This is a genomic window from Streptomyces sp. ID05-26A (genome assembly GCF_033794685.1).
In the GTDB taxonomy this organism is placed as follows: Bacteria; Actinomycetota; Actinomycetes; order Mycobacteriales; family Pseudonocardiaceae; genus Lentzea.
In genome coordinates, this window is the sequence record NZ_JARAYZ010000003.1 from 55,525 (window position 1) to 113,195 (window position 57,671).

General features: G+C 69.1%; 50 protein-coding genes (2 of these 50 only partly in view). 24 read left to right on the plus strand and 26 right to left on the minus strand.

The window, feature by feature from the left end:
* Positions 1-333 carry the 3' portion of a hypothetical protein gene (locus PV646_RS27450; RefSeq protein ID WP_500345152.1) on the plus strand. 225 nt of this gene lie to the left of the window's left edge, so only the last 333 of its 558 coding nucleotides appear in the window; its start codon lies beyond the left edge, outside the window; its stop codon occupies positions 331-333.
* A gap of 4 nt (positions 334-337) precedes the next feature.
* On the opposite strand, the gene PV646_RS27455 is transcribed toward PV646_RS27450, so the two are convergent.
* From PV646_RS27455 to PV646_RS27465, 3 genes are all read right to left on the minus strand, one after another.
* Complete coding sequence (locus tag PV646_RS27455) at positions 338-1,477, minus strand: glycoside hydrolase family 88 protein (protein ID WP_500345153.1); 1,140 nt, start codon at positions 1,475-1,477, stop codon at positions 338-340.
* Between the two features lie 268 nt (positions 1,478-1,745).
* Entirely contained in the window at positions 1,746-2,672 is a 927-nt protein-coding gene (locus PV646_RS27460) for a GNAT family N-acetyltransferase (RefSeq protein WP_500345154.1), read from the minus strand.
* A 64-nt stretch (positions 2,673-2,736) separates the two neighbouring features.
* On the minus strand, positions 2,737-3,720 hold the full coding sequence (locus PV646_RS27465; RefSeq protein WP_500345155.1) for a hypothetical protein: 984 nt from the start codon (positions 3,718-3,720) through the stop codon (positions 2,737-2,739).
* Between the two features lie 109 nt (positions 3,721-3,829).
* On the opposite strand from PV646_RS27465, the gene PV646_RS27470 reads away from it, so the two are divergent.
* Entirely contained in the window at positions 3,830-4,714 is an 885-nt protein-coding gene (locus PV646_RS27470) for a Ppx/GppA phosphatase family protein (protein ID WP_500345156.1), read from the plus strand.
* A 4-nt stretch (positions 4,715-4,718) separates the two neighbouring features.
* Here PV646_RS27470 and PV646_RS27475 read toward each other — a convergent pair whose 3' ends face one another.
* The 3 genes from PV646_RS27475 to PV646_RS27485 all read right to left on the minus strand — a co-directional run bounded on the left by PV646_RS27475 (position 4,719) and on the right by PV646_RS27485 (position 5,779).
* Positions 4,719-5,066: an STAS domain-containing protein gene (locus tag PV646_RS27475; protein WP_500345157.1), complete on the minus strand. Its 348-nt coding sequence runs from the start codon at positions 5,064-5,066 to the stop codon at positions 4,719-4,721.
* A 71-nt stretch (positions 5,067-5,137) separates the two neighbouring features.
* Complete coding sequence (locus tag PV646_RS27480; protein WP_500345158.1) at positions 5,138-5,371, minus strand: DUF6480 family protein; 234 nt, start codon at positions 5,369-5,371, stop codon at positions 5,138-5,140.
* Between the two features lie 21 nt (positions 5,372-5,392).
* Positions 5,393-5,779 carry an ATP-binding protein gene (locus PV646_RS27485; protein WP_500345159.1) on the minus strand — a complete coding sequence of 129 codons (387 nt, stop codon included), beginning with the start codon at positions 5,777-5,779 and terminating at the stop codon, positions 5,393-5,395.
* A gap of 125 nt (positions 5,780-5,904) precedes the next feature.
* On the opposite strand from PV646_RS27485, the gene PV646_RS27490 reads away from it, so the two are divergent.
* Entirely contained in the window at positions 5,905-6,252 is a 348-nt protein-coding gene (locus PV646_RS27490; protein ID WP_189158009.1) for an STAS domain-containing protein, read from the plus strand.
* A gap of 7 nt (positions 6,253-6,259) precedes the next feature.
* Here PV646_RS27490 and PV646_RS27495 read toward each other — a convergent pair whose 3' ends face one another.
* Positions 6,260-10,405, minus strand: a complete 4,146-nt coding sequence (locus tag PV646_RS27495) for a hybrid sensor histidine kinase/response regulator (RefSeq protein WP_500345160.1) — start codon at positions 10,403-10,405, stop codon at positions 6,260-6,262.
* A 138-nt stretch (positions 10,406-10,543) separates the two neighbouring features.
* Between PV646_RS27495 and PV646_RS27500 the strand changes: the two genes are divergently transcribed.
* From PV646_RS27500 to PV646_RS27510, 3 genes are all read left to right on the plus strand, one after another.
* Positions 10,544-11,929, plus strand: a complete 1,386-nt coding sequence (locus PV646_RS27500; RefSeq protein WP_500345161.1) for a PP2C family protein-serine/threonine phosphatase — start codon at positions 10,544-10,546, stop codon at positions 11,927-11,929.
* Positions 11,930-12,000: 71 nt separating this feature from the next.
* On the plus strand, positions 12,001-13,632 hold the full coding sequence (locus PV646_RS27505) for a PHP domain-containing protein (protein ID WP_500345162.1): 1,632 nt from the start codon (positions 12,001-12,003) through the stop codon (positions 13,630-13,632).
* A gap of 19 nt (positions 13,633-13,651) precedes the next feature.
* Positions 13,652-14,221 carry a TMEM175 family protein gene (locus PV646_RS27510; RefSeq protein ID WP_500345855.1) on the plus strand — a complete coding sequence of 190 codons (570 nt, stop codon included), beginning with the start codon at positions 13,652-13,654 and terminating at the stop codon, positions 14,219-14,221.
* On the opposite strand, the gene PV646_RS27515 is transcribed toward PV646_RS27510, so the two are convergent.
* Positions 14,193-15,035 carry a helix-turn-helix transcriptional regulator gene (locus PV646_RS27515; protein WP_500345163.1) on the minus strand — a complete coding sequence of 281 codons (843 nt, stop codon included), beginning with the start codon at positions 15,033-15,035 and terminating at the stop codon, positions 14,193-14,195. The genes PV646_RS27510 and PV646_RS27515 overlap by 29 nt on opposite strands.
* Positions 15,036-15,168: 133 nt before the next feature.
* Between PV646_RS27515 and PV646_RS27520 the strand changes: the two genes are divergently transcribed.
* Positions 15,169-16,113, plus strand: coding sequence for an SDR family oxidoreductase (locus PV646_RS27520; protein WP_500345164.1), 945 nt, complete (start codon positions 15,169-15,171; stop codon positions 16,111-16,113).
* Here PV646_RS27520 and PV646_RS27525 read toward each other — a convergent pair.
* On the minus strand, positions 16,079-16,687 hold the full coding sequence (locus PV646_RS27525) for an alpha-ketoglutarate-dependent dioxygenase AlkB (protein WP_500345165.1): 609 nt from the start codon (positions 16,685-16,687) through the stop codon (positions 16,079-16,081). The genes PV646_RS27520 and PV646_RS27525 overlap by 35 nt on opposite strands.
* A 26-nt stretch (positions 16,688-16,713) precedes the next feature.
* Positions 16,714-17,253, minus strand: coding sequence for a TetR/AcrR family transcriptional regulator (locus PV646_RS27530; RefSeq protein WP_500345166.1), 540 nt, complete (start codon positions 17,251-17,253; stop codon positions 16,714-16,716).
* 50 nt (positions 17,254-17,303) lie between these two features.
* On the opposite strand from PV646_RS27530, the gene PV646_RS27535 reads away from it, so the two are divergent.
* A complete protein-coding gene (locus tag PV646_RS27535; RefSeq protein WP_500345167.1) occupies positions 17,304-18,902 on the plus strand; it encodes an AMP-dependent synthetase/ligase in 1,599 nt (532 codons plus the stop codon).
* A gap of 54 nt (positions 18,903-18,956) precedes the next feature.
* Here PV646_RS27535 and PV646_RS27540 read toward each other — a convergent pair whose 3' ends face one another.
* The gene (locus tag PV646_RS27540; RefSeq protein WP_500345168.1) at positions 18,957-19,730 is read right to left on the minus strand and encodes a DUF2382 domain-containing protein; all 774 of its coding nucleotides are present in this window, start codon (positions 19,728-19,730) and stop codon (positions 18,957-18,959) included.
* Positions 19,731-19,857: 127 nt separating this feature from the next.
* Entirely contained in the window at positions 19,858-20,562 is a 705-nt protein-coding gene (locus PV646_RS27545) for an SDR family oxidoreductase (protein WP_500345169.1), read from the minus strand.
* 81 nt (positions 20,563-20,643) lie between these two features.
* Between PV646_RS27545 and PV646_RS27550 the strand changes: the two genes are divergently transcribed.
* The gene (locus tag PV646_RS27550) at positions 20,644-21,483 is read left to right on the plus strand and encodes a LysR family transcriptional regulator (RefSeq protein WP_500345856.1); all 840 of its coding nucleotides are present in this window, start codon (positions 20,644-20,646) and stop codon (positions 21,481-21,483) included.
* Here the strand turns inward: PV646_RS27550 and ilvD are convergent.
* The 5 genes from ilvD to PV646_RS27575 all read right to left on the minus strand — a co-directional run bounded on the left by ilvD (position 21,460) and on the right by PV646_RS27575 (position 27,831).
* On the minus strand, positions 21,460-23,148 hold the full coding sequence (ilvD, locus tag PV646_RS27555) for a dihydroxy-acid dehydratase (RefSeq protein ID WP_500345170.1): 1,689 nt from the start codon (positions 23,146-23,148) through the stop codon (positions 21,460-21,462). The genes PV646_RS27550 and ilvD overlap by 24 nt on opposite strands.
* Before the next feature lie 9 nt (positions 23,149-23,157).
* Positions 23,158-23,742, minus strand: a complete 585-nt coding sequence (locus tag PV646_RS27560; protein ID WP_500345171.1) for a hypothetical protein — start codon at positions 23,740-23,742, stop codon at positions 23,158-23,160.
* Positions 23,743-24,000: 258 nt separating this feature from the next.
* Positions 24,001-25,170 carry an alginate lyase family protein gene (locus PV646_RS27565; protein ID WP_500345172.1) on the minus strand — a complete coding sequence of 390 codons (1,170 nt, stop codon included), beginning with the start codon at positions 25,168-25,170 and terminating at the stop codon, positions 24,001-24,003.
* 175 nt (positions 25,171-25,345) lie between these two features.
* The gene (locus PV646_RS27570; RefSeq protein ID WP_500345173.1) at positions 25,346-26,827 is read right to left on the minus strand and encodes a DUF1996 domain-containing protein; all 1,482 of its coding nucleotides are present in this window, start codon (positions 26,825-26,827) and stop codon (positions 25,346-25,348) included.
* Between the two features lie 95 nt (positions 26,828-26,922).
* Positions 26,923-27,831: a DUF4142 domain-containing protein gene (locus PV646_RS27575; RefSeq protein WP_500345174.1), complete on the minus strand. Its 909-nt coding sequence runs from the start codon at positions 27,829-27,831 to the stop codon at positions 26,923-26,925.
* 137 nt (positions 27,832-27,968) lie between these two features.
* Here PV646_RS27575 and PV646_RS27580 point away from each other — a divergent pair, with 137 nt between their 5' ends.
* The 9 genes from PV646_RS27580 (at position 27,969) to PV646_RS27620 (ending at position 38,289) form a co-directional block, all read left to right on the plus strand.
* On the plus strand, positions 27,969-28,727 hold the full coding sequence (locus tag PV646_RS27580; RefSeq protein ID WP_500345175.1) for an SGNH/GDSL hydrolase family protein: 759 nt from the start codon (positions 27,969-27,971) through the stop codon (positions 28,725-28,727).
* A 142-nt stretch (positions 28,728-28,869) separates the two neighbouring features.
* On the plus strand, positions 28,870-30,267 hold the full coding sequence (locus PV646_RS27585; protein ID WP_500345176.1) for an ABC transporter substrate-binding protein: 1,398 nt from the start codon (positions 28,870-28,872) through the stop codon (positions 30,265-30,267).
* 73 nt (positions 30,268-30,340) lie between these two features.
* Entirely contained in the window at positions 30,341-32,158 is a 1,818-nt protein-coding gene (locus PV646_RS27590) for an ABC transporter permease (RefSeq protein WP_500345177.1), read from the plus strand.
* Entirely contained in the window at positions 32,155-32,847 is a 693-nt protein-coding gene (locus PV646_RS27595; RefSeq protein ID WP_500345178.1) for an ABC transporter ATP-binding protein, read from the plus strand. Before PV646_RS27590 ends, PV646_RS27595 begins: the two co-directional genes overlap by 4 nt.
* Complete coding sequence (locus PV646_RS27600) at positions 32,844-33,515, plus strand: ABC transporter ATP-binding protein (protein ID WP_500345179.1); 672 nt, start codon at positions 32,844-32,846, stop codon at positions 33,513-33,515. The genes PV646_RS27595 and PV646_RS27600 overlap by 4 nt, the downstream gene beginning before the upstream one ends.
* Entirely contained in the window at positions 33,512-34,765 is a 1,254-nt protein-coding gene (locus PV646_RS27605; protein ID WP_500345180.1) for a choice-of-anchor P family protein, read from the plus strand. The genes PV646_RS27600 and PV646_RS27605 overlap by 4 nt, the downstream gene beginning before the upstream one ends.
* On the plus strand, positions 34,762-35,079 hold the full coding sequence (locus PV646_RS27610; protein ID WP_189157986.1) for a hypothetical protein: 318 nt from the start codon (positions 34,762-34,764) through the stop codon (positions 35,077-35,079). Before PV646_RS27605 ends, PV646_RS27610 begins: the two co-directional genes overlap by 4 nt.
* A 681-nt stretch (positions 35,080-35,760) precedes the next feature.
* Positions 35,761-37,098 (plus strand): cellulose binding domain-containing protein, encoded by a 1,338-nt coding sequence (locus PV646_RS27615; RefSeq protein WP_500345181.1) that lies wholly within the window; start codon positions 35,761-35,763, stop codon positions 37,096-37,098.
* Between the two features lie 171 nt (positions 37,099-37,269).
* Positions 37,270-38,289 (plus strand): MFS transporter, encoded by a 1,020-nt coding sequence (locus PV646_RS27620; RefSeq protein WP_500345182.1) that lies wholly within the window; start codon positions 37,270-37,272, stop codon positions 38,287-38,289.
* On the opposite strand, the gene PV646_RS27625 is transcribed toward PV646_RS27620, so the two are convergent.
* Entirely contained in the window at positions 38,283-39,227 is a 945-nt protein-coding gene (locus PV646_RS27625; protein ID WP_500345183.1) for a DUF1152 domain-containing protein, read from the minus strand. The genes PV646_RS27620 and PV646_RS27625 overlap by 7 nt on opposite strands.
* Positions 39,167-39,865, minus strand: a complete 699-nt coding sequence (locus PV646_RS27630) for an LLM class flavin-dependent oxidoreductase (RefSeq protein WP_500345184.1) — start codon at positions 39,863-39,865, stop codon at positions 39,167-39,169. The genes PV646_RS27625 and PV646_RS27630 overlap by 61 nt, the downstream gene beginning before the upstream one ends.
* A gap of 133 nt (positions 39,866-39,998) precedes the next feature.
* Between PV646_RS27630 and PV646_RS27635 the strand changes: the two genes are divergently transcribed.
* The gene (locus PV646_RS27635) at positions 39,999-40,856 is read left to right on the plus strand and encodes a bile acid:sodium symporter family protein (RefSeq protein WP_500345185.1); all 858 of its coding nucleotides are present in this window, start codon (positions 39,999-40,001) and stop codon (positions 40,854-40,856) included.
* A gap of 57 nt (positions 40,857-40,913) precedes the next feature.
* Positions 40,914-42,296 carry a carboxylesterase/lipase family protein gene (locus PV646_RS27640; protein ID WP_500345857.1) on the plus strand — a complete coding sequence of 461 codons (1,383 nt, stop codon included), beginning with the start codon at positions 40,914-40,916 and terminating at the stop codon, positions 42,294-42,296.
* Here PV646_RS27640 and PV646_RS27645 read toward each other — a convergent pair.
* A complete protein-coding gene (locus PV646_RS27645; protein WP_500345186.1) occupies positions 42,289-43,803 on the minus strand; it encodes a M28 family metallopeptidase in 1,515 nt (504 codons plus the stop codon). The two genes, PV646_RS27640 and PV646_RS27645, sit on opposite strands and share 8 nt — an antisense overlap.
* Before the next feature lie 101 nt (positions 43,804-43,904).
* Here PV646_RS27645 and PV646_RS27650 point away from each other — a divergent pair, with 101 nt between their 5' ends.
* The gene (locus PV646_RS27650) at positions 43,905-44,645 is read left to right on the plus strand and encodes a hypothetical protein (protein WP_500345187.1); all 741 of its coding nucleotides are present in this window, start codon (positions 43,905-43,907) and stop codon (positions 44,643-44,645) included.
* On the opposite strand, the gene PV646_RS27655 is transcribed toward PV646_RS27650, so the two are convergent.
* Complete coding sequence (locus PV646_RS27655) at positions 44,562-45,350, minus strand: ABC transporter permease (RefSeq protein ID WP_500345188.1); 789 nt, start codon at positions 45,348-45,350, stop codon at positions 44,562-44,564. The genes PV646_RS27650 and PV646_RS27655 overlap by 84 nt on opposite strands.
* A complete protein-coding gene (locus tag PV646_RS27660) occupies positions 45,347-46,312 on the minus strand; it encodes an ATP-binding cassette domain-containing protein (RefSeq protein WP_500345189.1) in 966 nt (321 codons plus the stop codon). Before PV646_RS27660 ends, PV646_RS27655 begins: the two co-directional genes overlap by 4 nt.
* Before the next feature lie 98 nt (positions 46,313-46,410).
* Here PV646_RS27660 and PV646_RS27665 point away from each other — a divergent pair, with 98 nt between their 5' ends.
* Positions 46,411-47,160: a TetR/AcrR family transcriptional regulator gene (locus PV646_RS27665; protein WP_500345190.1), complete on the plus strand. Its 750-nt coding sequence runs from the start codon at positions 46,411-46,413 to the stop codon at positions 47,158-47,160.
* A 207-nt stretch (positions 47,161-47,367) separates the two neighbouring features.
* Positions 47,368-48,123 carry an anti-sigma factor family protein gene (locus tag PV646_RS27670; RefSeq protein WP_500345191.1) on the plus strand — a complete coding sequence of 252 codons (756 nt, stop codon included), beginning with the start codon at positions 47,368-47,370 and terminating at the stop codon, positions 48,121-48,123.
* A 126-nt stretch (positions 48,124-48,249) separates the two neighbouring features.
* On the opposite strand, the gene PV646_RS27675 is transcribed toward PV646_RS27670, so the two are convergent.
* From PV646_RS27675 to PV646_RS27690, 4 genes are read right to left on the minus strand one after another with little or no spacing between them, the layout of a single operon-like run.
* Positions 48,250-49,677 carry a nickel/cobalt transporter gene (locus tag PV646_RS27675; protein ID WP_500345192.1) on the minus strand — a complete coding sequence of 476 codons (1,428 nt, stop codon included), beginning with the start codon at positions 49,675-49,677 and terminating at the stop codon, positions 48,250-48,252.
* A complete protein-coding gene (locus PV646_RS27680) occupies positions 49,674-50,966 on the minus strand; it encodes a tetratricopeptide repeat protein (protein ID WP_500345193.1) in 1,293 nt (430 codons plus the stop codon). Before PV646_RS27680 ends, PV646_RS27675 begins: the two co-directional genes overlap by 4 nt.
* Positions 50,963-52,561, minus strand: a complete 1,599-nt coding sequence (locus PV646_RS27685) for a DUF4331 domain-containing protein (RefSeq protein ID WP_500345194.1) — start codon at positions 52,559-52,561, stop codon at positions 50,963-50,965. Before PV646_RS27685 ends, PV646_RS27680 begins: the two co-directional genes overlap by 4 nt.
* Before the next feature lie 59 nt (positions 52,562-52,620).
* Positions 52,621-53,796, minus strand: coding sequence for a pyridoxal phosphate-dependent aminotransferase (locus tag PV646_RS27690; RefSeq protein WP_500345195.1), 1,176 nt, complete (start codon positions 53,794-53,796; stop codon positions 52,621-52,623).
* A gap of 443 nt (positions 53,797-54,239) precedes the next feature.
* Here PV646_RS27690 and PV646_RS27695 point away from each other — a divergent pair, with 443 nt between their 5' ends.
* Positions 54,240-57,671, plus strand: partial view of an ATP-binding protein gene (locus PV646_RS27695; RefSeq protein ID WP_500345196.1) — the 5' portion only. The gene runs 75 nt beyond the window's last position; the window shows 3,432 of its 3,507 coding nt (coding positions 1-3,432); its start codon is at positions 54,240-54,242; its stop codon lies off the right edge, out of view.

Genomic DNA, 57,671 nt, shown 5'->3' on the forward strand with positions numbered 1-57,671 from the left:
TCGTCCACCAGGCCTCCTGTGGTCACTACGTCTGTTCCGGCTCCTCCCAGTAGTACGGATGCGCGTCCCTCCCCGGCTCAATCTCCGCAGGGGGAATGGCAACCGGACGGCTCGTACGTCCACGCGTTCAACCTGCGCGGCGGGGACGTCGTCGTCCGCTACCGGCCGCAGGGGGTGCAGGCGCTGTCGGCCACACCCGCGGACGGCTACTCGGTGTCGGTGGAACAGCCCGGCGGGCCGCTGGTGGTGAACTTCCGCAACGCCGCCGGCCGGTTGTCCAGGCTGGAAGCCACCTGGGACAACGGGCCGACGGCGAAGGTGATCGAGCAGTAGGTCGTCAGAGACCGATGGCCTTGGCGATCTGCGCGGGCTTGAGCACCCGCAGGATCGCCTCGTACAGGTAGTAGTCGCCGTACGGCAGCGAGACCTCCACACCGTCCTCGGACGGGCGGTTGCGCGTACCGCGGGCCAGGATCGCCTCGGCACGCGTGGACCTGGTCGTCAGGCAGGTGCTCACCAGGCCGTCGAGGATCTTCAGCGCCCGGTCGTGGTAGCGGGCGGTGCCGGTGACCTTGGCCAGGTCGAGCAGGCCGCACGCCATGATCGCGCCCGCCGACGAGTCCTTGATGTCGTGGACGCCCAGCGGCGAGCGGTAGTCCCACACCGGCACGCCGTCCGGGGTGAGCACCGACAGCGCGTAGTCGGAGAGCTTGCGCGCGGTGTCGCGGAACTCGCGCAGGCCCGTGCGGCGGTACATCGTCGTGAAGCCGTAGATGCCCCACGCCTGGCCACGCGCCCAGCACGACGTCGGGCTGTAGCCCTGCACGGTGTTCGGGCCGATCGCCGCGCCGGTGTCCGGGTTGAAGTCGAACACGTGCGGGGTCGAGCCGTCCGCGCGCACGAAGTGCGTCTGGGTGGTCCTGGCGTGGGCGATCGCGATGTCGAGGTACTTGCGGTCGCCGGTCTGCTCGGTGGCGAACGCGAGCAGGTCCAGGTTCATCATCGTGTCGATGATGACGCGGCCCGCGTTGCCCGGCGTGCCCAGAGCGCCCCACGCGCGGATGAACCTGCCGGTGGCGTTCCAGCGCTGGATCAGGGTGTTCGCGGCGTCGATGGCGCCGTCACGCCACTTGGTGGCGCCGGTGAGCCGGTACGCGGTGACCCAGGACGGGTAGAAGAGGAACCCGAGGTCGTGGTCGCGAGGCTGGAGCCGGCGGGGAGCCAGTCTGTCGTTGGCGGCCTCGGCGAGCGCGCGGAACTGCGCGTCGCCGCTGTCGAGGTGCGCGAGCCAGAGGGTGCCCGGCCAGAAGCCGCCGATCCAGCCGCCGTCGGCGACGTAGGTCCACCTCTCGGCCCTGGTGATCTCCGGGAACGAGGTGATGCCGGGTGCGACCGCCTTCAACTTGGCGTTGCCGTAGTCGAGGGCGCCGCGGAGCTTCGCGGGGGAAGCGGCGGCTTCTCCCGCACCGATGGCCATACCTGCTCCGGTGAGCAGGGGAGTGGCCGCTGCGGACGCCAGAAGGGTGCGTCGAGACAGATTCACGAGACCGTCCAGTCCCTTTCTTCGCCTTGCGCCCGGCGTCACCCTGCCAGATCGGATCAGCGCGTGTAAAGGTGCGTCAAAAATTGATTCCCGCACCTTGCGTCAGGCCGCTGACCGGCATAAAGGGGTCGATCATGTACGTGAAACCGCTGGAATCCGACGTTGTAATAAGCATTGTTCACAAGGGTGAACAATGCGCGGTTCAGGTGCGCAGCAGAACTGCGTCCAAATGGCGGGGACTCAGGCCGTGGCGACGCTTGAACGCGGCGTTGCCCCGGCCGCCCTCGAGCGTGGACTTGCCCAGCCGGATCGCGAGCCGGACCGACTCGGCGAACAACGCGCCGTACGGGCTGTAGTTGCCGTCCACGGCGTAGTCGACGCCGCAGGTCCAGGTGTGGAAGCGGGTGGCGTCGGTGAGGCACACGCCGGCCGCGACGAGCTTGCCGTGCTGACGCACCTCGATCACGTGTGCCAGGTCGCCGAGCGCCGTCACGAACTTCCCGAAGGTGGCGCCGGGGTAGTACCCGGTGTTCTCGAAGCGGCTGGCGGTCTTGACGCACAGCAGGGTGATCTCGTCGAGCGCCGCCTGTTCGACCGGCATCGCCTCGATGGTGACGCCGGCCTCCCGGGATCTTCGCTCGTTGCGCCGGAGGTTCGCCCTGGCGCGCAGGCTCAGGCTCGCGAGGTAGCGCTCGTAGGTGGTGAGGCCGGTGACCCACCGGTCCGACAGGTGGCGTGCGGGCAGGCCGGCCGCCCGCAGCGCCTGCGACAGCGCGTCGCCGCGCTGGACGTTCATGAACCCGCACCACGGCACGTCGAGCATCGACGCCGTGCGCATCATCGCGTCCAGCAACCGCGGCAGCACCGCCGCGGTGGCCGGCACGTGCGCGTCGTAGCAGTGCCAGGTGTGGCTGAGCAACGCCGGTTGGCCGAGTGCCTCGGGGTAGACCTCGTGCAGGCGGCGCAACGGGTTCGCGGCCTTCTGGAGATAGGCCGGCATGACGGCGACCACCTCGTCGCCGTCCCGGGCCACGAAGTACGCGAACGCTTCGATGGCCGTCAGCGGTGTCTGCTCGTAAGCACTGACGTACGCGTGTTCGTAGAACACCGGCGCGCCTGCCCGGCGCACCACGGCATCCCAATCGGCAGAATCGATTTCCCTTATGGTGGTGGAGAATTCGACGTGCACACCATCACTGTACGGCTTGCCAGACGGCGAAGGGGACGTCGATCTCGTCGCGGCTCAGACCGCCGTGCTCGTAGCGCACCGTCGGGTCCGGGACGGGGAAGCGCGGTGACGCGGCCACCGCGACGACCGGTCCGGCCTCGGGCTGCGGCAGGCCGAGATCGGTGGCGTGGTGCACGGTCGCCGAGGCGCCCAGAGCCGTTGCCACGCGGTCGAAAACGACCTCCAGCCGGTCGGCCTTCGGGTAGAGCCAGCGCAGGCGGCCCGCACCGCCGGAGGGGATGACGCACTCCTCGCGGACGATCGCGTCCCAGGCCTCGACGAGGTCCGGATCGGGGTCGACGGCGACCATGCCGTGGTCGGAGTGCGCCACGACGGTCCAACCCTGTGCGGCCCAACGGGAAGCGTGCGCGTCCAGACGGAGCATGGCCTCGTGCACCGACTCGTCGTAACCGTGGCGGCGCACGTGGTCGCCGATGTTGACGTACGTCCAGAGGAACCGCGCGTCCTTGAGCGCCTTGTCCAGGTCGGCCACGACGTTCGCGACGAGCAGCGGCGGATCCTCGGACTGCGCCGCCAGTTTGTGCGAGGCGGGCGCGGGTATCCGGGCGCACCCTCGCAGCAGGGCCTGGGCCCAGGTCCCCTCGAGGTGGTCGAGTTCGCGGGCCAGCACCGTCGCGCCGTGCCGTTCGAGCACGGTCGGCAGCGCCGGGATCGCGGGCGTGCCGTTGATCGCGTGCACGAGCCCGGATCCGTTGCGGTACACCGTTCCCGGCACTCGGTGGACGTCGGCCGGGACACCGGTCAGCGCCGTCAGCAACGCTGTCGCGGACGTCGACGGGACCGTCGAGGAGAGCGTGGACGTGGAGGCGGACAACCAGGACTGTTTGGCCACGTCCGACGAGAGGCCGTTCACCGCCAGCACGATCACGCCGGATTGTGCCTTGCCGAGGGCGCGTTCGAGCCGGGAAGGTATCTCCGCCAGTGACATTCGGTGACTGTAACGCATCTCATCGGGTCAAGATTGCTCGATCGAGGCCTCAGTTCCGCACAATGGCTGCCGATGCGGTAAAGAAGACTTGGGAGAAGGAAGGTGGCGGATGACGGTCGGAGTTCTGGACGTCGGGTGCTTCAGCGCACACCTGGTGGTCGTGGAACGAGACCTGATGCGCCCTCTGGTGTCCCACAAAGTACGGCTGAGACTCGACCGGGAGATGGACGCGGACGGCGCGATCAGCCGCGCCGGCATCGAGTCGCTCTGCGCCGCCGTGCTCGCCGCGCGCAAGGAGGCGGGCGACGTCCCGTTCCTGCCGTTCGCCACCTCGTCCGTCCGTGACTCGTCGAACGTCGACGAGGTCATGCGCAAGGTGGCCAGACGCACCGGCGTCGAGCTGAAGGTGTTGTCCGGCAAGGAAGAAGCGCGCCTCTCGTACGCCGCGGCCCGGCACTGGTTCGGTTGGAGCGCCGGCCAGATGGTCGTGCTGGACGTCGGCGGCGGCACCGTCGAACTGGCCGCCGGATCCGGCGCCGAACCCGAGCGCGCGGTGTCCTTGCCTTTGGGCGCAAGGACTTTGACCCGCGCCGGGCTCACCGTCGCGGACATGCGGCTGGAGGTCGCGGACCGTCTGGAGACCGCGTTCCCCTGGGGTGAGAGCGCTCGCGCGGTCGGGTGCTCGAAGGTGTTCGAACAGCTCGCCCGCCTCGCCGGCGCGCGCAACGGCACCTACGCGCCGCGTCAGTTGCGGCTCAAGGACCTGGAGAAGTGGATCCCGCGGCTCGCGAAGCTGTCGGTGCGCGAACGCGCCGCCCTGCCGGGTATCTCCCGGCACCGGGCCCGGCAGTCGCTGGCGGGCGCGGTGGTCGCGGAGGGGCTGATGAAGGTCTCGGGCCACGACGTCGTGGACATCTCCCCGTGGTCCACCAAGGAAGGCCTGCTGCTCTCGCTGGTGGAGCGGTCTCGAGCGCGGAGTTCGTCCGCGGCCTGACCGGCTAGGCGCTCAGGGCGGTGACGGCGTCGTCGACGTCGTTGAAGAGCAGCAGCAACTGGTCGACCGCTGTCATCTCCAGCGGGCGCAGCACGATCCGGCTGTCGCTGACGACGCCGAACTTGACGCCGAGCTCGTCGGCCTGGTGCTGGGTCTCCACCAGCGCACGGATCCCCTCGGAGCCGAAGAAGCGCACTTCCCGCAGGTCGAGGACCAGCGCGGGTGGTTTGCGGTCGAGCAGCTCGGCGAGCCTGCTGGTCACCGGTGCCGACGACATCATGTCGATCTCGCCCGTGAGAGCGACGATCGGGATGGATTGGACGTAGGTGGTTCTCTGTCGAAGCTGGTTCATAAGACTCCCGTCCGCCTCGACCGTACGCGCCGTCGGCGGACGTCCACAACCGGAGTCGTTCGGCACCGCGGTCACACGAGCAGGAAAGCTCGGGTCAGGAGCATCGCGGCCACCAGCAGCGCGAACAGCACGATGATCGCGATCACGATGCGTCCGGCGGTCGCCTTGGGAGGGGTCCGTTCGTGGTGGGACAGGCCCGTGGTGGTCGATCCGGAGTCCGGAGGGGTTTCTCCCGGGTTCACCCCACCTCCGGGCTCAGTGCCGCGTGTGAGGTCGGGTTCGGGGTCGGGCGGGAGTGCGGTCATACGGGTTCAGGTACCCCGTTTTCACGCTTCTAGCTGAGCCCAGACCACTTTCCCGCTGGTCTGCGGTTTCGTGCCCCACTTCACGCTCAGCGCCTGCACGAGTTGCATGCCGCGCCCGCGCGCGCTGTTCGGGTCCACGGGTCTGAGCTGGGGCAGTTGCGACGACTGGTCGTGCACCTCGACGAGCATGCCCCCGGCCCTCCGGCTCACCGTGAGTGTGATCGGTCCCTCACCGTGGTCGATGCCGTTGGACACGAGTTCGGTCACGACGAGCTGCGCGTCGTCGGTGAGATCCTCGGACAGCCCCCACGAGGCCGCGACCTCGCGCACCACCTGACGTGCACGAGCGCACGAACCGCCGTCGGCGGTCAGGGTCACCCGCACCTCTGCCAGTGGGTCGTTCAACACAGGCGCATCGTCGCACATCCGGCGGGTCGTTCGGATCTTTCAGCCCCCCGGTGGTCGCATGCTCGGACGTCGTGCTGCACGATTTGGGTCGCACGAGTCGGGCGTGGCGGAAGGAAACGGCGACGATGGAGCTCAACGTCGGCAGCGATGTCCAGCGGGGATGGCGAGTTCTCGCCGTTGCCGGGGAACTGGACATCGACACCGTGCCTTTGCTGTCCGCACGGCTCGACTCGGACGTGACCGGGTCGCACGCCGTGCTGGACCTGGCCGAACTGGCCTTCATGGACTCGACCGGCCTCGCGCTGGTGCTGGACTGGCACCGCAGGCTGGCCGAGGCCGGCGGGCAGCTGCGGATCGCCGCTGCTCAGGGCCCTGTTCGGCGGTTGTTCGAACTCGCCGACGTGGCCGAGGTGCTGAGCCTGTTCGAATCCGTGGACGTGGCCGTCCAGGAGGCCGTGGACTCGGCCCGCTGAGTTCCGGTCAGGCCTCCGCCGAGACGCCCAGGTAGTAGGCGATCAGGCGGATGAGGTGTTCGGTGTCCACCGGCTTCGTGACGTAGTCGGTGGCGCCGGAGGCGAGCGACTTCTCCCGGTCGCCCTTCATCGCCTTCGCGGTGACGGCGATGACCGGAAGGTCCGCGTAGCGTTCCATCGCCCGGATCGCCGAGATCGTGGCGTTGCCGTCCAGCTCGGGCATCATGATGTCCATCAGGACGATCGCCACGTCGTCGTACTGCTCCAGGGCGCGCACGCCGGTGATGCCGTTGTCGGCGTAGATGGCTTCCAGGCCGACGAGTTCGAGCACGCTCGTGAGGGCGAAGACGTTGCGCAGGTCGTCGTCCACGACCAGGACCTTCTCGCCGTGGAACCGGACCGCGCCCGGGTTGGCGACGACCGGCGCCGGGGTGACGATCGGCATCGGCGCGGGCAGGACGACCACGTCCGAGACGACCTTGCCCAGCGGCAGGCAGAGGGTGAAGGTCGAGCCGATGCCCGGCTCGGAGCGCACGCGCAGGGCGCCGTTGAGCAACTGCGCGAGTTCCCGGCTGATGGACAGGCCCAGGCCCGTGCCGCCGTACTTGCGCGACGTCGTGCCGTCGGCCTGCTGGAACGCCTCGAAGATGACGGCGAGCTTCTCGGCCGGGATGCCGATGCCGGTGTCGTGCACGTCGAACGCCACGGTGGACGGGTCGTCCATGCGCACGTGCAGGCGGATGCCACCGTCATGGGTGAACTTGACCGCGTTCGAGAGCAGGTTCCGGAGGATCTGCTGCAGCCGGTGCTCGTCGGTGTGCAGCGTCTCCGGCACGTTCGGGTCCACACGTACGGAGAACTCGAGGTTCTTCTCCGCCGTCAGCGGCAGGCAGAGCGTCTCGACGTAGCGGACCAGCTCGTCGAGCCGGACCGGGTCCTCGTGCAGCGTCATGTGGCCCGCCTCGACCTTGGTGAGGTCGAGGATGTCGTTGATGAGCTGCAGCAGGTCGGAGCCGGACGAGTGGATCGTGCGGGCGAACTCGACCTGCTTGGGGTTGAGGTTGCCGTCGAGGTTGTCCGCCAGCAGCTTCGCGAGGATGAGCAGGGAGTTCAGCGGCGTGCGCAGCTCGTGCGACATGTTCGCCATGAACTCGGACTTGTACTTCGACGCCGTCTGGAGCTGGCGGGCGCGGTCCTCCAGCTCCTCGGAACCGGCCCTGAGCTCCGTCGTGAGGCGCTGGGACTCGACCAGGAGGGCATCGGTGCGGGAGTTGGCCAGCAGCGTGTTCACGTTGACGCCGATGGCCTCCTTGAGCTGGTCCAGGAGGTCGAGGTGGACCTCGGAGAACTCGTTGAGCGACGCCAGCTCGATCACGCCCAGGGTCTCGCCCTGGAACAGGATCGGCAGGATCACGAGGTTGACCGGCGCCGACTCGCCCAGTGCGGACGACACGGTCAGGTAGCCGCCGGGGACCTGGGCGACCAGGATCGTCTTCTTCTCGAGCGCCGACTGGCCCACCAGCGACTCGCCCATGGCGACGCGGGTCATGCGGGCGGAGTCCAGCCGGAAGCCGTAGGTGGCGGTCAGCTCCAGGGAGTGCTTGGAGTCGTCCTCCTCGATCTGGAAGAACGCGCCGTGGTGGGCGCTGACCAGTGGCGTCAGCTCGCTCATGATCAACGACGCCAGCGCGCGCAGGTCGCGGTGACCCTGCATCAGGCCGGACAGCCGGGCCAGGTTGGTCTTGAGCCAGTACTGCTCGCGGTTGGCCCGCGTGGTCTCCTTCAGGTTCGCGATCATCTGGTTGACGTTGTCCTTGAGCTCCGCGAGCTCGCCGGACGCGTCGACGGTGATCTGCCTGGTCAGGTCGCCCGCGGTCACGGCGGTGGCGACGGCGGCGATGGCGCGGACCTGAGTGGTGAGGTTCGACGCGAGCTGGTTGACGTTGTCGGTCAGCTTCGACCACGTGCCGGCCACGCCGTCGACCTCGGCCTGGCCGCCGAGCTTGCCCTCGGTGCCGACCTCGCGGGCCACGCGGGTGACCTCGTCGGCGAACGAGCTGAGCTGGTCGACCATCGTGTTGATCGTGGTCTTGAGCTCCAGGATCTCGCCGCGCGCCGAGACGTCGATCTTCTTCGTCAGGTCGCCCTGCGCCACGGCGGTGGTGACCTGGGCGATGTTGCGGACCTGGTTCGTCAGGTTGTCCGCCATGAAGTTCACCGAGTCGGTGAGGTCCTTCCACGTGCCGGCCACGCCGGACACGCGCGCCTGGCCGCCCAGGATGCCCTCGGTGCCGACCTCGCGGGCGACACGGGTGACCTCGTCACCGAACGCCCGGAGCGTGTCGACCATGCCGTTCAGCGTGTCGGCGAGGGTCGCGACCTCGCCCTTCGCCTCGACGGTGATCTTCTTCGACAGGTCGCCGTTCGCGACGGCGGTGGCGACGGCGGCGATGTTGCGGACCTGGTCGGTGAGGTTGTCCGCCATCAGGTTGACGTTGTCGGTCAGGTCCTTCCACGTGCCGGCGACGCCCTGCACGCGGGCCTGACCGCCCAGCCGGCCGTCGGTGCCGACCTCGCGGGCGACACGCGTGACCTCCTCGGCGAACGACGACAGCTGGTCGACCATCGTGTTCAAAGTGGACTTCAGCTCGAGGATCTCGCCGCGCGCGTCGACGGTGATCTTCTGCGACAGGTCGCCGTTCGCGACGGCGGTGGCGACGTGCGCGATGTTGCGGACCTGGTTGGTCAGGTTGTTCGCCATGAAGTTGACGTTGTCGGTCAGGTCGCGCCACGTGCCCGCGACGCCCGGCACCGTGGCCTGACCACCGAGGCGGCCCTCGGTGCCGACCTCGCGGGCCACGCGGGTGGCCTCGTCGGCGAAGCTCGACAGCTGGTCGACCATCGTGTTGATCGTGGTCTTGAGCTCGAGGATCTCGCCGCGCGCGTCGGCCGTGATCTTCTGCGTCAGGTCGCCCCGCGCGATCGCCGTCGTCACCGAGGCGATGTTGCGGACCTGGGTCGTCAGGTTGTTCGCCATGACGTTCACCGACTCGGTGAGGTCGCGCCACGTGCCGGCGACACCCGGCACCTGCGCCTGGCCACCCAGGCGGCCGTCCGAACCGACCTCGCGGGCGACACGGGTGACCTCGTCGGCGAAGCTCGACAGCTGGTCGACCATCGTGTTGATCGTGGACTTCAGTTCGAGGATCTCGCCGCGGGCGTCGACGGTGATCTTCTGGGTCAGGTCGCCGAGCGCCACGGCCGTCGTGACCTGGGCGATGTTGCGGACCTGGGTGGTCAGGTTGTCCGCCATGAAGTTGACGTTGTCGGTGAGGTCGCGCCAGGTGCCGGCGACGCCGGGGACCTTCGCCTGACCACCGAGCTTGCCGTCCGTGCCGACCTCGCGCGCGACACGGGTGACCTCGTCGGCGAACGACGACAGCTGGTCGACCATCGTGTTCAGCGTGTTCTTCAGCTCCAGCATCTCGCCGGAGACGTCGACCGTGATCTTCTGCGTCAGGTCGCCGTTCGCCACGGCCGTCGCGACCTGGGCGATGTTGCGGACCTGGTTGGTCAGGTTGTTCGCCATCGAGTTGACGTTGTCGGTCAGGTCGCGCCAGGTGCCGGCCACGCCGGGGACCTTCGCCTGACCGCCCAGACGGCCGTCCGTGCCGACCTCACGGGCGACACGGGTGACCTCGTCCGCGAACGACGACAGCTGGTCGACCAGGCCGTTCACCGTCGAGCCCAGCGTCGCGAACTCACCGCGCAGCGTCTGGTCCGACATGCGCTTGGTCAGGTCGCCCTCGGCGACGGCGGCGAGCACGCGGCTCAGCTCGGTCGTCGGCCTCATCAGGTCCTCGACCAGGCCGTTCACCGAGTCGGCGATCAGCGACCAGCCCCCGGCGGTGCCCGCGGGCGCCACCCGTTCGGTCAGCCGGCCCTCCTGGCCCACGGCCTGGCGGACCCGGCCCAGTTCCCCGGCGAGCCACTGGTTGCGTTCGGCGATCTCGTTGAACACGTCGGCGAGCGCCGAGACGGGCCCGTTCCCCGGCACGACGAGCCTGCGGCGGAAGTTGCCGTCCCGCAGGTCTCTCATGGCGGAGAGAACCCGTTCGAGGGTCGCGTCCGTCTCTTCGTTGGCCGTGGTCACTCCAAGCCCTCCGTGCCTCGGTGGTCGCAGCCAAGACTGCCACGTTAGGTTGGGAGCGAGGTAACTTGATGCCGCGATGCACGCAAACGACCCGCAGGAGGCCGTGATGATCCGGCCGAACGCGCAGGACAAGAGCGGATGAGCAGCGTCGTGGGCATCGACCTCGACGGCTGGCAGCGCCTGGTGGACGGGCTGCGCGAAGCCGTCTTCGTCGTGGACCCCTCCGGAGTGGTGCGCGTGCGCAACGCCGCGGCCGCGGACCGGTTCCCCCGCCTGGGGCTCGGCGGGCAGTTCGACGTGCACGTCGCGGGCCGTCAGCACGACCTCGGCGAGGGCTGGAGTGCCTGGTACTTCACGGACTCCACGCTCGACCACGCCCACCTGCGCCTCGCCGGCGGCTCGTCGCGCGAACTGACGCTGAAGACGATCGTGCAGCTCGCGGCGGAGTTGCTGGGCGAGCACTGCGTCGCCGTGGTGCCCGCCACCCGTGATCGGCTCGAGTGGTGGCGTTGCGGTGGCGGAGAACCGACGGTCACCCGCACGCCTCGCCGGGCCTCCGAGATCTCGGAGGTGCTGACCGGCACGTCGAAGCTGACGAAGATCACCTCATTGGGTGAAGGTAGCTGGGGCGTGCCGGAGGACTTCGGCTGCGCGCTCGCGGTGCCGCTGGGGGTCGGCGGCGCGCTGGTCGTGGTGCGCAAGGGCGACTTCGCGCCGAACGACGTCGAGCGCGTGAAGCTGTTCGGCAAGCACGCGGCCGTGGCGCTGGAGTCGTCGTCGAAGCTGAGCGAGCAGCAGCGGACGATCGAGATCCTGCGGTCGGCGCTGCTGCCGTTGCCGCTGCCCGAGGTGCGCGGTGTGACGCTGGCCTCGGTGTTCATCCCCGCCCATCAACGGGCGCTGGTCGGCGGCGACTTCTACGACGTGCACCCGCGCACGGACGGCTCGGCGACGTTCGTGCTGGGCGACGTCTGCGGCCACGGCCTGGAGGCCGCGGTCCACAGTGGACGTGTGCGGCAGTCGCTGCAGGCGCTCTCGCTGGTCGAGACGAACCCGGTGCGGCTGCTGCACCTGCTGAACACGTCGTTGCGCGCCACCGGTTCGAAGCTCTTCACCACCCTTGTCGTCGGCGAGCTCGTGCCGCTGGCAGACGGGGGAGTGCGGCTGTCGCTCGCGTCCGGCGGCCACCCCGCGCCGCTGGTGCTGCGGGCCGACGGCAGCGTGGACGAGGTGGGCGCGACGGGCGCGATCGTCGGAATCCTGGCGGACGTCCGGTTCTCCGGCGAGCAGGTGACGCTGGCACCGGGGGACACGCTGGTGCTGTACAGCGACGGGTTCACCGAGGCCCGCGCACACACGGACCGCACGGAGTTGTTCGGCGAGCAGCGTCTGCGGGCGGTGCTGAAGGAGTGCAAGGGGCTGCCGGCGGAGGAGATCGCGCGGCACTGCGAGCGGGCCGTGCTCAAGTGGCTGGACCGGGACGACCACGACGACCTGGCGTTGCTGGCCGTCCAGGCGGTGTGAACGAAATTCCCGGTACAAGGGTTCATCTCGCGTTCGTTTGCCACGACAGGTTGACCGGCTGAGATCGGCGCATGTCCCACTCTCACGATCACCCGCACGGTGATCACGCGCACCACCACCACGAGGTCGAGCCGGTCGAAGGCAGCTGGCTCGACCCCGAGGACGACCGCCCGTCGTCGGTCGAGCGCCGCAAGTTCCTGGCAGGGCTGGGCATCGTGGCGGGCGCCGCCGGAGCCGTCGCCGTGGGCACCGGCAAGGCCGAGGCGCACGTCCCGGTCAACCCGTGGGGCGGCGGTGAGCGCTGGTACGCGGGCGACCACCACATCCACACCCAGTACTCCGACGACGGCCAGTACACGATCGCGCAACAGGTCGCGAAGGCGCACGAGTTCGGCCTCGACTGGGTCGTGATCACCGACCACGGCGGCGTCGCGCACCAGAAGTTCTCGATCGACCAGATCACGCCGGACATCGAGAAGGTCCGCCGGTCGCAGCGCGACGTGCTGGTCTACCAGGGCCTGGAGTGGAACATCCCCGGTGCCGAGCACGCCACCGTGTTCCTGCCGCCGGGCAAGCACACCGTCGACATCCTCAAGGCCTTCGAACTGTCCTACGACGGCAGGATCGCGAACAACACGGAGTCGCTCGCCCTGGCCGCACTGCGGTACCTGGAGGCGCAGGTCCTCTCCGGACGGACCGAGATCGCGCTGATGTTCGCGAACCACCCGTCCCGGCGCGGCGTCGACAGCCCGCACGAGATCCGCGGCTGGCGCGACGCGGCCCCCGGTGTCGCGGTCGGCATGGAGGGCGCGCCCGGCCACCAGGCCGCCGGCACGCCGAAGTCCGCGGGCGGCTCCGGCCGTGCGCGCGGCTACTACGACACGGCCGCCCCGCTGCCGGAGTCGTTCCAGGCCTACCCGCCGGAGTCCTACCGCACGCACGGCGGGTTCGACTGGATGACCGCGAAGGTCGGCGGCCTGTGGGACTCGCTGCTCGCCGAGGGCCGTCCGTGGTGGATCACCGCGAACTCGGACGTGCACCAGGTCTTCAACGACACGCTCACACCCGGCAAGCAGGACTACGCCACTACCGGGTCGAAGGGCGCGCCGATCGACTCGGGCGTCAAGCAGACCGCCTACGGCGACTTCTTCCCCGGCCAGTACGGCGCGAACGTCGTCGGCTCCCGCTCGAAGTCCTATGTGGACGTCATGCGCGGTCTGCAGGCGGGCAAGGTCCTCACCGTGCACGGCCACCTCATCGACGGCCTGGAGCTGCGCGTGCGTTCGCGCGACGACCTGCGCGGCGTGACCCTGGGCGGGCGGACCTTCGTGCGTCGTGGCGGCGACGTCGAGGTCACCATCGAGATCGACCGCACCACCGGCCCGAACTTCTCGGGCGCCACGCCCGTGCTGGCCAAGGTCGACCTGATCTCGGGGCCGGTGACCGGTCCGTCCGCCGACCGCGACCTGTTCGTGGCGCCCGAGACGGCGGTCGCGAAGACGTTCGAGGTGCCGCGCAAGGGCAAGATCCGGTTCACGCACACGTTCAAGAGCGTCGAGCGTTCTTTCTACCTGCGGCTGCGGGGCAGCGACGGCAAGCGGCTCACCTCGTCCGGTGACCCGGTGATCGACGAGATCGCGAACTCGGACCCGTGGGCCGACCTCTGGTTCTACGCCAACCCGGTGTTCGTGGACGTGATCTGAGTAGGTTGGGCTCGTGTCCATGAAGCGCGAGCCCGACCGCCTGGTCCTGTTCACCGACGCGGTGGTCGCGATCGCGATCACCCTGCTGGTGCTGCCACTGGTGGAGATCACCTCGGACACGGGTTCCGAGCCGGCGTCCGAGCTGGTCGCCCACCACTGGCCGCAGATCTTCAGCTTCCTGCTGAGCTTCGTGGTCATCGCGCACCTGTGGTTCACCCACCACCGGCTGTTCGAGAACGTGAAGCAGTACAGCGGCCCGCTCGTGGTGCTGAACATGGCGTGGCTGCTCACCATCGTGGTGCTGCCGTTCCCGACCGAGCTCGTCGGCAGGCCGGGAGTGGACCACTTCACCCAGTTCTTCTACATCGGCACGATCACCGTCAGCAGTGCGCTGCTGACCGCGATCACGCTGCTCGTGCACGGAAGCCCGGAGCTGGCAGTGGAGGCGCGCGGACTGTCGCGGCCGGTGGTGCTCCGGGCGCTCGTGCCGACCGCCGTGCTGCTGCTCGCCCTCGTGCTGTCGCCGTTGATCAGCTACTGGGGTCTGCTGTTGCTGCTGGTCAGCCCGTTGGCGCAGCGGATCCGATGACCGAGAGCAGCTGCAGCTTCTCGTAGCTCTCGCTGCCGGGCGTGGCGGTGTAGACCAGCAGGAAGTGGTGCTGGTCGGGGTCGAGCAGCGTCTGGCACTGCAGCTCCAGCGCGCCGACGCTCGGGTGCACGTAGCGCTTGACCTCCTTGGGGCGCAGGCCGATCTCCTGCCGTTCCCAGACGACGCGGAACTCCTCGCTGCGGGCGAGCAGGAGTTCGGTGTAGTGGGCCGCGCGGGAACCGGGACCGTGCCGGGTGAGGGCCTCGCGCAGTCCCGAGGCGAACATCCGGCCGAGGAACTCGTGGTCGGCGGGCTCGTACAACGCGCGGCAGCCGGGATCGGTGAACCAGCGGTAGCCGAGGCTGCGCTCCGGGCCCGCGTACCGGGTCAGGTCGCCGGTGAGCGCGCTGCCGAGCGGGGTCTGGCGCAGGGTCTCACCCAGGTCGGTGACGATCTCGGCCGCGGTGTCGTGCAGGCGGTCGAAGATCCGCGCGAGGCCGGGGGTGACGTGGTCACCGGACGGGCCGCGGTGCGGCGGGGTGTGGCCCGCGAGGCGGAACAGGTGGTCGCGCTCGTCGAGTGAGAGGTGCAGGCCCTGGGCGATCGCCGCGATCATCTGCTCGGACGGGTGCGGGCCTCGTTCCTGCTCCAGGCGGGCGTAGTAGTCGGTGGACATGTTGCAGCGCGCGGCGACCTCCTCGCGGCGCAGGCCGTTCGTCCGCCGTCGCGGTCCGCGCCGCAGGCCGATGTCCTCGGGTTGCAACGCCTCCCTGCGGTGCCGCAGGAACGCGGCCAGACCGGTTCGGTCGATCACGGTCACTCCTCTCGCCGTGGCTCCTTTCTAACGGTCGCGCGGCTTCGCAGCCACGGACTGTCAGGTCCTGGATCAGCGGCGGCCGTCCGTCCACGGTGGAACGAGCAAGCCACGACGAGCAGGGGAGTGCGCGATGAGCAGGAAGTACGACGTCGAGATCCCGGACCTGTCCGGCAGGCGCGCGATCGTCACCGGCGCCAGCGACGGGGTCGGGCTCGGCATCGCGGGACGGCTCGCGGCGGCCGGGGCCGAGGTCGTCCTGCCCGTCCGCAACCAGCGCAAGGGCGAGGCGGCGATCGCGGCGATCCGCCGGCGGACCCCGGACGCGCAGGTGTCGCTGCGTTCGCTCGACCTCTCCTCGTTGCGGTCGGTCGCCGCGCTGGGCGACACGCTGCTGGCCGAGGACAGGCCGGTGCACATCCTGATCAACAACGCGGGTGTCATGACCCCGCCCGACCGCCAGACGACCGCGGACGGGTTCGAGCTGCAGTTCGGCACCAACCACCTGGGGCACTTCGCCCTCGTCACGCACCTGCTGCCGGTGCTGAAGGCCGGCCGCGCCCGCGTGACGTCGCAGATCAGCATCTCCGCCAACCAGAACGCCATCAACTGGGACGACCTCAACTGGGAGCGCTCGTACAGCGGCGCCAAGGCCTACAGCCAGTCGAAGATCGCACTCGGGCTCTTCGGACTGGAACTCGCGCGGCGCAGCGAGGCGGGCGGCTGGGGCATCACCAGCACCCTGTCGCATCCCGGGGTCGCGCCGACCAACCTGCTGGCCGCCCGTCCGGAGGTGGGGCGCGCGTCCGACACGCTCGGCGTGCGGGTGATCCGGGTGCTCTCGCGGGTGGGAGTCCTCGGCACCGTCGAGTCCGCTCAGCTGCCGGCCCTGCTCGCCGCGACCGTTCCCGACGCGGCAGTGTTCTACGGTCCGAGCCGCGTCGCGCACCTGAGCGGACCGCCTGCCGAGCAAGCCCTCTACAGCCGCCTGCGCGGCGTCGACGAGGCCCGCCGCGTGTGGGAGGTGTCGGAGGAGTTGGTGGCTAGCGGACTCCGTGCGGGCGGAACTGGACGCTGATCCGCGGACCGACCACTGTGGACGTCTTCGGGATCGCGTGCTCCCAGGTGCGCTGGCACGAGCCGCCCATCACGAGCAGGTCGCCGTGGCCCAGCGCGTACTTGTGCGTCTCGCCGCCACCGCGCGGCCGCAGCAGCAGGGCGCGGGGCGTGCCGACGGACAGGATCGCGACCATCGTGTCCTCGGTCTGGCCGCGGCCGATCGTGTCGCCGTGCCACGCGACGCTGTCCCGGCCGTCGCGGTAGTAGCAGAGGCCCGCCGTGGTGAACGGTTCGTTCAGCTCCGCCAGGTAGTGCCTGCTGAGAGTGTCGCGGGCCGTGGTGAGGACGTCGAACGGCAGGGCGCCGCCGTAGAAGCAGAGCAGGCGCGGCACGTCGACCACCGTGTCGTACATCTGGCGGCGTTCGGCCCGCCACGGCACCTCGGCGACGAGCTGGTCGAACACCGCGTCGGCACCCGCGAGCCAGCCCGGCTGGACGTCGATCCACGCGCCGTGGGCGAGTTCGGTGCGGCGTGGGGCGAGCGGGGCCAGCTCGGGCTCCGCTTCCAGGTCGAAGAGGGATCCCTGGCGCATGCGGAGAGCATAATCGAACACGTGTTCTAGGGCGATAGCACGGCCCACACGGCGTCCGCGACGATCTCGCGCGCCTGCGCCAGGTCGAAGACGCCGAGCAGGAACCGGCGCACCGACTCGTGCGCCGCCCCCATCGCCACCGGCTCCAGCGCCCACGGCGGCACCGCGCGCAGCTCGCCGGCCGCCATCCGGTCCAGGAACCACGCCAGCACCGGCGCGAACTCCGCCATCTTGGCCGCGGGATCGGCGTGATCCGGTGCGGCGTAGAGGAAGCGCGCCCGGCTGGGGTTCGCCATCACCCAGTCGAGGTAGCTCAGCGTCAGGCCGCGCACGCCTTCCTCGGCTGAGCCCGTCCGCAGCGCGGGCAGCATCGCGGCGACACAACGGCCGTAGCTGTCGGCGTAGAGCTGCGCGAACACACCCGCGCGGCTGCCGAAGTGGTGGTAGATGCTGCCGTTCGACATGCCCGACCTCTCGGTCAGGGCCGCGATCGTGACGGCGTCGAGGCCGCCTTCCTCGACGAGCTTGAGCGCCGCGTCGAGGAGAGACTGTCGTCGGTCGGGCATGAGGGTTAGAGTACCGCTCTGGAGCGACGCTCCAGAGAAGGGGAGAAGTCATGGCGCTGTCGATTCCCGGCCTGCTGCGCGACCGTGTCGCCCGCACGCCCGACGCCGAGGCGATGCGGTACCGCGACGGTGGTGGCTGGGTCTCGCTGACGTGGTCCGAGCTGCAGAACCGTGTTGCGGCGGAAGCGTTCGGGCTCGCCGGGGCCGGTCTGCGCAAGGGCGACCGCGTGGCGTTGATGGGCCGCACGAGCATCGAGTGGATCGTCACCGACCTCGCCGTGCTCGCCGCCGGGGGCGCCACCACGACGATCTACCCGAACAGCACGGCCGGGGAGGTCGCGCACATCGTCGGCGACTCGGGCAGCCGGATCGTGGTCGTGGAGGACGACGAGCACGCCGCGTTGATGCCGGACGGCGTCGAGGTGCTGCGGTTCGGCGCGGTGCCCCGCGGCGAGGGCGACTACGAGGCGTTGATCGGCGACCTCGGGCCGGACGACCTGGCGACGTTGATCTACACCTCGGGCACGACCGGCACGCCCAAGGGTGTCGAGCTCACCCACGAGAACTGGCTCACGACGGCGGAAGCCGTGGCGTCACTGGGCATCCTGCAGCCGACGGACCTGCACTTCCTCTGGCTGCCGCTCTCGCACGCGTTCGGCAAGGTGCTGACGATGGCGATGATCGCCGCGGGCGTGCCGACCGCCGTCGACGGCAGCGTCGAGCGGATCGTGGACAACCTGGGCGAGCTGCGCCCGTCGATCGTGGCCGCCGCGCCGCGCATCTTCGAGAAGATCCACGGCAGGGTCGTCGCGGGCGCTCGGGAGAAGGGCGGCGCCACCGAGAAGATCTTCCGGTGGGCCGACCGCGACCACGGCCCGGCGACGCGCTGGCTCGCGGATCGCCTGGTGTACCGCAAGTTGCGCGACCGGGTGGGCGGCCGGATCCGCTACTTCGTCTCGGGCTCCGCACCGCTCGCGCCGGAGATCGCGGAGTTCTTCGCCCGCGCCGGCATCACGATCCTCGAGGGCTACGGCCTCACCGAGTCGTCCGCGGCGACGTTCTTCAACCGGCCGGGCATGATCAAGATCGGCACCGTCGGCCCGCCGATCCCCGGCATGGACGTGAAGATCGCCGAGGACGGCGAGGTGCTGCTGCACGGACCGGGTGTCATGCGCGGCTACCACAACCGGCCGGACGCGACCGCGGAGTCGCTGGTCGACGGCTGGCTGCACACCGGTGACATCGGCGAGCTGGACGACGCGGGCCGGTTGAGGATCACCGACCGCAAGAAGGAGCTCATCAAGACCTCGGGCGGCAAGTACGTGGCGCCGACCCGGATCGAGAGCATGATCAACGCGGCGTCGCCGTACATCAGCAACGTGATCGTGCACGGCGACCGCCGCAGGTACTGCGTGGCGCTGGTGACGCTCGACCCGGACACCGCGCCGGGTGTCGCCGACGCCCGGGCCGAGGTCTCCCGGGCGGTCGAGACGGTCAACGCGCAGCTCGCACGGCACGAGACGATCAAGCGCTTCGCGGTGCTGGAGAACGACTTCAGCGTCGAGGACGGGTTGCTGACCGCGTCGCTGAAGCCGCGCCGCCGGGAGATCGAGAGGCGCTACCAGGACGTGCTGGACGCTCTGTACTGAAAAGCGCGAACCGCCCACGGCGGAAGTGGTGGGCGGTTCGCAGTCTTCGTTCGTTCAGCGGCGGCCGCGCGGTTCGTCGTCGCGTTCGACCTCGACGCGTTCCTTGCGCACCTGGCCCTTGACGTCCTTCTGCTCGGTGACGACGTCCTTCTCGAGCCGGACCCGTTCCGTGGCCTCGGTGCGCTTCTGCACCACCGGTTCCTCGCGGTGCAGCGTGACCTCGGCCTGTTCGTCGGCGAACGCCCGGCCCGGCTCGCCCTTCGCGGGCTCGCGGACGACGCGGACCTCCTCGTGCGTCACGGGCACGGTGATGTTGCGTTCCTCGGTGACCGTGTGCTTGACCAGCCGCACCCGGCCCGCCTCGACGTTGCGGGTGCCGACGTCGAGCTTCTCCTCGGAGAGCGTGACCTCGGCGGCGTCACCCTCGTTCCGCATGCCGGCCTTGTCCCGCATGCCGGCGCGCTTGGCGTCCTGCCTGCCGTCGAGCCGGTCGTGCTCGCCGGTCTTGGCGTGCGGGATCATGCCGTAGTGCCGGTAGAGCGCTTCCTGCTCCTCATCTGACATGTGGTCGTCCTCGGTGCGCACGCTCGGCGAGTCCTTCACCTGCGCCTTGGAGACGGGGACGGTGATGCCGCCGCCCGCCACCTCGCCCTGCTGGATCGGGACGAAGCTCTCCCGCATGCCGAAGAGTCCGGTGTGGACCTCGGCCCACATGGGCCTGCCGGTGCCGTCCTCGAGCCAGACCCGTTTGACCGACCCGATCTTCTCGCCCTGGTTGTCGATCACGTCGCAGTCGTACAGAGCCTCAACGTGCGTCTGGTCGATCATCGTGCCGTCCCTCCGCGTTTGCCGTGGTTGCCTGCCACCGCGAGGTACCCGCCACTGTGGACCTAATCGCGGGCGCCCACCGACCGGGTGACCGCACGCGCGTGGCAGTTCAGCCGACCGGGGGACGTCACCACGGGATGACGCCGTCGTCGTCGAAGAAGCCGCCGCGCGGGCCGTCGTCGGGCAGGGTGGCGAGCCGGACCGCGATCGCGGCGCCCTGGTCCGGGGTGCGCGTACTCGCGTGGCCGGTGAAGTCGGTGGCGACGTAGCCGGGGCAGCACGCGTTGATGACGATGTTCGTGCCGTCGAACGCCCGCGCGTACTGGACGGTGATGCTGTTGAGCATCGACTTCGACGGCGCGTAGGCGGCCATGATCGGACCGGTCCGCAACGCCAGCGAGCCCATGTTGCTCGACACGTTCACGATGCGCGGTGACGGCGCTCGGCGCAGCACCGGGAGCAGGGCGTTCGTGACGCGGACGACCCCGAGCACGTTGGTGTCGAGGACGGTCCGGATCGTGCCGAGGTCGATGGTCGTCGGATCCTGCGGGGCGGGACCGCCGACGCCGGCGTTGTTGACGAGCACGTCGAGCCGTTCGATCGACGCGGCGGCCCGCGCGACGCTCTCGTCGGAGGTGACGTCCAGCGCGACTCCGACCGCGTCGATTCCCATGGCGCGCAGACGTTCGACGGCGTCCTCGCGGCGGACGTCGTCCCGCGCGCCCACCGCGACCGTGAAGCCGAGCGTGCCGAGCCCCTCCGCGATGGCGAAGCCGATTCCCTTGTTCGCGCCGGTGACCAGCGCGGTCTTCGTGTCGTTCACGAGATCCATGCTCGGCGGCCGCGTCCCCGCTGTCCAAGATCGATCCAGTAAGCCGTGATACCCCACCGGTATTAGGCTGGGCCGGTGGACCTGGAGACCCGTGAACTGCGGTACTTCGTCGCTCTCGCGGAGGAGCTCCACTTCGGACGCGCGGCCGCACGGCTCGGCATCGCGCAACCGCCTCTCTCGCGGGCGATCAACCAGCTGGAACGACGGCTCGGCGTCCGGCTGCTCGACCGGGACCGTCGTGGCGCGGCGCTCACCGACGCCGGCCGGGTGCTGCTCCGGGAGGCCCGAACGGCTTTGGACGCGGTCGAGGCGGCCGCGCGCCGGACCCGCCGGGCCGGGGACTCCGGCCGCCCGCTGGTGCTCGTGACGAAGGCGGGCGCGTCCCACGAGCTGTTGCGCGCACTGCTCGACGCGGCGACCGAACCGGTCGAGGTCCTGCTGTGCGAGGTGGGGGAGCAGGCGCACCGGCTGCGGGACGGCCAGGCCGACGTCGCGATCATGCACCGGCCCTACGACGACCTCGCCGGGTTCGAGACCGAGGACCTGCACACCGAGGGCCAGGTCGCGATCGTGCCCGCCGCGCATCCACTGGCGGAGCGCGAGAGCGTCACGCTGGCCGAGGTCGGCGACGTGCCCGGCCTGCCGATCGCGCGCTGGCCCCGGCTCGACGGCACCTACCCGGACGGTCCCGGACCCGAGGTGCGCACGCAGTCGCAGCTCGCCCAGCTCGTGGCGCTCGGCCTGACCCTGCTCGTCATCCCCGCCTCCAGCCGCGCCTGGCAGTGGCCGGAACACGTCGCCGTGCCCGTCGTGGACGCACCCGACGTCACGACGGTGCTCGCCTGGCCGCCCGGTACCCCGGTCGGGGCCCTGGTCAGGGCGGCCAGGCGGCGCGACTCAGTCGCAGACGGCTCCGCGTGACGCCGAGCCGACCAGCTTGGCGTACTTGGCGAGCACGCCGCGTTCGTAGCGGGGAGGCAACGGCGCCCAGCCCTCCTTGCGGCTCTCCAGGTCCGCGTCCACGTCGAGCGTGCCGTCGGCGACGTTCAGCGTGATCCGGTCGCCGTCGCGGACGAACGCGATGGGCCCGCCGTCGACCGCCTCCGGTGCCACGTGCCCGACGCACAGACCCGTCGTACCGCCGGAGAACCGGCCGTCGGTGAGCAGCAGGACGTCCTTGCCGAGGCCCGCGCCCTTGATCGCCGCGGTGATCGCGAGCATCTCGCGCATGCCCGGCCCGCCCTTGGGACCCTCGTAGCGGATGACGACGACGTCGCCCGCGGTGATGGTGCCGTCCTCCAGGGCGTCCATCGCGGCCCGTTCGCGGTCGAACACGCGGGCGGTGCCGGTGAAGACGTCCGAGTCGAAGCCCGCCGACTTGACCACGGCGCCCTCCGGGGCGAGCGAGCCCTTGAGGATCGTGATGCCGCCGGTGTGGTGGATGGGCTTGTCGAGCGCGCGCAGCACCAGGCCGTCCGGATCGGGCGGGGCGATGTCGGCGAGGTTCTCCGCGACCGTGCGGCCGGTGACGGTGAGGCAGTCGCCGTGCAGCAGACCGGCGTCCAGCAGCGCCTTCATCACCACGGGCACGCCGCCGATGCGGTCGACGTCCGTCATCACGTGCCGGCCGAACGGCTTCACGTCCGCGAGGTGCGGCACACGCGCGCCGATGCGGCTGAAGTCGTCGAGACCGAGTTCGACACCGGCCTCGTGCGCGATGGCGAGCAGGTGCAGCACCGCGTTCGTCGAGCCGCCGAACGCCATGACGACGGCGATCGCGTTCTCGAACGCCTCGCGCGTCATGATCTGCCGTGCGGTGATGCCCTTGCGCAGCATCTCGACCACGGCCTGACCGGACCGGCGGGCGAACCCGTCCCGGCGCCGGTCGGTGGCCGGGGGAGCGGCACTGCCCGGCAGCGACATGCCCAGGGCCTCTGCCGCGCTCGCCATGGTGTTCGCGGTGTACATGCCACCGCACGCGCCCTCACCGGGGCAGATCGCGCGTTCGATCAGGTCGACGTCCGCACGGCTCATCAACCCGCGTGCGCAGGCCCCGACGGCCTCGAACGCGTCGATGATCGTGACTTCCTTCTCGGTGCCGTCGGACAGCGTGACCCGGCCGGGCAGGATCGACCCGGCGTAGAGGAACACGCTGGCCAGGTCGAGCCGCGCCGCCGCCATCAGCATGCCGGGCAACGACTTGTCGCACCCCGCGAGCAGCACCGACCCGTCCAGGCGCTCGGCCATCATGACCGTCTCGACGCTGTCCGCGATCACCTCGCGCGAGACCAGCGAGAAGTGCATGCCCTCGTGGCCCATCGAGATGCCGTCCGACACCGAGATGGTGCCGAACTCCAGCGGATACCCGCCCGCCGCGTGCACGCCGTCCTTGGACGCCTTCGCGAGGCGGTCCAGCGGCAGGTTGCAGGGCGTGATCTCGTTCCACGACGAGGCGACGCCGATCTGCGGCTTCTCCCAGTCCTCGTCACCCATGCCGACGGCCCGGAGCATGCCGCGCGCGGCGGTGCGCTCCAGGCCGTCGGTCACGTCGCGGCTGCGTGGCTTCACGTCCGGTGTCTCGGTCATGAGGGCACGCTAGTCGTCTGTGGAGCCGCCCTCATCCGCAGACACACGGAAGTCGAGCAGGGTCGTGCTCTTGTGCCACGCGAGCGCGATCGGAACCAGCAGCAGCGTGTAGGCGGTGATCGGCACGGCGATCCAGCCGGAAACGTGTCGTGCCGCCTTGACGAGCATCAGGGCGATGTACGCGAGGTAGATGATCCCGACGCCGCCGTAAGCGATGATCACCGCGGCCCGTAGGGCAAGAGGAGCTGTGTGCACATTGGTGGCGCGCTCACTCGCGCTCACCCCGACAGTGCTCATGTCGACACCGGGAATCGCCGCCGCGGACACGAGTTCGCGTTCCAGGGTCAAGATGGAACGAGCGCGCAGTGCGGCCAGGTTGAGCAGGGTCGCGTGGAACGCGGCTATGCACACCAACGGAAAGGGCAGCAGCGCGATCGCCCAGCCGAGCAGGTCGATCTTGTCGTAGAACGCGATGGTGCCCACGAGGTAGGTCACCGCGGCGCCCATCGTGGCGAGGCTGACGGTGAGCGTCGCGCTGCGGTCGGCGCGGTCCGCCTGGTAGATCGAGGTGAGTATCTGGAGGCGATCGGCCACTGCGTTTCCCCGGGGTGTCAGAGTGCTCCGAACGTGCCGGGAGCTTGATCGATCTGCCGGAGCCGCCCGTTACACCCTTCGGTGACGCTCCCGTTCCGGCTTCCTGGCAATCAGGCGGCTAGGGGGAACACGAGGAGTGGATCGGGCAAGGGCGGTGCGACTCGGAGAAGCGTGACGAGGCACAACTCCTGGTCGCGCGAGCCAGGGTGTACAGCACGAGGTGAGGGTGGTCGCGGGACGACCACCCACCCGCGTTCGTCAGGACGGGTTGGCCGCGTGAGTCAGCGTCTCCCAGGCGATGAACAGGTTGTCCGTCCCGTGTGGACGCTTCGACTCGGTGTAGATCTTGGTGTTCGCCATCCCGATGCCGAGCCGGGTGTTCAGGGCGTTGAAGCTGACCTCCGGCGTCGGTCCGAGTTCACGGGAGTAGCTCCCGCCGCACAGCCACGAAGGCACCGGCTCGCCGTTCTGGTACTTCGTGTGCAGGCCCCACGCGTGCCGCATGCGGTCCTTGATCTCGCCCCAGATGTCCTGGCCCTGGATCCGCGCGGTCTCGGCGAGGTGTGAGGCGGCGGAGAGACCGTAGGCCGTGTGGGCGAAGTCCCGGCACGTCTCCTGCGTGACGCCGTCGACGAACGTGGACTGGTCGTGCCAGTAGGAGATGATCTCGGCCCTGGTGTCGATGCCACTGCCCGGCGGCGTCTTCGGCAGCGCTCCGTCGGTGGTCAGGTAGATGAACGCCTGGATGCGCGTCCGGAAGATGCTCACGGCCTTGTCGTAGGCCGCGCGGTCCTCCAGGAAGACGGCGATGCCGATCGACGCCTCCATCATGCTGAGTTCCCAGTTGCCGTTGGTGTTCGCGCGGCCGTTCTGGATCTCGGGCAGGTAGACGGTGCGCAGCATCGTGCCGAACCGGGCGCTGTTGGGCCACGTCCCGTAGACGTGCTTCATGATCTCGGCGGCCTTGGGCCAGCTGCTGGCCGACCACGCGGTCTGCAGCGGGGCGTTCGAGTTGGTGTGGTCGCGGATCGTGTTCGACCAGGCGTCCATGATCTGGATGGCCTTGGTCGCGTACCTGGCGTCGCGGGTGACGTACCAGGCCAGGGAGAGGGTGTAGGCGGCGAGGGCGTCCTCGCGTTCGTCGGTGCAGCCGTTGTTGGGGTTGCTGACGGGACCGCACTCGACGACGGCGCGGGGTTTCGGCGTGCGGTTCAGGTCGGCGTACTTCGACGCCATCATGCGGTCGTAGGCGGTCTTCCACGGCTGGGCGCCCGCCAGGACCTTGGTGCGCATGAAGTCCAGCTGTGGCCGGGAGACCACGACTCCGGGGTGGACGAACGTCGCCGGCGCCGCTTGGGCTGGGCCGGTGACCGGGACCAGAAGGGATGCGATCAGTGCGATCAGCACCGTGCAGGAGCGGGTGACCATGCGGTCAGTGTTAGTGGTCTATACCTTTGCGGTCAATCATTCCGGAACAAGGTTCACGGTGGTGAACCGGTTCATGTGCGTGAACACCTGAACGGCTTGTGGCGCAACGAAAATCCCCCGGTGCGCGGGAGGGGCACCGGGGGACGTCGCCTTGCCGAACTACGTGGTCAGAGCGTCACTCGCGGCACTTCTTGCCGGTGTTGACGCAGTTGACCAGGCGGTTCATGATCTTCTGCGACATCACGTTGGCGAAGTCGTCGTGGTCGGTGAGCGGGTTGTGCTCCTCCTCCGGGAAGGAGTCGACCAGGTAGCGACCTTCCTGCTGGACGTCCAGCGGGATGTTGTAGGTCAGCGAGATGCGCAGCTGCGGCACGGCCTTGAAGCCCTGCTTGCACTTGCCGTTCTGGTCCGGGAACACGATGTGGTCGCGGTGGTTCGCGGAGTCGATGTTCTTGCCGTCCCAGCAGCTCGGGAAGTCGTGCACGCGCTTGACCTTCTGGCCCTGCGGGCAGATCGGGTACTTGTCCATCAGGACCTTGTCCTCGAAGCCCGTGCAGGTCCAGGACGCCTTGGCGTTCTTCGGGCCGTTCTGGCCGGCCTTGGCGTCGCCGTAGAGCACGCGGAGGAACTTGGGCATCGCGGTGACCTTGCCGACGGGCGAGCCGCGGAACTGCAGGTCGACGACGGCCGGGCGCTGGATCTCGCCCTCGTTGCCCTCGAGCTCGTTGTTGGCGTTCTCCTCGCCGTTGTTCTGGTTCTTCTTGTCCTCGGTGCCCTCGGCCTGGGCGTCGTCGGCGTTCTCGTTGCCGTTGTCGAGGCCCTTCTCGCCCTGGGCCTTGTCCTTCACGGCGCACGCGGCGGCCGGGTTGAGGTCGGGGGCCTGCTGGCCCTGGCGGCTGAACGCCAGCATCATCCGGTTGAGGATGGCGGCGCGCTTCTCGCGCGTCGGGCCGACGATGATGTTGTCGCGGTCCTGTGCCTTGGTGGACGCGACCTTCTTCTCGGCCTCCTCGGTCACCTTCTCGATGTTCTCGAGCTCGCGGTCGATCTCGGCCTGGGCCGCGTCCGGCACGTCCTCGGGGAGCAGCGACGCGACGTCGGGGCACTGGAGCTGGGCCGCTTCCTTGGCGGCCTTGTCCTTGTCCTGCTGCGCCTTGTCGTCCTTCTTCGGCGGGGCCTGCTCGGCGTTCTCGCCGCCCTCGGCGCCTTCCGCGGCCTCTTCCTCGTCGATGATGCGGACGACGGGCCAGAAGTAGGCGGACTTGTCGCCGTTCTTGCAGGTCGTACCGGCCGCCTGCAGAGACTGGTTGTTCGAGTCGGCGTTCGTGGAGAGGTTGCCGACGTAGTCGTGCAGGTGCTCGGCACCGTTGCGGACACCGGGCTGCGCGATGAAGTTGTCCGGGTTGAAGTGCCCGTTCTCGTTCCGTCCGCAGTTCACGGTGAACGTGCCTGTGGTGGCGTTGTTCTGTTGCCTTGGTTTCTTGACGTTCGGCTTCACCTTGGTGATGTCGACGAACAAGCTCTTGTCCGCACCGTCGGCGAGCGCGGAGCCATCAGAAGAACTGATGGCCACCACCGCGGCGCCGCCCGCGACCACGGCCATCGCCGCAGCCGCGGCGGTGAGCCAGATCGTGGATTTCCTCCGGTGAATAGCCATTTGCCACCTCGTGGTAGTCAGATAAAACGGCATGGCGAAGCTGACGGCGGAATGGGGCCGCTATCTTCGGAATTGACCTGGGTGTGCTGTTTTTTCTAGTACGAACGAGATTTCCGCCGTGTTTTCTTCGATCGGGATATCATTCGCATCCCCACCAGCGCGAGCGCGAGCACCGCGATGGCGCCGAAGAAGACACCGTTGTTGTCACCGAAGACGCCCTGCTCGGCGGTCCTGGTGAACCTGGTGCCCTCCGGCACGGTCGGGATCACTCCGTCGGTCGGGTTCGCCGTCTGGTCGGCCGCCGCCTGGTCGCCCGTCGCGTCCGGAGTCCCGGTGCTGTCCGCGGCGGGAGGCGGAGGCGCGAGCGGCTGCGGTGATTCCAGTCCGGCGAAGTCGACCTTGCCGGTCTCCTCGAGCACCTTGATGTGGTCGAAGACGGTGATCATCGCTTGCGTGGAAAGGATGCGGATGAGCTCGTTCTTGGTACCGGCCCGGATCTGCGCCGCGTAGGCGTAGACCTTGCCGTGGGCCGCGCGGAGCCGGTTGGCGAAGACGGCGTCGAACTCGTCGCCGTTCGCCGCGTCCATCTCGGCGAGCCAGCCCTTCTGCTCGTCCGAGGCCTCCGTGGGCAACGTGTGGCCGAGCAGGACGCCCGCCCGGTTCACCACGTTGTCCAGGAGCGTGTGACCCTCGATGAGGTGCTTGCAGGCCTCTTGGATCTTGGGCTGGTCGGCTCGCTTGGCCTTGCCCTTGTCGCCCGCGGGCTTCTCCCACAGCCCGGCCTGCTTGACCCGGTTCATGAAGTCCCGGTCAGCCGGTCCGAGCGGGCCCCACTGCGTCTGGACGACCTCGTCGCCCTTGCCGCCGCTGTCGGGCGGCGGCGTCGAGATGGGGGTGGACGGCGTCGTCGTCGGCTGGCCGACAGCGGTTCCGGTGTTCAGAAGCACCGCCAGCGCACAGCCGGCCACCGCGACCATCAGTCGCGTCGGCTTCGCCAAGTCCATGGGGAGTCGCACGAACGGGAATACGGCCAGGAATGGGAACCCGCCTCAGTTCGAGACGTCGCCGTTACCGAAACGTTATCGAAACGGCCGCAACCCCGGCCGTTCCTGCTCCAAATGCCCGACATAGGGTCGTGAGCATGAGCAAGCGTTTTGTGGCGTTGGGGGACTCGTTCACCGAGGGTGTGGGCGACGAAGACGCTGGTCGTCCGAACGGGGTGCGGGGCTGGGCGGACCGCGTCGCCGACGTGCTGGGGGCGATGGACCCCGAGTTCACCTACGCCAACCTGGCGGTGCGGGGCCGGCTGCTGCCGCAGGTGCTGGGGGAGCAGCTCGACCGAGCGCTCGAGATGAAGCCCGACCTCGTATCGCTCTATGCGGGCGGCAACGACCTCATGCGGCCCAAGGTGGACATCGACGCGTTGATGCGCCGGTATCGCGCGGCCGTCGCACGGCTGGTGTCCGCGGGTGCGCGCGTAATCCTCTTCACCGGCGTCGACGGTGGTGACGACCCGGTGTTCCGCAAGATGCGTGGTCGCGTGGCCATCTACAACGAACACGTGCGCGCGATCGCTCATGAACACTCGTGCGTGCTGGTCGACATGTGGAACATGCGGCAGCTGCGTGACCGTCGCATGTGGTCGGCGGACCGGTTGCACCTGAACTCGCTCGGTCACACCGAGGTCGCCATCTCGACGCTGGAAGGCCTGGGGGTCGACCACGCGCTGGAGCGGACCCTGCTCGGTGTCGCGCCGCTGCGGGACCGCCGCGTCCGGCGGGCGGAGGACTGGAAGTGGGCGCGCGAGCACGTCGTGCCGTGGGTGCTGCGGCGGGTGCGCGGTGAGTCGTCCGGCGACGTGATCCGGCCGCGCCGCCCGGAGCTGCTGCCGCCTTCGTAAGTAGAACGTGTTCCTTCGAACGGCCTTCATTAACGACGTGACCACGCTTTAGTGACGGGGTTGCGCGCGATTCTTTGCATGTAGAACGCGTTCTAGAAGTTGCTTGGGTCTGGATGGATGCAGACCCCTAGCGTCCGTTCGCATGCGTCGCAGGACCGCACTGATCGCACTCACGATCTGCGCGTTGCTCGCCGGATGCGGAAGCAGGCTCACCGACGAGCAACGCGCAGCCCTCGTCGTGCCGCAGGGAGGGTCGGCGGGCACCCAGGACGGTGCGGTGACCGGCGAGGACGGCGCGGTGCCCGGTGAGGGCACCGCGGAGCAACCGGGCGCCGCGAACCCGCAGCAGCCGAACAAGCAGCCGAACCCTCCCGGCAGCATCGCCGGTGGCTGCCAGGGCACCGGCGGCGCCACGGACAAGGGCGTCACGGCCGGCGAGATCACGATCGCCAACATCTCCGACATCAGCGGCCCGGTGCCCGGCCTCTTCCAGTCCGCCCAGCAGGCGACCAAGGCGTTCGTCGAGTACTTCAACGCCACCCAGGGCTCGGTCTGCGGGCGCAAGCTCAAGCTCGTCTCGTTCGACTCCCGCACCGACAGCGGCGGCGACCAGCAGGCCACCTCCCAGGCCTGCGAACAGGCCTTCGCACTGGTCGGCTCGATGTCGGCGTTCGACCAGGGCGGCGGACCGGCCGCCACCGGCTGCGGCATCCCCGATCTGCGAGCCTCGACCGTCACCGCCCAACGCCAGCGCACGCCCGTGAGCTTCGGCGCCGCGTCGAACGTCGTGAACCTCGTGTCGTCCGCGGGCCCCGACCTGGTCAAGTCGAGCTTCCCCGGCGCGATCGGCAACGCCGCGTACATGTACCTCAACGCCGACGCGAGCGCGCAGAACGCCCGCAGCATGCAGAAGGCGGCCGAGGCACGCGGCATCAAGTTCGTGTACTCGCAGGCCATCGACATCGCGGACGTCAACTACGCGCCGTACGTGGCGAAGCTGAAGGAGACCGGCACCAAGATCGTCTACTGGATCGGGTCGGCGCAGTACGCGGTGCGGCTGCAGCAGGCCATGCGCCAGCAGGGGTACACGCCGGAGGCGTTCATCACCGACCCGTCCGCCTACGACCCGGCCTACGTGCGGCAGGGCGGCGCGGCGGTCGACGGCACCGTCGTCTACACGAACGGCGCGTTGTTCGAGGAGTCGAACGCCCAGGTGGCGCTGTACAAGCAGTGGCTCGGACGGGTGGCTCCCGGCGCGGCGCCCTCGTACTTCGGGATGTTCGCGTGGGCGGCCGCCCGGTTGTTCGTGACCACGGCGGCGAAGGTCGGGCCGCAGCTGACCCGCAAGGCGATGCTCGACGCCGTGCGGCAGGTGCACGACTTCACGGCCGAGGGCATGGTCGCGCCGCAGGACGTCGGCGGGAAGCGGACCTCGGCCTGCATGACGCTGGTGAAGCTCAAGGGCGGGACCTGGTCGCGGCTCGCGCCGGCCTCGGGGTACTCGTGCGGGTCGCTGATCGACACGGGGGTGGGCGGATGACGGACCTGGTCCTCCGGCTCGCCGCTGAGGGTGGGCGGCCGTCCGCTCCTGGCCTCGACACCGGGAGCGGCGCATGACCGCCCTCCTCGCCTACACCATCTTCGGCCTCGTCACCGGCGGTGCGTACGCCGTCGTCGCCGGCGGCCTCGTGCTGACCTACAGCACCTCGAAGGTGTTCAACGTCGGGCACGGCGCGATCGGCATGGTCATGGCGTTCCTCTACTGGGAGCTCGCCGAGAACCGCGGCCTCCCGCAGTGGCTCGCGCTGCTGCTCGTGGTCGGGGTGGCCGCGCCGCTGTTCGGGCTGGTGGTCGAGCGGTTCATCATGCGCAGGCTCGCGGGCGCGCCGGTCGGGATCACGCTGGTGGCCGGTGTCGGTGTGCTGGTCGGGCTGATCGGGGTGGCGCAGGTGATCTGGCCGCCGCAGGCACGTCCGGTGCGGCCGTTCCTCGACCAGCTGGGCGTCCACGTCGGACAGTCCTTCGTCAGCGGGCACGACCTGGTGACGCTGGTCTGCGCGGTGCTCGTGGCGGGCGGGTTGTACGTGTTGCTGAACCGGACGCGGACCGGGCTCGCGATGCGGGCGTGCGTCGACGCGCCGGAGCTGGCCTCGTTGTACGGCACGCGGCCCGCCCGGCTCTCGGCGTTGAGCTGGGCGATCGGGTCGGCGCTGGCCGCGCTGGGCGGCATCCTGCTGACGCCGGTGGTGCAGCTCGACTACGTGACGATGACGTTGCTCGTGATCACCGCGTACACCGCCGCGCTGGTCGGGCGGTTGCGGAGTCTGCCGTGGACGTTCGCCGGGGCGCTCGGGCTCGGGCTGGTGCAGTCGTACGCGGTGGCCTACCTGCCGTCGTCGCCGTTCTGGATCTCGTTCCGGGCGGCCATTCCGGCGTTGCTGCTGTTCGTGGTGCTGCTCGCGATGCCGCAGTCGCCGCTGCGGATCGGGGGTGTCCGGGGAACGCGCGGGGTCGCCGTGCCGAACGGGCTGACGACCGGCGTCGGTGCCGGGCTGTTCCTCGGTGTGGTCGTGGTGCTGGCGTTGCTGGTGGACTCGGTGGTGGCCGGGCAACTCGCGCTGGCGCTGGTGTTCGGGATCGTGCTGCTGTCGATGGTGCTGCTCACCGGGTACGGCGGGGTGGTGTCGCTGGGGCAGTTCACGTTCGTCGGCGTGGGCGCGGTGACGGTGGCGCGGCTCGGCAGCCCGTCGCCCCTGACGCTGCTGATCGGCGCGGGGGTCGCGGCGGTGGTCGGGGCGCTGATCGCGTTGACGGCGCTCCGGGTCAGCGGGCTGTACCTGGCGCTGGCGACGCTGGGGTTCGCGCAGCTCATGGACAAGCTCGTGCTGCAGTCGCCGATCGCGTTCGGGGTGCGGGGCAGTCTGCAGGTGCCGAGGCTGGTCGAGTCCGCGACCGGGCAGTTGCTGCTGGCCGCGGGCACGTTCGTCCTCGTCGGGGTCGGGGTGCTCGCGATCCGGCGCGGCCGGCTCGGGCGGCGGATGATCGCGGTCAAGGACAGCTCGGCGGCGTGCGCGACGCTCGGGCTCAACGTGCGCTGGATCCGGGTCTGGGTGTTCTCGCTGTCGGCGGCGATCGCGGGGCTGGCGGGCGGGTTGTTCGCGCAGCTGCGGGAGACCGTCGCGGCGAGCGACTTCCAGCTCTTCAACAACCTGCCGTTGCTGCTGTTCGCGGTGATCGCGGGCGTCACGTCGGTGTCCGGCGCGTTGCTCGGCGGGGTGCTGCTGATGCTGCTTCCCGTGCTGCAGAGCGGGTTCCCGGCGTTCGCGGGGGTCGCGGTCGTGCTGCTCGGCGTCGCGGCGGCCGGGCTGGCGCGGGATCCGAACGGGCTGGTCAGCTGGGGTTTCCGGGCCTGGTCCTGGCGGCGCGCATGAGCACGTTGCGGGTGGAGGGCGTGACGGTCCGCTTCGGTGAGGTGACCGCGGTCGACGACGTGACGCTGACCGTCGAACCCGGCGTCACGGGGCTGATCGGGCCCAACGGCGCGGGCAAGACGACGTTGTTCGACGTGATCAGCGGCCTGCGCAAGCCCACCGCCGGACGGGTGGTGCTCGACGACGAGGACATCACCGCCAAGGGCCCGCACCAGCGCTCGCGGCTCGGCGTCGCGCGGACGTTCCAGCGGCTCGAGGTGTTCGGGTCGCTGACGGTGTGGGAGAACGTCGTGGTGGCGCTGGAAAGCCGGCGCCGGTCCGTGAAGCTCGCGGACGAGCTCCTGGACCGCGTGGGGATCGCGGAGTTCGCGGGCAACCAGGCCGACACCGTGCCCACCGGCGCCGCCCGTCTGCTGGAACTGGCCCGCGCGCTCGCCACCGACCCGTCGTTGCTGCTGCTCGACGAACCGTCGTCCGGTCTCGACCGCGCGGAGACCGACGCGTTCGGCGAGCTGCTGCGGCAACTGAGCGCGGAGGGCCGCTCGGTCGTGCTGGTCGAGCACGACATGGACCTGGTCATGGGGTACTGCGACCGCGTGCACGTGCTCAACCTGGGACGGCTGCTGGTCTCCGGCACACCCGACGTCGTCCGTGCGCACGAGGGAGTCCGGGAGGCGTACCTCGGATGATCGACCTCGCCAAGATGATCGAACTCAGTGACGTCCACGCCGGCTACGGCCGCATCGAGGTGCTGCGCGGAGTCTCGCTGACCGTGCCGCGCGGCACCGTCACCGCGTTGCTCGGCCCGAACGGCGCCGGCAAGTCGACGCTGGTCAAGGTCCTCAGTGGACAGATCAGGGCCACCTCCGGGCACGTCCACCTCGGCGGCGTGCACGTCAACGACGCCGCGCCCGACGAGCTCGCCCGCGCGGGCCTGTGCGTGATCCCGGAGGGCCGCGCGATCTTCCCGAACCTGACCGTCGCGGAGAACCTGAGGCTCATGCGGGGTGACGCGACCGTGGTCTACGACCGCTTCCCCAAGCTCAAGGCACGTCAGAAGCAGCTCGCGGGCTCGATGTCCGGCGGCGAGCAGCAGATGCTCGCGTTCTCCCGCGCGCTGATCACCGACCCGGCCGTGCTCGTGATCGACGAGCTCTCGATGGGGCTCGCCCCGGTCATCGTCGCCGAGCTGTACGAGGTCGTGGGGGAGCTCGCGCGGTCCGGCGTCACGATGCTGATCGTCGAGCAGTTCGCCGAGACCGCCTCGGCCGTCGCGGACCAGGTCGTCGTCATGACGCACGGCGAGATCTCCGCCGACGACGATCTGGCCACCGTCTACTTCGGAGGGACGTCATGAGGTACGCGCTCGTCCTGCTGCTCCTCCTGCTGTCCCCGGCACCCGCGAAGGCCGCGGACATCGGCGGTTTCACGCTGACCGCCCGCGCCGCGCCGGTGTCGGTGCTGCTGCACACCGACCTGATCCCGGTGCCGGCCGAACCGCAGGGCGAGGTGCACCTCTCCTACACCCAGACCGAACTGGGCTCCGGCCCGATCGGCCGCTCGCTCGCCAGTTCGCTGTGGCCGGGGGCCGCCGTCGGCACCGGTCTGCCGCAGTTGCTCGGGTTCGCCTATCCCGTGCAGGCCAACGCGGCGCACCCCGGTGGCCCGGCCGACCAGTCGCAGCCGGGCATGAAGGCCTCCGCCGGTGCCGCGAAGGCCGAGTCCCACGCGGGCGCGAAGCAGGAGGTGCCGTTCCTGCTGACCGCCGACGGCCTGTCGTCCAGCAGCGTCAGCTCCGTCGGCGCGACCGAGGCCAGGTCCACCGCCGTCACGTCCGCGCAGACGATCTCGGTGCTGGCGGGGCTGGTCGTGATGTCGGGCGTGAAGTTCGAGTCCGTCGCGGTGAGCGACGGCAGCAAGGGCAGCGGCACCAGCGCGTTCTCGATCGCCGAGTTCACCGTGCTGGGCCAGAAGTTCCCGGTCAAAGCCCCGGACGCGCCACCGGACGGGTTGCTGAAGGCGTTGGAACCACTGGGAGTCACCCTCGCCTGGCCCGCCGCGGCCACGAAACTCGAAGGCACGGCGGCGACCTCGTCCAGCCGCGGCCTCACGCTGACCGTCGACGTGCTGGCGTTGCGCACCAAGCTCGGCCTCGGCGGCATCCTGGACGGCATCGTGGCCCCGTTGCTGCCCAAGGTACTCGTGCCGCTGCTCAACCCGCTGCGCAAGATGGTCGTGGTCGTCGGCGACACCGAGGCCGTCGCAAACGCTTCCGCCGCAGCACCTCTGACCCCACCCGACGCACCCGCCCCGCTCGCCCCCGTGCCACCCGTCGCCGACGCCCCGCCACCCGCGCTGGGCGGCGTGCCCCCGGTAGCGGGCGTGAACCCGCCGTCGAAGACGGTCACCCCGGTCGCGTCGGCCCGCGCCAAACCCCGCTCGCTGCTCGACTTCCCCGGCGTGCCGGCGCTGCTGGTGCTCACCGGTCTCGGGGTCGCCGCGGCGGGAGCGTTCGGCATGAAGTCGTTCGGCACGTTCCTGCTGGGCGGCGCCCCCTGTCCCTCCGGGCACCCGACCGGTGTCCCCGACCTGCGGGTGAACCCATGACGATCCAGGACCGGCGCCGCGCCCGGATGCGCAGCGGACTCGGCCTCGCCGGCACGATGCTGATGACGGCGGGCATCGCGGCGATCCTCTTCGCCTGGTGGGGCGTCGCGCACACCGGCTACACCTTCGAACAGATCCCGTACGTCGTGTCGGGCGGGATCCTGGGCGTCGGGCTGATCGGCGTCGGCGGGTTCCTCTACTTCGGATCGTGGCTGACGAAGCTGCTGGAGGAGCAGAGGCAGACCACCTACGCGCTCCTCCAGTTGCTGGAGGAGCGCGACCGGGAGCGGGTGGAACGCACTAGCGTGCTGTGAGGGCGTAGCGGGACGTTGCCGCTCTTCCGGGCGCTCTGCCGCAGCAACTCCTTGGCCAGGCCCTCCGGTGCCTCGTCGAGCGAGCGGTTGATCGAACTCGAGGCCTGCGAACATGTCTCCGACGTCGTCGGTGAGCACGTCCGTCTCGAAGCGCATGCTGATGCGGGAACCGAGAGGACCGTCGAGCAGGTGGCGTGCGGACTGGCCGACCGTGACCGGAGCGCCGTAGCCGGGCTGGGCGACGTCCGTGCCGACGACCGTCCCGTGAGGACCGACCTGGTCGGCGAGCACCGCCGTCATGTCGCCTGGCCGCAGCCGATCTCCAGGACTCGTGCGCCCTCGGGGACCTGCCACGTTCGAGCCGATTGGACGCGATACGCGGTCTGCGTTGCCTGAATGTCCGGATCGAGACTGGAAGTCGCCATGAGGCGAGCGATTCCGTGAGCATCCAGTGCTCCGCACAGCAGGAGAGCGGGTGCCGGTCGCGGTACCGGTTTCATCCACGTCAACGACTTCCGTCAGTGGTCAACTGACAACAATGTCAAGTGGACTGGACGTGAGAGCGTTCTCTCGCAACGCTCTGACGAGCACGAACGATGTCCGGTTCATCCCCTTGAACAGGTGGTTTAGACCAGTTAACGTGCCTGCCATCACGTTCCCCCTGCACGTGAATGGAGCACCATGAAGAAGTTTCGCTGGCAGATCCTGACCCTGGGTCTGGCGATCGCCACCGTGGTCGGAGGCGTTGTCGCCGCGCCCGCGAGTGGCGCGTCGGGCGTGACGGCGGCGTTCACCAAGACCTCGGACTGGGGCAGCGGCTACGAGGCCAAGTACACGATCTCCAACAGCGGCGGGTCCGCGCTCACGTCGTGGACCGTCGAGTTCACGCTGCCGGGCGGGCAGTCGATCGCGTCGCTGTGGGACGGCAGCTACGGGGCGAACGGCCAGAACATCACCGTCCGCAACACCTGGAACGGGTCCGTGCCCGTCGGCGGCTCGGTGAGCTTCGGCTTCACCGTCAAGGGCTCCGGCACGACTCCGTCGGACTGCAAGGTCAACGGTGGTTCGTGCGACGGCACCGGCAACCCGCCGACGACGACCACGACGACGACCACCACGACCACGACGTCGAACCCGCCGTTGCCCGGCACCGGCCGCGGCGCGCCCTACCTGTACCTGGGCTGGGGCAACCCGCAGAGCGCCACGCAGGTCATGAGCCAGACCGGCGTCAAGTGGTTCACGCTCGCGTTCATCCTCTCCAGCGGCGGCTGCACCCCGTCGTGGGACGGCCAGCGTCCGCTGACCGGGGGCGTGGATCAGCAGACGATCAACGCCATCCGCGCGGCCGGCGGTGACATCGTGCCGTCGTTCGGTGGCTGGAGCGGCAACAAGCTGGGCCCGAACTGCTCGACCCCCGAGGCGCTGGCCGGCGCGTACCAGCAGGTCATCAACGCCTACGGGCTCAAGGCGATCGACATCGACATCGAGAACACCGACGAGTTCGAGAACGCCGTCGTGCAGGACCGGATCATCACGGCCCTGAAGATCGTCAAGCAGAACAACCCCGGTATCCAGACGATCGTCACCTTCGGCACCTCGACCACCGGCCCGAACTTCTACGGCAACCGGCTGATCGACCAGGCCAAGGCGCTGAACGCGAACATCGACGTGTTCACGCTCATGCCGTTCGACTTCGGCAGCTCCAACATCCGCCAGGACACCATCGGCGCGGCGACGGGGCTGAAGAACAAGCTCAGGTCGACCTTCGGCTGGAGCGACGCCGAGGCGTTCAAGCACGTCGGCATCTCGGGCATGAACGGCCTGTCGGACCAGCGCGAGCTGACCACGGTCGACGACTGGACCGCGATCCGCGACTGGTCGAAGTCCAACGGCCTCGGGCGACTGGCCTTCTGGTCGGTCAACCGCGACCGCGGCGGCTGCGACGGTCAGGTGTCCGCGAGCTGCTCCGGCATCCAGCAGGCCGAGCTCGCCTTCACGAAGATCACCGCCGGGTTCTGATCACCAGCTGTACCCGGACGACCACGAGCCGTCAGCGCCATTTATTCGGTGGCGCTGACGGCTTAGTCTTGTGCCATGCGACGACGACATTGATCTTCAACTGATCTGACCAGGACCGCGACGGCGTGGGCGTGGTGTTCGCACCTCATCCCGATCTACGCGCTGTACGCGTTGCTCTTCGCCGACAGTGGACTGTCGGACGCCCAGATCTCGGTGCTGCTCGCCATCTGGTCGCTCACCGCGGTGGTCTTCGAGGTGCCCTCCGGCGCGCTCGCGGACCGGTTCTCGCGGCGCAGTTCGCTGGTCGTCTCCGGTGTGCTGCAGGCCTTCGGCTACGCGGCCTGGGTGGTGTTCCCGTCGTTCTGGGGCTTCGCCGTCGGCTTCGTGCTGTGGGGTCTGGGCGGCACGTTGCAGTCCGGCGCGTTCGAGGCACTGCTGTACGACGGGCTGGCGGCCGACGGCGACGAGGACCAGTACGGGCGGCTCAACGCCCGTGTCGACACCATCGAGCTGATCGCCCAGGTGCCGGTCGCGATCATCGCCACCGCGCTGTTCTCCTCCGGCGGTTACCAGCTGGCCGGATGGGTGTCGGTCGCGATGTGCCTGGCGTCGTCCGTGATCGCGTCGCGGTTCCCCGAACCCGAACGAGGCGACGAGGACGACGACGAGCTCGGCTACTTCGCGACGCTGAAGACCGGTCTGCGCGCCTCCGTTCCGATCAAACGTGCCGTGCTGGCAGTGGCCCTGGTGTACGCCATCGACGCGTTCGAGGAGTACTTCACGCTGCTGGCGCAGGACTGGGACGTGCCGACGGTGTGGGTGCCGATGGCGACGATCGGCATTCCGCTGATGGGGGCGGCCGGTGCCTCGCTGGGCGGCAGGCTGCCGTTCCGCGGCTGGGTGCTGTTCGCCTCGGGTGTGCTGCTGATCGCGGCGGCACTGCTGGCCGTGCCGCTCGCGATCATCCTCTTGGGACTGTTCTACGGCCTCTACCGGTTCGTGCTGGTGCACGTGGAGACCGAGCTCCAGCACCGGATCGAATCCGACGCCCGCGCGACGGTCACGTCCGTGGCCGCGATCGGCTCGGAGTTCGTGGCGTTCGCGATCTACGGACTCTGGGTGCTGGGCTCGGCCGTCGCCATCGGCGTGATGGTTCTCGTGGTGGCGCTGGTGATCTGGCGCCGTCAGTGAGGGAGGGCGCGCTTCGGGCGGCGTTCGTCGACGGACTCGCGGTACTCCTCGATCGCGAGAGCCACGTCGAACGCCGTCCGCGTCTTCTCCAGCGCCGGCAGGTAGTGCACGCCGCGGGCCAGCGCGTCGAGGTCGACGCTGAAGTACACGCCCATCAACGGGTTCACGAACAGCTCGCTGCCCTCGGTGCGGGTGGTGAACTGCACGTTCCCGAACTCGCCGCGCAACGAGGCCGCGATCTGCCCGTTCACGATGCTCGGCGACAACGGCGTCGCGTCCTGCGCCTGCTGGACGGCGGTCGTGTAGGCGCGGGCCTCGAAGCTGTCCGACGGGATCGACAACGCGCCGAGGTACGCGCCCTGCTTGTCCAGCGCCGCCAGGTTCTCCAGCACGTGCGCGTGGCACACGCCGTGGTGCGCGTCGATGCCGAACCCGAGGCTGGTCACGATCTTCACGACGCCGTTGATGCCCGCGGCGGCGGCGAGACTCGTCATGTCCTCGGTCGGCGTGCCGAGGTGCTGTTCGTCGCCGCGCAGCAGGATGTCCGTGCCGCCGTCGACGAGCACGACCGCGTCGATGGAGTGCTTCTCGATGATCGTCCGGTACGCGCTGCGCAACGGCCGGACGCCCGTGCGCGGGAACGCGTAGACCGTGTCGCCGAGGAACCGCGCGAGCTCGCGTTCGGGGAAGTACGCGTCCTCGCCGGAGGTCTCCGGTGCGACGGCGGCGAGCCCCGGCTCGATCCACGCGTCGAGGTCGAGGCGTTCGAGGTCGCTGAAGCTGAGGCTGGCGTAGTGCACGCGCTTGCCCTCGCCCCGCAACGCGACGCCGAGCGGGATGCCCGCGAACACGTCGAAGCCGCCGCCCGCCCCGGCGATCAGGACGTTCTGTGCTTTGTGGAGTCTGGCGAAGAGCGGAGGCTTGGCAAGGCTGAACACACCAGTGACCCTAGCTTTTCGACGTCGGCGGGGCTGCCGACTTTCACGAGCAGCCGGTCGGGTCCGTGGTCGAGGCCCTCGTCCAGTGCGTCCGCGAGCACGCCGAGCCTGGGGTGCGCGGCCTGGTCGCGGTACCGGCGCACGTGCTCGGTCTGGCCCGCGAACACGAACAGCCCGTCGTCGTGCTCCGCCGCCAGGTCGGCGACCTCGGGCGAGCGCGCGCAGGCGTGCCAGACGTACGGCCGGTCCGGCCACAGGGCTCGGAGCCGCGCGTAGTTCTCGATCGTGAGCGGCAGGCCGTACTCGATCTCCTTGCCGAACCAGCCGAACACCTTCGCGGTGTTGCCCCTGCCCAGGACCAGGTCCGTGCGGCCGGGGGCGAGCAGGGCCAGCGTCGTGTACTCGGCGGCGAGCCGGGCCGGGTCGTTCGTGGTGATCAGCGTGGTGGCGGTGGAGAGCCGCAGCGTTGTGACGGCCGCGATGTGCGCCAGGAGCGTGGCGGGGCAGGACGAGGTGTACGGCGGGGTGTGGTGCTCGCCGACCGCGAACACGTCGAAGCCCGCCTCGTCGGCCGCGACCGCCAGCGCGACGATCTCCGCCGGGGAGAGGTCGCCCGCGGTGAACACGCCGATCTGCACACGCTCAGTGTGCGCCACTCGGGAGAATCCGTGAGAGGGTGCCGCCGCCTGGCCGATTCCATCGGCGGGGGAGTAACGCCAGGATCTTCCGAACAGATCAAACTGCACAAGCTGGACATCCGCGGAGGCCGCCGTGCTAGTCGTACAGATCTTCCTGCCACTGGCGCTGGGACTCGTGATGTTCGGACTCGGACTCACGCTCACCGTCGACGACTTCGCCAGGGTCGCGAAGTACCCCAAGGCCGCGGTCATCGCGCTCGTCTGCCAGGTGGTCGTCCTGCCCGCGGTCTGCCTCGGGCTGGTGCTCGCGTTCGGGCTGAAAGGCGTGCTCGCGGTCGGCATGATGCTGTTGGTCGCGTCTCCGGGCGGCACGTCGGCGAACCTCTTCAGCCACCTCGCGGGCGGCGACGTCGCGCTCAACATCACGCTCACCGCGATCAACTCGGTGCTGGCGGTCTTCACGCTGCCGCTGGTCGTCGGGCTGAGCATGGCGCACTTCATGGCGGACAGTGCCGAGGTCGGGCTGCAGCCGGCGAAGTTCGTGCAGGTCTTCGCGATCGTGCTGGTGCCGGTGGCGATCGGCATGCTCGTGCGCCGCAAGTTCGAGACGTGGGCGCTGAAGATGAACGACCCGGTGCGCATCGCGTCCGTCGTGGTGCTGGTGCTCGTCATCATCGCCGCGATCGCGCAGGCCTACCAGCAGCTGATCGACAACATCGGCACGCTCGGCCCGGTGGCGTTGCTGCTGAGCATCTTCAGCCTGCTGATCGGGTACTACGTGCCCAAGGCGTTCAAGGTCGAGCGCAAGCAGGCGATCGCGAGCGCGATGGAGATCGGCATCCACAACGCCACCATCGCGATCACCCTGGCGCTGACCGTGCTGAACGACGAGACCATGGCGATCCCGCCCGCCGTGTACGGCGTGCTGATGTACCTGCCGGCGGCGGTGGCGGCACGGCTGTTGTCCCGCAACGACAAGGCTGTCGTCTAAAGCGGTTGCGGTGGTGGTTAGGTTGATCGTGACATGCGTTCAACCTCAACCGTACTGATGGCGGCCGTACTCGTTGCCGCAACCGCTGTTCCCGCCCACGCCGCGGGAATCGTCCGCACTGACACCGGATATGTGTCAGGAACCACCACCGACGCCCTGCGCTCGTTCCAGGGCATCCCCTTCGCCGCACCGCCGGCGGGGGAGAACCGCTGGCGCGATCCGCAGCCCGCGAAGCCCTGGCAGGGCGTTCTCGAAGCAGACAGGCCCGGTCCTCGGTGCGAGACCGAAGAGGACTGCCTGTACCTCAACGTCACGACGCCGGTGAGAGCCGCGAACCGACCGGTCATGGTCTGGATCCACGGCGGCAGCTTCACCAGTGGAGCCGGGTCTGACTACGGCGCGGACCAGTTGGCGCGCAACGGTTCCGTGGTCGTCACGATCAACTACCGCCTGGGCGCCTTCGGGTACTTCGGCTTCCCGGGACTCGCCGGCTCCGGTGCGTTCGGCCTGAGCGACCAGCAGGCGGCGCTCCGCTGGGTCCAGCGCAACATCGCTCGGTTCGGCGGCGACCCGCACAACGTCACGCTCTTCGGCGCGTCCGCGGGCGGGCTGTCGACGTGCGCGCAGCTGACCTCGCCCAGGGCGAAGGGCCTGTTCCACCGGGCGATCATCCAAAGTGGACCGTGCCAGTTCGGCACCCCGGCGGGCGAGAACCAGATCCAGCACGTCTGGGCCGAGCGCGAGGACGTGGAACGGGCCGGTGCCCAGGCGTCGGGTTGTGCGGACATCGCGTGCCTGCGCCGGCTCACGGTCGAGCAGGTCACCGCGCTGACACCGCAGTTCTCCTCGCCCGCGTACGGCACGGAGGCCTTGCCGGAGAACCCGATCACGGCACTGCGCGAAGGCCGCTTCCACCGGATCCCGGTGCTCGCCGGCACCGCACGCGACGAGTTCTCGGTGTTCGCCGCGATGTTCTACCCACCGCTGGACGCCGCCGGGTACGAGCAGGCGTTGACCGAGGGTTTCGGCGCAGCCAAGGCACAAAGGATCCTCGCCGCCTACCCGCCGCGCGGTGGTGACGAGCGAGTGGCGCTGTCCGCGGCGCTCTCGGACATGACCTCGGCCTGCCCGACCGCCGAACTGCGCGCGCAGACGCACGCGTTCGGCTACGAGTTCGCCGAACCCGAGCCGCCGATGATCTTCCCAGGCATGCCGGACTTCCCGTACGGCGCCTATCACGGCTCGGAGCTGCCGTTCCTGATGCGCTACGCCGGTGTCGAGCTCGCCGGGAAGCAGCAGAGGCTCTCCGCCGAGATGGTGCGGGTGTGGACCCGGTTCGCGCGCACCGGACGTCCGGGCTGGGCACGCCAGGACGTCCGGCTCTTCGCGACCGAGCAGGTCGCACCGGCGAACAACCGGTGCGACCTCTGGGCTAGCTAGAAGAACCCCGCGGCGCGCGTCCGTGCGACTTGCCGGGCGCGCGCACGCCGTTCACCGTCGAGGTGTCGAACGCGAACGTGATCACCGCGGTGGCGATCGCGTCGGCGTTGACGTCCAGGGCGGTCAGGTTCAGGTTCGACCGGTCGTCGCACGGCTGGTGGTAGCACGGGTCGAACGCGATGCCCGCGGTGCCGCCGTACCGTGCCGCCTGCTCGGCCGTCTTCACGTCCTCGGCCCCGGTGAACAGGCCACCGGCCGGGATGTTGACCGCGATGAACGGCCCGTAGTCCGACCGGCCGGAGAAGTCCGTGTCCTCCGAGGGCAGCCCCCGGTCGGCGTAGAACTTCTCGAACACGTCCTCGATCTGCGCCGACCCCGGCGGGATCGGCACGGGCGCGGTGCCGCTCGAGTCGTCACCGTCGTAGATCCCGTAGAAGTGGTTCGGCGAGCCGACCATGTCGAAGTTCAGGTACAGCGCGATCCTGTCCCGGTCCGCGGGCGGCAGCGTGGCGACGTAGTGCTCGGACCCGAGCAGGCCCTCCTCCTCGGCGCCCCACCACGCGAAGCGGACCTTCGCGTTGGGCTTGACCTTCTTCATGTGGATCGCGGTCTCCAGCAACGCCGCCGAGCCGCTGCCGTTGTCGTTGATGCCGGGCCCGTCCTGGACGCTGTCGAGGTGCGCGCCGGCCATCACGACGTTGTTCGTGTCGCCGTCACGGGACTCGGCGAACACGTTCCACGCCTGCCGCGTCTCCTCGGTGAAGTCCACCTTCACCCGGACCGTGGCGCCGGGCGTGAGCACGATCAGCTCCTCGGCGGCCGCGTAGGTCGCGAACACCACGGGAATCGCGAGACCCGGGGTGTCGCCGATCGGCGTCGACAGGCCGGTGCGGCCCGGCTGGCCCTCGTTGAACAGGACGACCGCCGCCGCACCCGCCGCCTGGGCGTTGAGCGCCTTGACGTTGAACCCGCACGTGCCGCGCTGGATCAGCGCGACGCGGCCGGGGACGAACCCGGCGAAGTCGGCCGCCTCGCACCCGCTGGAGCTGGTGTTCGCCACGGGAGCGGGCGGCACGATCACGTCGACCGGCTGGATGACACCGGTGACGTCACCCTCGAACGTCGGCGTGAAGCCGTTGCGGGTGAACTCGCTGTCGCGCGCGAACACCCGTGGAACGGGGGAGACGCGGTCGAGCCGTGAGTTGTCCTCCACGTACGGGAAGTCGAACGCCTGGACGCTCGGTGAGTAACCGGCCGCGGACAGTTGCGAGACCACGTAGTTCACCGACGCCTGGTATCCAGGACGTCCGGCCGCGCGGTCGCCGTGGGTGTCCGCGATGGACTGGAACGCGTCGAGATGTCGCAGGACGCCGTTCAGCGTCACCGCCTTGGTGAGCTTGGCAGGAGAGTTGTTGTTGGGATCAGCGAGTGCCTGTCCGGTCACGGCCAGTGGTAGAACCAGTGCCAGGACCGCGAACAGTGCGAACCGCCGAGGACGTTGGACCATCGGTATGCCTCCATGCGTACTTCGCCGCCGAATGCATCCCCCGACGATCCTTATCTGTCCGATGTGTCTTGTGTTACACCGGTCGCCACTGGAGGTGGGTGTTGTTCCGATTGCTGGAGACCGCCGTCCGCGTCGAACCGCTGCAAGGAGACGGTCTCACCAACGTCCTGCACCTCGTGACGCTCGCCGACGGCCGCAAAGCCGTGCTGCGGCAACCGAAGGTGGCGCGCGACCTGCCGAAGTTCGTCGTGCCCGGCGCGCCGGAGGTCCTCGCGCACAACGGCCGCGGTGACGTGCTGGTCGAGTACGTCGAGGGCCGGACGCTCGCGGACGCGCTGCCGGTCTCCGCTGAGGTCTGGGTCAGCATCGGCCTCGCGTTCAAGAAGATCCACGAGGTCGGTCTGCTGCACAACGACGTGAACCTCTACAACATCATTGTCGGAGAAGGGAAAGCCACGCTCATCGACTGGGACAACCCCGGTCAGGGCAATCCGCTCGACGAGCTGGCGGCGTTCGAGGAACACCTCTACCTGCACGGAACCGCGCTGCCTCAGGCGTTCTGGATCGGTTACGGCTCGATGCCGGACCTGGAGTTGCTGCGCGTGCACCGGATCGCGGGCTGCATCGGCTGGCTCGCGAGCGAGGACTGGCGCGAGTGGGAGGCCGACGCGACGCTGCGGCCCGAGCTGCTGGCCAGGGTCCGGAACTGGCGGCGACTTCTCGCGAAGTGGCTCGCCGACCAGCTCCGGACCGACCTCTCAACGGCTCAGGTTGCGGTACTTCAGCACCGAGAGCGGCCAGAAGATCGCCACGAACACCGCCGGCCACAGCACCGCGAGTAGCAGCGAGTTCTGCGCGGCCCACGAGTCACCGCCGACCCCGGGGTTGCCGAACAGCTCCCGCGCCGCCGCCACGGTCGACGACAGCGGGTTCCACTCCGCGACCACCCGCAGCCAGCCCGGCATCAGCTCCGGCGAGACGAACGTGTTCGCGAACATCGTCAGCGGGAACAGGAACATCCACGACGCCTGCGCCGCCTCCGGCTTGACCAGCAGGCCGAGGTAGATGCCGATCCACACCAGTGCGAACCGCAGCCACAGGAACAGCGCGAACGCCACCAGCGCGTTGAGCAGCCCGTCGTGGAACGACCAGCCGATCACCAGGCCGCACAGCGCGAGCACCAGCAGTTCCAGCGACGAGTTCACCAGGTCCGCGATGCTGCGCCCGGCCACGACGCCGGTCTGCGACATCGGCGAGGCGCGGAACCGGTCCGTGACGCCCCGGTCGGCGTCCATCGACACCATCATCAGCGTGGTGCCGACACCGAACGCGATGGTCTGCCCGAACATGCCCGGCAGCAGGAACTCGATGTAGTCGCCGCCGCCGAAGACGTTCATCGCGCTGCCGAACACCAGCCCGAAGATCAGCACCGAGATGATCGGGTAGGCGAGGTTCGCGAACACCCTGACCGGCTCGCGCACCCAGTGGATCAGATCCCGTTTGGCGACGATCCACGAGTCGACCGCCGCGTACCTGACCGCGTTCACGCCCGCACCCCCAAGGAAGTAGAACCAGAAGTCGGGACGGCCTTGTGCCCGGTGATGGCGAGGAAGACGTCGTCCAGCGTGGGCCGGCGCAACGCGATGTCCTCCGCCTCGACCCCCTTCGCCGCCAGCGCCGACGTCACGCGGGTCAGCGCCGCGACCCGGTCGGCCACCGCCGCGCTCACCCGGAACGAGTCCGGGTCGACCTCGGCGTCCGGCCCGAGCACGGCCGCCACCAGCGGGAGCTCGTCGGCGTCGCGGACCACGACCTCGATCCGGTCACCGCCGAGTTTGGACTTGAGCTGGTCCGGCGTGCCGTGCGCGGCGACCCGGCCGGTGTCCATCACGACGATCTGGTCGGCGAGCTGGTCGGCCTCGTCCAGGTACTGCGTCGTGAGCAGCACCGTCGTCCCCTCCGCGACGACCCGCTTCACCTCCCGCCAGACCTCGCCGCGGTTGCGCGGGTCGAGGCCGGTGGTCGGTTCGTCCAGGAACAGCACCGAGGGCCGCGTGATGAAGCTCGACGCGAGGTCGAGGCGCCGCCGCATGCCGCCCGAGTAGTGCTTGGCTCGCTTGTCCGCCGCGTCGGCGAGCCCGAACTGCTCCAGCAGTTCGTCCGCCCGGTGCGCGGCCTGGCGTTGGGAGAGGTGGTAGAGCCGCCCCCACATGACCAGGTTCTCCCTGCCGGTCAGCACGTCGTCGACCGTGGACTGCTGGCCGTTCAACGCGACCTGCCGACGCACGGCCGGTGCCTCCCGCGCCACGTCGTGGCCCGCGACCTCCGCCCGGCCACCGTCCAGGCGCAGCAACGTGGCCAGGATGCGCACCGCCGTGGTCTTGCCGGCGCCGTTCGGGCCGAGCAGCCCGCACACCGTTCCGGCGGGCACGGCCAGGTCGAACCCGTCCAGCGCCCACTTCTTGTCGAATCTCTTGCGCAGGCCTTCCGCGAACACCGCGTGTCCCACGACTTCACCCCCGTGGCGTAACTGTGTACTTCGTAGACTAGGTGTACGTTGTACACGGTTCTAGGATTCACATGCAAGGAGTTTGTGAAGGGGGATGGGTGAAGAGCGATCGTGACCGGAGCGTGCGGCTGCTGTGGGAGCCGCCGGCCGAGCCGAGCAGGGGACCCAAGGCCGCGCTGAGTCAGTCGCGCGTGGTCGAGGCGGCGATCAAGGTGGCCGACGCGGAGGGCGTCGACGCGCTGACCATGCGCCGGGTCGCCGAGACGCTCGGCTTCACCACGATGTCGCTCTACCGGCACGTCCCCGGCAAGTCCGAACTGCTGGACCTGATGGTCGACGCGGTGTGGGGCGAGACCGAGCACACGCCGAAGGGCGAGTGGCGGGCCGGGCTGGAGTTCTTCGCCCGGCAGGTCTGGGCGATGTACCGCGCGCACCCGTGGATGCTCCAGCTCACGGCCTCCCGCCGGATGCCCGGCCCGCAGGCCATGACCCGCCAGGACGCGGCCTACGCGGCCGTCTCCGAGCTCGGGCTGGCCTCCGAGGAGATCGTCGCGGTGGTGACGACGGTGGCCCACTTCGTCGACGGCGTCGGCCGCACGATGGCGGACCGGGTCCGGGCCGAACGGGAGACCGGCGTGTCTGACGAGGAGTGGTGGAACGGCAGGGAGGCGCTCTGGGAGCACTTCACGCCGGACCGCCTGCCGATGATGACCCACATCTGGAACTCCGGCGGCTTCGAGCGCCCGCTCGACGAGTTCGAGTTCGGTCTCGCGCGGGTCCTGGACGGCCTCGCGGTGATCATTGAGTCCGAGGAACGACCGCTGGTTCGTCCACAGGCGTGCCTGTAGTCATTCAAGACACCTTGAGTCGTCCGATCGAGTGAAAAGGGCAGCTCAGGCGACGCGTGAAGGGTAGTTGGGCGGTTACGTAATGCCATTGTTATGCGCAATCAGAATGAACTCGTTCGCAAGCTGAACCGACCACTCCTATCTGCCCGTTTTCCTTCGTGACACCGTTTCGCCGCGGGGGTCGAATCGGGACGACGAGGAGGTCGTATGACAGCTGGCGCGCACGACGCGGTCACCCTTGGCTGCTACGCGCTCGGCGTTCTGGACGCGCACGAGAGTCTTGGCGTGGAGCAGCACCTTCGGGGCTGTCCGTCCTGCCGTGCGCAGGTCGCCGACTTCCATCGGATCCGAACAGCACTTGACGACGTGCCTCGTGAGGCATTTCTGCACGAGCTCGAGGACGACCTGCCCAAGCCTTCGGACCTGCTGCTGCAGCGCACGCTGCGGCAGATCAGGCAGGAGTCGGTCATTCCGCAGCAGCGGGAGGCCGTCCCACGCCCGAGAGCCAGTCCACAGGTGGTGGAGGACTTTCCTGAACCACAGCACGCCAAGCCCCGGCGCTGGCCGGGGTACCTCGCCGCAGCGGCGGTAGCCGCTGTGGTCGCGTTCGGGGGCGCCGCCGTGTTCATGCAGAACCAGGCACCGGACACCAGCATCGCCTCCACTCGCACGGGTGAGGGGACGGCGGGCACGATCAAGCTGGTGGCGGAGATAGCCCCGTCGTCGCAGGACCGCTACCTCGTGACGGCGAACATCGACGGACTGCCCACCGCGCAGAAGTGCAAGCTGATCGTGGTCGGCACGGACGGCACGAAGACCGAGGCCTTCGCCTGGACCACGACCGACAAGCAACGGGTCGAGGGCTCCAAGGTGCGGGGCATGGTCAGCGTCTCGCCCGACAAGGTCAAGTCGATCTCGGTGGAGAACGCCGAGGGCAAGACGTTCGTGGTGGCGAACCTGTAAGGGCGGAAACAGACGAAGGGCCCGGATTCTCAGAATCCGGGCCCTTCGAGTTGCATTGGTGTAATTAGCGGTGCGAGTCCGTTCCGGGCTACATCGTTCCGGGCTACATCGTTCTGGGCGACCCCACTAGAGGGCCTGCAATGTCAGCCAGCCGCCGACGACGATGACCATCGCGGCTGTGCCGACCGGTGCGTAATGCGACAGCAGGCGGGTGGCACGGCCGTCCAGGATTCGCTCGACGCGATCCCGCGCCTTCACGAGCAGAAGCCCGACCGCGGTGAGCGTGCCGGCCATGCCGACGCCGTAACCGACGACCAGCAGGACGCCGAACCACGTGCGGCCCAGGGCCATCGCGCCGAGCAGGACCACGAGGGCGGACGGCGAGGGGACCAGGCCGTTGGCCGCGCCCATGCCGATGAGGCTCGCGCGGCTGTAACCGTGACCGTAGCCGTGCCCATGACCGTGGCCATGTCCGTGGCCATGTCCGTGCCCATGTCCGTGCCCATGACCGTGGCCATGGCCGTGTCCCGTCAGAGCTCCGGCGAGCGCGGGCTCGCGGGTCGTCGACAGGGCCGACCGCAGCAGCATCACGCCGATCACCGCGATCAGCACGCCGCTGACCAGCCCGAGCCAGCGCAGCACCTGCTCACCGGCCAGCGCGCTCGACGCGCTGATGCCCAGGCCGAGGACCAGCACGCCACCGGTGTGCGTGGCCGTGACCGACGCACCGACGATGAACGCGTCCTTCGGCGTGCCCTGGCGTCCGGCGAGGTAGGCGGCGATGAGCGTCTTGCCGTGACCGGGCAACGCCGCGTGCGACGCGCCGAGCACCAACGACAGCAACAAGGCCAGGAACCCGAGCCACGGCGTGAGGTCGTCGCTGCCCAGGATGTCGTTGAGCTTGGCCGCCGTGACGCTGAACGACTGGATCGGGGAGCCGGTGGCGATCTTCGGCTCGGACCCGCTGCCCGGTTCGGCGCTGAACGCGACGGAGCGGACGTCCATCGGGCTGCTGAGCAGGTCCTCCGGGTACGTCCGCAGTTCGTCGCTGATGCTCTCGGTCGGCACCGGCGAGTCGGCGAGCCTGATACCGGTGCCGGCGGCGGTGATCTCACGCCAGCCGACCCGGTCGGCGTTCGACTCGTCCGAGAACTCGAGCCTGGCCGGCCGGTCGAGGTCCACCTTCGCGGTGAACTCGCAGACCAGCCGGGTCGTGCTGAGGTCGGCCTGGCCGACCGGGTGTTCCTTGGTGGAGCTCGACAGCGTCCAGGAGATCCGCCGGCCGTCCACAGTGGAACGGTCTGTGCGGGACACCTCGTCGCACCACTGCTTCGCGTCCCGCGTCCGCAGGTTCTCCTGCAGCGTCGGGATCTCCGCCACGTCGACCACCGACCGCAGGTCGATCCGGTCCGGGTGCAGGTGCAGCCCGTGGTAGTGGTTGACGCTGAAGTTGCCCAGCGGGTGGGCTGACGCCTCGCCGTTGATGAAGAAGATGCCGGCGAGCAGCAGAGCCGCCACCAGGACGGGCCGCACCACCCAGCTGGACAGGCTCACCTGCCGCCTCGAAGCTCCGCGAGCTTGCGGCCTGCCTTGAGGGACTGGAGAGGGGAGAAGTTCGCGTTCAGCGTGAGCGCCTGCACCAGCGCCTCCTGCGCCTCGGCGACCCGGCCGAGCGCGGCGAGGATCATGCCGCGGTGGTAGGAGAACGTGGCGTTCTGCCAGCCCAGGCCGACCGCGCGGTCGGAGTAGCTCAAGGCTTCGGCGTCCCTTCCGTTGACGTGCAGGGCCCAGGCCATCGCGTCGGCCACGAAGACGCTCTGCCGGCGGCTCCACTCGGCTTCCGCACGGCGCAGCGCCTGCATGCCATCACCTCGGTCTGCGGCGACGAGGGCCGCGGCCAGATCGTCGGAAGCACCCTGGGACTCCATCAGTCGTTGCTGTTCGGAGAGCACCGCGTGCTGCTGGGCGGCTTCGGCGGCCTTGCCGTTGGCTTCCAGCAGCTCCGCGTACTCCTGCAGGTACTGGGGCAGGGGCGCGCGCGCCACGAGCCTGCGGTACGAGTCGAGGGCCACCGGGACGTCGCCCCGTGCCGCCGCGACCTTGGCCATGCCTTGAGTGAGAGTCATGTCGTCTCCTCTCGCCGCCAGTCCCTGCTCGTAGTGCTCAGCGGCTTCGTCGAGCCGGTTGTGGTCGAACGCGAGTTCGCCCAGCCGGTAACGGCAGAACGCGATCTCCTCGGGCGTCGTGGAGGCCTTCAGCGCACGCTGCATCGCGTCGCGGGCTCCGTCGACGTCGCCGTGGAGTTCGAAGTGGAAGGAAGCACGGGCGAAGGACGCGGTGTTGGGCTTGAGGTCCAGCATCTTCTGCACCGCCTCCTGCGCGCCCGCGTCGTCGCCGAGTTGCGTCAACGCGTCCGCCAGCACGCCGTAGGCCTCCGCGGAGGCCGGCAGTGCGGCAATCGCCTTCTGGCCCCAGTCACGGGCCGTGGAGAAGTCGTGGCGGGCGTTGGCCAGCGTGCCCATGCCGATGGCGGCGAGGCCCGTGTCACCCGCGTTCTTCAAAGCCCCCTCGGCCTTCGCGTAGTACGCCGGGTCGGCCGTGACCCGCGCCAGCTCCACGTAGGACGATCCGAGCCGTGCCCAGGAGTCCTTGTCCTGGGGAAGCTCGTGCAGCCGCTGTTGCAGCCGGTGAACCACCTTGTGCATCTGGTTCTGCTGCGCCACGGCCGGAACAGGGGGCGCGCCCCCGGCCCTGCTGTCGGCAGGACCGGAGGCGGCTAGGTGGGCAAGCGCCGCGGTGACCAGGAGAACCACCGCGACGGCCTGCCGTTGTTGGTACTTCACTTCGAGTGCGACCCGTACTTGCGGATGTGCTGCTGACGCTTGCGCCACAGGAGGAAGCCGACGCCGAACACCGCCGCGGAACCGACCGCCGTGGTCATGGCCATCGGATCGATGTCGCCGATCTTGCCGACCGGGTTGACCGCGACCTCGGCGGTGTTGCCCGAGGCGTTGACGGCCGTGCCGTTGCGCGGCAGGCCCACGTACGGGAAGTTCGCTTCGAAAGGCTGGTCGTTCGCGTCGACCTTGTCACCCGTGGCGAGCGCGTCGACGAGCTTGCCGGACGCCGCCGCACCCTCCATCGCCTGCACGGCGATGTCCACCACGTCGTCGGTCAGGCGACGGCCGTTCGGGAAGCCCTGCGTGTCACCCGCGAGCAGACCCAGGCGGTTCGGGTTGGGGTTCGGGTCGATCATCATGTTCAGGCGCAGCATCTCGCTGGGGCGGAACCGCCGCGCGTCCACGTCCTGGTTGTTGACCTGCGAGTTCAGGTCGGCGTTGATCTGCGCGCCGAGCTTCTTCGTGATGCCGGTCAGGAAGATCTCGGCCAGGTCGTCGCGCTGGCCCTTCGGCGCCGGGATCTTGTAGATCGCCTCGACGAGCTTCGGCAGCTCCGGGTTCACCACCCGGTCCACGAGCTCCTTCACGCCGGCGTCCTGGTCGGGGCGCAGGCCGTTGAACGCGTCCTTGAGGCCCGCAGGCGCCACGACCTCGTTCACCAGCGGGTTGCCCAGCCGCGAGACCTGCACGAAGTCACCCTGCGGCTCCGCCTTGCCCGGCGAGAGCTTCAGGCTGCGCTTCTGCGTGGTGCTCCAGATGCCGATGTTCGGGTTGCGGTGGTTGTCGTTGCGCAACGCCAGCGCGTTCTTCGGCAGCTGGATCGCGATCGTGTTGACGTTGTAGCCGCGCAGCGTGTCCTGGCCGACCTCGCTCAGGTTGCCGCCGTAGAGCAGGTCGAACACCCGCAGGTCGGCGAAGAACGCGTCCTCCGACGGGCCCACGTAGACCTTGCCGCCACCCGCGATCTGCGTGACCGCCTGGTCGCGCAGCTTCTTGAAGTCCGGCATCGACGCCGGGCCGTTCGGGGACGGCGCGACCGGGGCGTTGTTCACCAGCTTGACCTTCTGGCCGTTCTGGTAGATCGCCTCGAGGTTGTAGCGCTGCCGGAACAGCAGGTTCTCGTCGTCGAGCGAGTCCACGACACCGTTGGCGTACAGGAACGTGGCGTTCTTGCGCCGGTCGTCGGTCTCGAACGTGAACCGCAGCGTGACGTCGGGCCTCGCGTCACCGTCGTTGTCGACGTTGAAGTCGTACTGCGCGTCCTCGGCCCACGGGAAGAAGTTCGGGCCGCCGTTGGGTTCCTGGAACCCGGACCAGTTGCCGACCAGCGTCACGGTGTCCTTGTGGTCGGGACTCACGAACGCGTACAGGTCCGTGTTGTCCACGGCCGGGTCACCCGCGATGAGCGGGGCCTCGCGGTGGGACGACGCCGTGGCGTTGGTTCCGCCGAACATGGCTGCGTTCAGCAGTGTGGCGGCCACCAGCGCGGCCGCAGCCACCTGGCCGCGCCGACCGCTGAGGGCGTGCGGTGATGACATCTTTGGGCAACCTTTCGGAGAAAAGACGGGTCAGTCGCTGTCGTGTCGGGCGCAGTCGGTCAGGCGCTGTGCATCAGCAGCGACGGTTCGCTCGAATGGCTGGAATGACTCGGGTGCTCGCTCGTCCACCTCGCCTGGGTGAAGTCGCGGATGCCCTCGACGAGCCGTTCGACGTCGTGCTCGGGACGCACCACCAGCCGCGCGAACTTGCTGGTCATGCCGAGCTTGTTGCCGCACTCGCGGATGAAGACCTGGTGGCGCGACAACAGGTGGTCCCTGAGCTCGCGGCCGTCGATGCCGCCGCCGAGCTTGACCAGCAGGAAGTTGGCCTGCGAGGAGTAGACGGTCAGGTCCGGGATGCGCGAGAGCTCCATGCCCATCCGGTACCGGTCCCGTGACAGCAGACGCAGGCTTTCGGCGTACTCACCCTCGTGCTCGGCCAGCATGAACACGACGGTCTCCGCCAGGGAGTTGAGGTTCCACTTCGGCAGGATCTGGCGCATCTTCCCGGCCAGACCGGGATTCGCGACCAGGTAGCCGAACCGGATGCCGTGCAGGCCGAAGTTCTTGCCGAGGCTCTTCAGCACGACCACGTTGGGCCGGATGGACGCCTCGGCCGCGACCGACGGGTTGCGCTCGACCTCGACGAAGTCGATGAACGACTCGTCGATCACGACCAGGTCCAGGTCGGACAGCTCGTCCATGAACCGGATGATCTCCCTGCGCGGCAGGTACCCGCCGTCGGGATTGTTCGGGTTGCAGATCACGGCCACCTTGCTGCCGCGAGCGCGGATGAACTTGATGTACTCGTCGACGTCCAGCTCGAAGTTGTTGCTCTCCTGGAGCAGGAACATGTCGACGCGCTTGTTGGTCTCCATGTGCTGGTCGGTCCAGCGGCCGAACGTGGGGATCGGGATCGCGATGCTCTCGTGGACCCACATGTGGTCCATCCACGTGATCAGCTCGGTCGACCCGTTCGACATCGCGATCGTCGCCGGGTTCAGGCCGAGCACGGTGCTCAGCTGGGCCGCGATCTTCGACGAGTCGCTGGGGTAGAACTTCAGCACCGCCTCGAGGTTCTTCGACAGCTCCTCGAACATCTGCGGCGTCGGGAAGTACGGATTGCACGGGATGCAGAAGTCGACGAGCTCACCCGCACCGGTCCGCGACAGCTCGAAATAGGACGGGCTGTGCGCGGTCTGCTGGAAGAGACCCGAGTCCACACCATGCCGCACGCGACCACTCCGTCCTTCGATCCGTTTCCGACATCGGGGCATACGTGCCGATGTTCACCACGGTTCACGGGTCCGTTTCGGGAAGGTCTCGGAAAGGTCTCGGGCGCAACCTCGCGGCCTCCCGTCACCGACCAGCCGGGCAGGTGCATTCGAGTCCACATAGGACGGACGGATCGCGCTGATCCGGGCCTCCGGGTTGCGTGTGCGCGTGCTCGGGTAGCCCTCCTCGAGGCCCACTCGCGCGCGTGACGTTCGCCAACCGGTCTCGTTTGGGCCAGTTTTGGGAGCTTTCGCAGCTCAGAAGGGGTGTGAACGCCGTTTTCGGTGCGCCACGTCCCACTATTCGGCGCGGTTTCCACTTCCGTGACGGGCGTCCTGCGAAAAATTGTCAGTGGGGACGGATACCCTGCTGGCAGTCCGCACACGATCAGGGAGCAGTACCCGTGACCGCAGAGACCCTGTACGGGGCCGACGACCTCACCCACCTGGAAGGTCTGGAGGCCGTACGCAAACGGCCAGGCATGTACATCGGGTCGACCGACAGCAGGGGCATCAACCACCTCTTCAGCGAGATCGTCGACAACTCGACCGACGAGGGCGTCGCGGGCCACGCGAAGAAGATCGTGGTCACGCTGCACGCCGACGGCAGCGTCCAGGTCGACGACGACGGCCGCGGCATCCCGACCGACGTGCACGCGAAGTCCGGTCTGTCCGGTGTGGAACTGGTGCTCACCAAGCTGCACGCCGGCGGCAAGTTCGGCGGCTCCGGCTACAAGACCTCCGGCGGCCTGCACGGCGTCGGCGCCTCCGCCGTCAACGCGCTGTCGCACCGCTACGACGTGACGGTGCGCCGCGGCGGCAAGGTCCACGAGATGTCGTTCGCCCACGGCGTCCCCGGTGTCTTCGACGGCCCCGGCCCCAAGGCGAAGTTCACCCGCCAGGCGGGCCTGCAGGTCACCGGCAAGATGAAGCGCAACGAACCGACCGGCACCTCGACCCGCTACTGGTACGACGCCCGCTACTTCGAGAACGGCGCCGCGCTCGACGTGGACGTGGTCCGCCAGAAGATGCGCAACACGGCGTTCCTCGTCCCCGGCGTCACCTACGTCCTGCGCACAGCGCTGGAAGACTCGATCTCCGAAGAGGTCTTCCACTACCCCAACGGCCTCACCGACATGGTCGACTACCTGGCCCCCGCGGGCGACCGCGCGGTGTCCGGCACGATCGTGATCACCGGCACCGGCACCTACTTCGAGAACGCCGCCGACGAGAACGGCGTGATGCGGTCCAAAGTGGAGCGTCAGGCCGAGATCGAGGTGGCGCTGCGCTGGGGCACCGGCTACGAACGCACCGTCGAGTGCTTCACCAACACCATCCGCAACATGCACGGCGGCACCCACCGCCGCGGCTTCGACCGCGCGGTCGTGAAGTCCGTCCAGGACGCCATCTCCAAGACCCGAGGGCTCCTGAAGCCCAAGGAGGAGATGCCGACCCTCGACGACGTGCTCGAGGGCATGACGGCCGTCGTCCACGTCCGCATCCCCGAACCGCAGTTCACCTCGCAGACCAAGGACGAACTCTCCACCGCGGGCATCACCAAGGTGCTGCAGGGCATCGTCGACGCGCAGGTCCGCGCGTGGACCGAGGACCGCAAGACCAAGGTCGAGGCCAAGACCGTTCTGCAGAAGGTCGTCGACGCGTCCCGCGTCCGTCTGACCCAGAAGCAGCAGAAGGACGCGGCGCGGCGCAAGACGGCTCTCGAGGGTGCGGCGATGCCGGCCAAGCTGGTCGACTGCCGCACCACCGGAGTTGCTCGTTCTGAGCTGTTCCTGGTGGAGGGCGACAGCGCGCTGGGTTGTTTTGTTGGCGAAACGCGGGTCGCGCTGGCCTCAGGGAAGTCGCTTTCGTTCCTCGAACTCACCGAGGACTGGAGCCGAGGTGTCACGCATTTCGGCTATGCGACCAACAAGGCAGGCAGGGTCGTCGTCGTTCCCCTGGTCGAGCCGCGGCTGACGAAGAAGGAAGCACCGCTGGTCCGCGTCACGCTGGACACCGGTGAGTCCGTGCGTTGTACGCCGGACCACCTGTTCCGGCTCCGCGACGGCTCCTACCGCCGCGCGGACGCCCTGCAGGCCGGCGACTCGCTGATGCCGCTCTACCGATCGGTGTCTTCGAAGGCGGAGGGTCACAAGCTCGACGGCTACGAGCGGATCTGGATGAACGACCGGCAGGAATGGGTCTACACCCACTACCTCGCCGACGCGTACAACCTGCGCCACGGCTTCGACAGCACCGAGGACGGCAACGTCCGGCACCACGTCGACGTCGACAAGCGGAACAACGACCCGCGCAACCTCAAGCGCATGACGTGGGAAGCCCACGCCGCGCTGCACGCCGCGATGATGGGCGAGCACGTGCACGCGGGCTACCGCGCATGGCTGGCGGCCGGGGGCACCGAGTTCAAGTCCGCGATGCTGTCCGAACAGTGGAAGAACCCCGAGTTCCGCGCTTCCTGCCTCACCCGTCTCGCCGAGCGCAACCAGGACCCGGAGTTCCGCACTCGCATCGAGCAGGGCTTCCTCGACTGGTACTCGGCACTCAGCGACGAGGAAAAGACGGCGTACGCCGAGCGCCTGCGCGCGGTGCAGGCCGAGTACTGGGCCAAGCCCGAGCACCGTGCTGCCGCCGCGGAACGGGTCCGGGCGTTCTTCGAGCAGCCCGGCAAGCGTGAGGAGTGGAGCGAGCGCTCACTGGCGCAGTGGCAGGACGAAGAACTGCTCGCGTGGCGTTCCCGCACCACGATCGACCAGTTCTCGGACCCGGCAGAACGTCAGCGCCAACGCGAGGCGGTCGTCGCCTGGCACGAGAACAACCCGGAGTTCGGCCGCGAGCACTCGGCTCGGATGAAGCAGCGGATGGCCGACGTCTCCACCGGCCACCTGGAGAAGGTCCAGAAGGGTCGCCGCCGCTACGTGGAGTCGACTCCCCGCGCTGAGCGCGTCGCCAAGCAGGTCGATGGCCGCCGGATCGCCGCACTCAAGCGGATGGCGCCGATGCTGGACACGCCGTCGAACTTCGAGCTGGCGCTGGCCTACGAGCTCGACCGCAAGGAGAACGCCAAGACCGGCTTGAAGTTCCTCAAGGTGCTGGCGCACTACGACGACGACTTCGCGCGGCTGCGCGAGGCGGCGTCGATGGTGAACCACTCGGTCGCGTCCGTAGAGGTGCTGCCGGAGCGCGAGGACGTCTACGACCTCACGGTCGACGGCTACCACAACTTCGCCCTCGAAGCCGGTGTGTTCGTCCACAACAGCGCCCGCATGGCGCGCGTCTCCGAGTACCAGGCGCTGCTTCCCTTGCGCGGCAAGATCCTCAACGTCCAGAAGGCCTCCCTCGCCGACACCCTGCGCAACGCCGAGATCGCCTCCATCGTCCAGGTCCTCGGCGCAGGCACCGGCCGCACCTTCGACCTCCCGCAGATGCGCTACGGCCGCGTGATCCTGATGGCCGACGCGGACGTCGACGGCAGCCACATCCGCACGCTGCTGATCACCCTGTTCGCCAAGTACATGCGCCCGGTCATCGAGGACGGCCGCCTCTACGCGGCCATGCCCCCGTTGCACAAGGTCATGACCCGCGGCCGCAACCCGGAAACGCACTTCACCTTCACCCAGCGCCAAATGGAACAGAAGGTCGCGTCGCTGGAAAGGGCCGGCAAACAGGTCGTCACCCCGGTGCCACGATTCAAGGGCCTCGGCGAAATGGACGCGGACGAGTTGTGGGACACCACGATGAATCCCTCGACCCGTTCGGTCCGCCGCATCACGATGACCGACGTCGAAGCCGCCGAGGAAGCCCTCGAACTGCTGATGGGC

Coding starts and splice junctions, on each gene's coding strand:
- PV646_RS27455 (WP_500345153.1), bottom strand. CDS start 1,477: ATGGCCATCGGTGCGGGAGAAGCCGCCGCTTCCCCCGCGAAGCTCCGC.
- PV646_RS27465 (WP_500345155.1), bottom strand. CDS start 3,720: ATGTCACTGGCGGAGATACCTTCCCGGCTCGAACGCGCCCTCGGCAAG.
- PV646_RS27470 (WP_500345156.1), top strand. CDS start 3,830: ATGACGGTCGGAGTTCTGGACGTCGGGTGCTTCAGCGCACACCTGGTG.
- PV646_RS27475 (WP_500345157.1), bottom strand. CDS start 5,066: ATGAACCAGCTTCGACAGAGAACCACCTACGTCCAATCCATCCCGATC.
- PV646_RS27480 (WP_500345158.1), bottom strand. CDS start 5,371: ATGACCGCACTCCCGCCCGACCCCGAACCCGACCTCACACGCGGCACT.
- PV646_RS27490 (WP_189158009.1), top strand. CDS start 5,905: ATGGAGCTCAACGTCGGCAGCGATGTCCAGCGGGGATGGCGAGTTCTC.
- PV646_RS27500 (WP_500345161.1), top strand. CDS start 10,544: ATGAGCAGCGTCGTGGGCATCGACCTCGACGGCTGGCAGCGCCTGGTG.
- PV646_RS27505 (WP_500345162.1), top strand. CDS start 12,001: ATGTCCCACTCTCACGATCACCCGCACGGTGATCACGCGCACCACCAC.
- PV646_RS27510 (WP_500345855.1), top strand. CDS start 13,652: ATGAAGCGCGAGCCCGACCGCCTGGTCCTGTTCACCGACGCGGTGGTC.
- PV646_RS27520 (WP_500345164.1), top strand. CDS start 15,169: ATGAGCAGGAAGTACGACGTCGAGATCCCGGACCTGTCCGGCAGGCGC.
- PV646_RS27525 (WP_500345165.1), bottom strand. CDS start 16,687: ATGCGCCAGGGATCCCTCTTCGACCTGGAAGCGGAGCCCGAGCTGGCC.
- PV646_RS27530 (WP_500345166.1), bottom strand. CDS start 17,253: ATGCCCGACCGACGACAGTCTCTCCTCGACGCGGCGCTCAAGCTCGTC.
- PV646_RS27535 (WP_500345167.1), top strand. CDS start 17,304: ATGGCGCTGTCGATTCCCGGCCTGCTGCGCGACCGTGTCGCCCGCACG.
- PV646_RS27540 (WP_500345168.1), bottom strand. CDS start 19,730: ATGATCGACCAGACGCACGTTGAGGCTCTGTACGACTGCGACGTGATC.
- PV646_RS27545 (WP_500345169.1), bottom strand. CDS start 20,562: ATGGATCTCGTGAACGACACGAAGACCGCGCTGGTCACCGGCGCGAAC.
- ilvD (WP_500345170.1), bottom strand. CDS start 23,148: ATGACCGAGACACCGGACGTGAAGCCACGCAGCCGCGACGTGACCGAC.
- PV646_RS27565 (WP_500345172.1), bottom strand. CDS start 25,170: ATGGTCACCCGCTCCTGCACGGTGCTGATCGCACTGATCGCATCCCTT.
- PV646_RS27570 (WP_500345173.1), bottom strand. CDS start 26,827: ATGGCTATTCACCGGAGGAAATCCACGATCTGGCTCACCGCCGCGGCT.
- PV646_RS27575 (WP_500345174.1), bottom strand. CDS start 27,831: ATGGACTTGGCGAAGCCGACGCGACTGATGGTCGCGGTGGCCGGCTGT.
- PV646_RS27580 (WP_500345175.1), top strand. CDS start 27,969: ATGAGCAAGCGTTTTGTGGCGTTGGGGGACTCGTTCACCGAGGGTGTG.
- PV646_RS27585 (WP_500345176.1), top strand. CDS start 28,870: ATGCGTCGCAGGACCGCACTGATCGCACTCACGATCTGCGCGTTGCTC.
- PV646_RS27590 (WP_500345177.1), top strand. CDS start 30,341: ATGACCGCCCTCCTCGCCTACACCATCTTCGGCCTCGTCACCGGCGGT.
- PV646_RS27595 (WP_500345178.1), top strand. CDS start 32,155: ATGAGCACGTTGCGGGTGGAGGGCGTGACGGTCCGCTTCGGTGAGGTG.
- PV646_RS27600 (WP_500345179.1), top strand. CDS start 32,844: ATGATCGACCTCGCCAAGATGATCGAACTCAGTGACGTCCACGCCGGC.
- PV646_RS27605 (WP_500345180.1), top strand. CDS start 33,512: ATGAGGTACGCGCTCGTCCTGCTGCTCCTCCTGCTGTCCCCGGCACCC.
- PV646_RS27610 (WP_189157986.1), top strand. CDS start 34,762: ATGACGATCCAGGACCGGCGCCGCGCCCGGATGCGCAGCGGACTCGGC.
- PV646_RS27615 (WP_500345181.1), top strand. CDS start 35,761: ATGAAGAAGTTTCGCTGGCAGATCCTGACCCTGGGTCTGGCGATCGCC.
- PV646_RS27640 (WP_500345857.1), top strand. CDS start 40,914: ATGGCGGCCGTACTCGTTGCCGCAACCGCTGTTCCCGCCCACGCCGCG.
- PV646_RS27645 (WP_500345186.1), bottom strand. CDS start 43,803: ATGGTCCAACGTCCTCGGCGGTTCGCACTGTTCGCGGTCCTGGCACTG.
- PV646_RS27670 (WP_500345191.1), top strand. CDS start 47,368: ATGACAGCTGGCGCGCACGACGCGGTCACCCTTGGCTGCTACGCGCTC.
- PV646_RS27685 (WP_500345194.1), bottom strand. CDS start 52,561: ATGTCATCACCGCACGCCCTCAGCGGTCGGCGCGGCCAGGTGGCTGCG.